This window comes from Lactobacillus crispatus (assembly GCF_018987235.1).
Lineage (GTDB): Bacteria > Bacillota > Bacilli > Lactobacillales > Lactobacillaceae > Lactobacillus > Lactobacillus crispatus.
Map to the genome: position 1 here is coordinate 634,387 of NZ_CP072197.1, position 57,671 is coordinate 692,057.

At 36.6% G+C, this 57,671-nt stretch carries 52 protein-coding genes, 3 pseudogenes and 2 other annotated features (2 of these 57 only partly in view); of the genes and pseudogenes, 41 read left to right on the forward strand and 14 right to left on the reverse strand.

All coding sequences use genetic code 11. The features are described 5' to 3' along the window. The 3 genes from J6L97_RS03240 to J6L97_RS03250 form a co-directional block, all read right to left on the reverse strand. A protein-coding gene (locus J6L97_RS03240; protein WP_023488236.1) for a lipoprotein crosses the window boundary here: on the reverse strand, positions 1 to 470 show its 5' portion. It extends 382 nt beyond the left edge of the window; only the first 470 of its 852 coding nucleotides appear in the window; it begins with the start codon at positions 468 to 470; its stop codon lies beyond the left edge, outside the window. Positions 471 to 506: 36 nt separating this feature from the next. Beyond that, positions 507 to 744: a binding site (T-box leader), on the reverse strand. Positions 745 to 841: 97 nt separating this feature from the next. Then, complete coding sequence (locus J6L97_RS03245; RefSeq protein WP_162252610.1) at positions 842 to 1,006, reverse strand: hypothetical protein; 165 nt, start codon at positions 1,004 to 1,006, stop codon at positions 842 to 844. Positions 1,007 to 1,030: 24 nt separating this feature from the next. Beyond that, complete coding sequence (locus tag J6L97_RS03250) at positions 1,031 to 2,584, reverse strand: multicopper oxidase family protein (protein ID WP_005723395.1); 1,554 nt, start codon at positions 2,582 to 2,584, stop codon at positions 1,031 to 1,033. Between the two features lie 228 nt (positions 2,585 to 2,812). On the opposite strand from J6L97_RS03250, the gene J6L97_RS03255 reads away from it, so the two are divergent. From J6L97_RS03255 to J6L97_RS03325, 16 genes and pseudogenes are all read left to right on the forward strand, one after another. Next, complete coding sequence (locus J6L97_RS03255) at positions 2,813 to 3,628, forward strand: Cof-type HAD-IIB family hydrolase (RefSeq protein ID WP_054832873.1); 816 nt, start codon at positions 2,813 to 2,815, stop codon at positions 3,626 to 3,628. A gap of 63 nt (positions 3,629 to 3,691) precedes the next feature. Next, positions 3,692 to 3,947 (forward strand) — a binding site (T-box leader). A 78-nt stretch (positions 3,948 to 4,025) separates the two neighbouring features. Continuing rightward, complete coding sequence (locus tag J6L97_RS03260) at positions 4,026 to 5,657, forward strand: peptide ABC transporter substrate-binding protein (RefSeq protein ID WP_057726795.1); 1,632 nt, start codon at positions 4,026 to 4,028, stop codon at positions 5,655 to 5,657. A 10-nt stretch (positions 5,658 to 5,667) separates the two neighbouring features. After that, entirely contained in the window at positions 5,668 to 6,873 is a 1,206-nt protein-coding gene (locus J6L97_RS03265; protein WP_023488233.1) for a metal-dependent hydrolase family protein, read from the forward strand. A gap of 195 nt (positions 6,874 to 7,068) precedes the next feature. After that, positions 7,069 to 7,971, forward strand: a complete 903-nt coding sequence (locus J6L97_RS03270) for a peptidase dimerization domain-containing protein (RefSeq protein ID WP_223876366.1) — start codon at positions 7,069 to 7,071, stop codon at positions 7,969 to 7,971. 42 nt (positions 7,972 to 8,013) lie between these two features. After that, a complete protein-coding gene (locus J6L97_RS11375; RefSeq protein WP_223876365.1) occupies positions 8,014 to 8,340 on the forward strand; it encodes a zinc-binding metallopeptidase family protein in 327 nt (108 codons plus the stop codon). Next, the gene (locus J6L97_RS03275; protein ID WP_057726794.1) at positions 8,337 to 9,155 is read left to right on the forward strand and encodes a DUF3100 domain-containing protein; all 819 of its coding nucleotides are present in this window, start codon (positions 8,337 to 8,339) and stop codon (positions 9,153 to 9,155) included. The genes J6L97_RS11375 and J6L97_RS03275 overlap by 4 nt, the downstream gene beginning before the upstream one ends. Then, positions 9,148 to 9,639, forward strand: a complete 492-nt coding sequence (locus J6L97_RS03280; RefSeq protein WP_005727136.1) for a hypothetical protein — start codon at positions 9,148 to 9,150, stop codon at positions 9,637 to 9,639. Before J6L97_RS03275 ends, J6L97_RS03280 begins: the two co-directional genes overlap by 8 nt. 76 nt (positions 9,640 to 9,715) lie before the next feature. Further along, a pseudogene (locus J6L97_RS11275) lies at positions 9,716 to 10,456 on the forward strand (reverse transcriptase domain-containing protein); the annotation flags it as partial. A gap of 264 nt (positions 10,457 to 10,720) precedes the next feature. Beyond that, on the forward strand, positions 10,721 to 11,713 hold the full coding sequence (locus J6L97_RS03290) for a LacI family DNA-binding transcriptional regulator (protein ID WP_057726793.1): 993 nt from the start codon (positions 10,721 to 10,723) through the stop codon (positions 11,711 to 11,713). A 13-nt stretch (positions 11,714 to 11,726) separates the two neighbouring features. Further along, the gene (locus J6L97_RS03295; RefSeq protein ID WP_143436825.1) at positions 11,727 to 12,686 is read left to right on the forward strand and encodes a dihydrodipicolinate synthase family protein; all 960 of its coding nucleotides are present in this window, start codon (positions 11,727 to 11,729) and stop codon (positions 12,684 to 12,686) included. 75 nt (positions 12,687 to 12,761) lie between these two features. Then, positions 12,762 to 14,147, forward strand: a complete 1,386-nt coding sequence (locus tag J6L97_RS03300; RefSeq protein ID WP_057726792.1) for a sodium:solute symporter family protein — start codon at positions 12,762 to 12,764, stop codon at positions 14,145 to 14,147. A gap of 185 nt (positions 14,148 to 14,332) precedes the next feature. Beyond that, positions 14,333 to 15,190 carry an IS982 family transposase gene (locus J6L97_RS03305; RefSeq protein ID WP_118992340.1) on the forward strand — a complete coding sequence of 286 codons (858 nt, stop codon included), beginning with the start codon at positions 14,333 to 14,335 and terminating at the stop codon, positions 15,188 to 15,190. 160 nt (positions 15,191 to 15,350) lie between these two features. Next, complete coding sequence (locus J6L97_RS03310) at positions 15,351 to 15,995, forward strand: nitroreductase family protein (RefSeq protein ID WP_054832925.1); 645 nt, start codon at positions 15,351 to 15,353, stop codon at positions 15,993 to 15,995. Between the two features lie 161 nt (positions 15,996 to 16,156). Further along, the gene (locus J6L97_RS03315; RefSeq protein WP_054832931.1) at positions 16,157 to 16,513 is read left to right on the forward strand and encodes a PTS lactose/cellobiose transporter subunit IIA; all 357 of its coding nucleotides are present in this window, start codon (positions 16,157 to 16,159) and stop codon (positions 16,511 to 16,513) included. A gap of 8 nt (positions 16,514 to 16,521) precedes the next feature. After that, complete coding sequence (lacG, locus tag J6L97_RS03320) at positions 16,522 to 17,958, forward strand: 6-phospho-beta-galactosidase (protein WP_057726857.1); 1,437 nt, start codon at positions 16,522 to 16,524, stop codon at positions 17,956 to 17,958. Continuing rightward, the gene (locus tag J6L97_RS03325; protein ID WP_057726858.1) at positions 17,955 to 19,664 is read left to right on the forward strand and encodes a PTS lactose transporter subunit IIBC; all 1,710 of its coding nucleotides are present in this window, start codon (positions 17,955 to 17,957) and stop codon (positions 19,662 to 19,664) included. Before lacG ends, J6L97_RS03325 begins: the two co-directional genes overlap by 4 nt. Positions 19,665 to 19,707: 43 nt before the next feature. Here the strand turns inward: J6L97_RS03325 and J6L97_RS03330 are convergent, their stop codons facing one another. Further along, the gene (locus J6L97_RS03330; RefSeq protein ID WP_057726859.1) at positions 19,708 to 20,910 is read right to left on the reverse strand and encodes an ROK family transcriptional regulator; all 1,203 of its coding nucleotides are present in this window, start codon (positions 20,908 to 20,910) and stop codon (positions 19,708 to 19,710) included. A gap of 247 nt (positions 20,911 to 21,157) precedes the next feature. Between J6L97_RS03330 and J6L97_RS03335 the strand changes: the two genes are divergently transcribed. Beyond that, entirely contained in the window at positions 21,158 to 22,444 is a 1,287-nt protein-coding gene (locus J6L97_RS03335; protein WP_057726860.1) for a PTS sugar transporter subunit IIC, read from the forward strand. A gap of 11 nt (positions 22,445 to 22,455) precedes the next feature. After that, positions 22,456 to 24,342 (forward strand): DUF4838 domain-containing protein, encoded by a 1,887-nt coding sequence (locus tag J6L97_RS03340; RefSeq protein ID WP_057726861.1) that lies wholly within the window; start codon positions 22,456 to 22,458, stop codon positions 24,340 to 24,342. A gap of 112 nt (positions 24,343 to 24,454) precedes the next feature. On the opposite strand, the gene J6L97_RS11280 is transcribed toward J6L97_RS03340, so the two are convergent. After that, positions 24,455 to 25,234: an SLAP domain-containing protein gene (locus tag J6L97_RS11280; RefSeq protein ID WP_057726862.1), complete on the reverse strand. Its 780-nt coding sequence runs from the start codon at positions 25,232 to 25,234 to the stop codon at positions 24,455 to 24,457. 204 nt (positions 25,235 to 25,438) lie between these two features. On the opposite strand from J6L97_RS11280, the gene J6L97_RS03350 reads away from it, so the two are divergent. From J6L97_RS03350 to J6L97_RS03375, 6 genes are all read left to right on the forward strand, one after another. Further along, on the forward strand, positions 25,439 to 26,032 hold the full coding sequence (locus J6L97_RS03350; RefSeq protein WP_057726863.1) for a hypothetical protein: 594 nt from the start codon (positions 25,439 to 25,441) through the stop codon (positions 26,030 to 26,032). Positions 26,033 to 26,147: 115 nt separating this feature from the next. Further along, positions 26,148 to 26,747, forward strand: a complete 600-nt coding sequence (locus J6L97_RS03355; RefSeq protein ID WP_057726864.1) for a hypothetical protein — start codon at positions 26,148 to 26,150, stop codon at positions 26,745 to 26,747. After that, positions 26,747 to 27,466: an NEAT domain-containing protein gene (locus tag J6L97_RS03360; RefSeq protein ID WP_013086642.1), complete on the forward strand. Its 720-nt coding sequence runs from the start codon at positions 26,747 to 26,749 to the stop codon at positions 27,464 to 27,466. Before J6L97_RS03355 ends, J6L97_RS03360 begins: the two co-directional genes overlap by 1 nt. Further along, positions 27,463 to 28,344, forward strand: a complete 882-nt coding sequence (isdE, locus tag J6L97_RS03365; protein WP_057726865.1) for a heme ABC transporter substrate-binding protein IsdE — start codon at positions 27,463 to 27,465, stop codon at positions 28,342 to 28,344. Before J6L97_RS03360 ends, isdE begins: the two co-directional genes overlap by 4 nt. Positions 28,345 to 28,349: 5 nt before the next feature. After that, the gene (locus J6L97_RS03370; RefSeq protein ID WP_057726866.1) at positions 28,350 to 29,276 is read left to right on the forward strand and encodes a FecCD family ABC transporter permease; all 927 of its coding nucleotides are present in this window, start codon (positions 28,350 to 28,352) and stop codon (positions 29,274 to 29,276) included. Further along, positions 29,269 to 30,042 carry an ABC transporter ATP-binding protein gene (locus J6L97_RS03375; protein ID WP_054832929.1) on the forward strand — a complete coding sequence of 258 codons (774 nt, stop codon included), beginning with the start codon at positions 29,269 to 29,271 and terminating at the stop codon, positions 30,040 to 30,042. Before J6L97_RS03370 ends, J6L97_RS03375 begins: the two co-directional genes overlap by 8 nt. 44 nt (positions 30,043 to 30,086) lie before the next feature. Here J6L97_RS03375 and J6L97_RS03380 read toward each other — a convergent pair whose 3' ends face one another. Then, entirely contained in the window at positions 30,087 to 30,371 is a 285-nt protein-coding gene (locus J6L97_RS03380; protein WP_005719832.1) for an HU family DNA-binding protein, read from the reverse strand. 523 nt (positions 30,372 to 30,894) lie between these two features. Between J6L97_RS03380 and J6L97_RS11210 the strand changes: the two genes are divergently transcribed. Continuing rightward, complete coding sequence (locus tag J6L97_RS11210) at positions 30,895 to 31,029, forward strand: hypothetical protein (RefSeq protein ID WP_005719831.1); 135 nt, start codon at positions 30,895 to 30,897, stop codon at positions 31,027 to 31,029. 89 nt (positions 31,030 to 31,118) lie between these two features. Here J6L97_RS11210 and J6L97_RS03390 read toward each other — a convergent pair whose 3' ends face one another. From J6L97_RS03390 to J6L97_RS03400, 3 genes are all read right to left on the reverse strand, one after another. Beyond that, the gene (locus J6L97_RS03390) at positions 31,119 to 31,412 is read right to left on the reverse strand and encodes a type II toxin-antitoxin system RelE/ParE family toxin (protein WP_054832930.1); all 294 of its coding nucleotides are present in this window, start codon (positions 31,410 to 31,412) and stop codon (positions 31,119 to 31,121) included. A 2-nt stretch (positions 31,413 to 31,414) separates the two neighbouring features. Continuing rightward, positions 31,415 to 31,663 carry a type II toxin-antitoxin system RelB/DinJ family antitoxin gene (locus J6L97_RS03395; RefSeq protein WP_057726867.1) on the reverse strand — a complete coding sequence of 83 codons (249 nt, stop codon included), beginning with the start codon at positions 31,661 to 31,663 and terminating at the stop codon, positions 31,415 to 31,417. Positions 31,664 to 31,930: 267 nt separating this feature from the next. Then, entirely contained in the window at positions 31,931 to 32,854 is a 924-nt protein-coding gene (locus tag J6L97_RS03400) for an N-acetylglucosamine kinase (protein ID WP_005719826.1), read from the reverse strand. A gap of 153 nt (positions 32,855 to 33,007) precedes the next feature. Here J6L97_RS03400 and J6L97_RS03405 point away from each other — a divergent pair, with 153 nt between their 5' ends. Continuing rightward, positions 33,008 to 33,865, forward strand: a complete 858-nt coding sequence (locus J6L97_RS03405; protein WP_118992340.1) for an IS982 family transposase — start codon at positions 33,008 to 33,010, stop codon at positions 33,863 to 33,865. A 24-nt stretch (positions 33,866 to 33,889) separates the two neighbouring features. On the opposite strand, the gene J6L97_RS03410 is transcribed toward J6L97_RS03405, so the two are convergent. Continuing rightward, positions 33,890 to 36,526: a YfhO family protein gene (locus tag J6L97_RS03410; protein ID WP_057726891.1), complete on the reverse strand. Its 2,637-nt coding sequence runs from the start codon at positions 36,524 to 36,526 to the stop codon at positions 33,890 to 33,892. Between the two features lie 90 nt (positions 36,527 to 36,616). Between J6L97_RS03410 and J6L97_RS03415 the strand changes: the two genes are divergently transcribed. The 12 genes and pseudogenes from J6L97_RS03415 (at position 36,617) to J6L97_RS03470 (ending at position 48,350) form a co-directional block, all read left to right on the forward strand. Further along, entirely contained in the window at positions 36,617 to 38,725 is a 2,109-nt protein-coding gene (locus J6L97_RS03415) for a peptidoglycan D,D-transpeptidase FtsI family protein (protein WP_057726887.1), read from the forward strand. Between the two features lie 75 nt (positions 38,726 to 38,800). Beyond that, complete coding sequence (rpmG, locus tag J6L97_RS03420; protein WP_003548272.1) at positions 38,801 to 38,950, forward strand: 50S ribosomal protein L33; 150 nt, start codon at positions 38,801 to 38,803, stop codon at positions 38,948 to 38,950. Positions 38,951 to 39,004: 54 nt separating this feature from the next. After that, positions 39,005 to 39,568, forward strand: a complete 564-nt coding sequence (locus J6L97_RS03425) for a 5-formyltetrahydrofolate cyclo-ligase (protein WP_005728452.1) — start codon at positions 39,005 to 39,007, stop codon at positions 39,566 to 39,568. A gap of 33 nt (positions 39,569 to 39,601) precedes the next feature. Then, a complete protein-coding gene (locus J6L97_RS03430; RefSeq protein WP_057726888.1) occupies positions 39,602 to 40,288 on the forward strand; it encodes a rhomboid family intramembrane serine protease in 687 nt (228 codons plus the stop codon). Then, on the forward strand, positions 40,288 to 40,527 hold the full coding sequence (locus J6L97_RS03435; protein ID WP_005719816.1) for a YqgQ family protein: 240 nt from the start codon (positions 40,288 to 40,290) through the stop codon (positions 40,525 to 40,527). The genes J6L97_RS03430 and J6L97_RS03435 overlap by 1 nt, the downstream gene beginning before the upstream one ends. A gap of 58 nt (positions 40,528 to 40,585) precedes the next feature. Further along, positions 40,586 to 40,987 carry a rhodanese-like domain-containing protein gene (locus J6L97_RS03440; RefSeq protein ID WP_005719815.1) on the forward strand — a complete coding sequence of 134 codons (402 nt, stop codon included), beginning with the start codon at positions 40,586 to 40,588 and terminating at the stop codon, positions 40,985 to 40,987. A gap of 77 nt (positions 40,988 to 41,064) precedes the next feature. Further along, positions 41,065 to 41,985 carry a tRNA (adenosine(37)-N6)-dimethylallyltransferase MiaA gene (gene miaA / locus J6L97_RS03445; protein ID WP_013086631.1) on the forward strand — a complete coding sequence of 307 codons (921 nt, stop codon included), beginning with the start codon at positions 41,065 to 41,067 and terminating at the stop codon, positions 41,983 to 41,985. Beyond that, positions 41,978 to 43,228, forward strand: coding sequence for a methionine gamma-lyase family protein (locus J6L97_RS03450; RefSeq protein ID WP_005719813.1), 1,251 nt, complete (start codon positions 41,978 to 41,980; stop codon positions 43,226 to 43,228). The genes miaA and J6L97_RS03450 overlap by 8 nt, the downstream gene beginning before the upstream one ends. 135 nt (positions 43,229 to 43,363) lie before the next feature. Continuing rightward, positions 43,364 to 44,701 (forward strand): type I glutamate--ammonia ligase, encoded by a 1,338-nt coding sequence (glnA, locus tag J6L97_RS03455; RefSeq protein ID WP_005719812.1) that lies wholly within the window; start codon positions 43,364 to 43,366, stop codon positions 44,699 to 44,701. Between the two features lie 289 nt (positions 44,702 to 44,990). Then, positions 44,991 to 45,905: a hypothetical protein gene (locus J6L97_RS03460; RefSeq protein WP_013086629.1), complete on the forward strand. Its 915-nt coding sequence runs from the start codon at positions 44,991 to 44,993 to the stop codon at positions 45,903 to 45,905. 144 nt (positions 45,906 to 46,049) lie between these two features. Continuing rightward, positions 46,050 to 47,039, forward strand: a complete 990-nt coding sequence (locus J6L97_RS03465) for a hypothetical protein (protein WP_005722211.1) — start codon at positions 46,050 to 46,052, stop codon at positions 47,037 to 47,039. Between the two features lie 452 nt (positions 47,040 to 47,491). After that, positions 47,492 to 48,350, forward strand: a pseudogene (locus tag J6L97_RS03470) (IS982 family transposase). Between the two features lie 78 nt (positions 48,351 to 48,428). Here the strand turns inward: J6L97_RS03470 and J6L97_RS03475 are convergent. Further along, positions 48,429 to 49,736, reverse strand: a complete 1,308-nt coding sequence (locus J6L97_RS03475) for an APC family permease (RefSeq protein ID WP_057726889.1) — start codon at positions 49,734 to 49,736, stop codon at positions 48,429 to 48,431. A 332-nt stretch (positions 49,737 to 50,068) separates the two neighbouring features. On the opposite strand from J6L97_RS03475, the gene J6L97_RS03480 reads away from it, so the two are divergent. Continuing rightward, entirely contained in the window at positions 50,069 to 50,302 is a 234-nt protein-coding gene (locus tag J6L97_RS03480) for a hypothetical protein (RefSeq protein WP_057726890.1), read from the forward strand. Between the two features lie 34 nt (positions 50,303 to 50,336). On the opposite strand, the gene J6L97_RS03485 is transcribed toward J6L97_RS03480, so the two are convergent. Continuing rightward, positions 50,337 to 51,515: an IS256 family transposase gene (locus J6L97_RS03485; RefSeq protein WP_005728142.1), complete on the reverse strand. Its 1,179-nt coding sequence runs from the start codon at positions 51,513 to 51,515 to the stop codon at positions 50,337 to 50,339. Positions 51,516 to 51,655: 140 nt separating this feature from the next. On the opposite strand from J6L97_RS03485, the pseudogene J6L97_RS03490 reads away from it, so the two are divergent. Continuing rightward, positions 51,656 to 53,536, forward strand: a pseudogene (locus J6L97_RS03490) (putative ornithine decarboxylase); the annotation flags it as partial. Between the two features lie 333 nt (positions 53,537 to 53,869). On the opposite strand, the gene J6L97_RS03495 reads toward J6L97_RS03490, so the two are convergent. Beyond that, positions 53,870 to 54,238 carry a hypothetical protein gene (locus J6L97_RS03495; protein ID WP_054833006.1) on the reverse strand — a complete coding sequence of 123 codons (369 nt, stop codon included), beginning with the start codon at positions 54,236 to 54,238 and terminating at the stop codon, positions 53,870 to 53,872. Beyond that, positions 54,231 to 55,550, reverse strand: a complete 1,320-nt coding sequence (locus tag J6L97_RS03500; protein ID WP_057726961.1) for a Y-family DNA polymerase — start codon at positions 55,548 to 55,550, stop codon at positions 54,231 to 54,233. Before J6L97_RS03500 ends, J6L97_RS03495 begins: the two co-directional genes overlap by 8 nt. Before the next feature lie 231 nt (positions 55,551 to 55,781). On the opposite strand from J6L97_RS03500, the gene J6L97_RS03505 reads away from it, so the two are divergent. Then, positions 55,782 to 57,671: the 5' portion of a glycoside hydrolase family 31 protein gene (locus J6L97_RS03505; protein ID WP_057726960.1), read on the forward strand. Its footprint extends 318 nt past the window's final position; 1,890 of the gene's 2,208 nt are visible here — the first part of the coding sequence; its start codon is at positions 55,782 to 55,784; its stop codon lies beyond the right edge, outside the window.

The window sequence follows — 57,671 nt, forward strand, 5'->3', positions numbered from 1 at the left end:
AAAACAAAAAGTGCTCTCGATTCATTGGTGGGATCGCTGGGGACCACAATTGTTGCTCCTTCAGGTAGTGCATTTAGGCTATGATATTTTTTGGAATATAAGCGAATAGGTGAGATATAGGTTTTACCGATTGCAGTAATTCCGCCATGGTTGGCTTTGTTCCAGGCGTTGAGGAAAGCATAGTGCTGGAAGGCATTCAGATCAACGTCACCGGATTTAAGTGCCTTGTCAGGTTGGTCATAACCATCAAAACTTTTAGTGGTTAAAATAATCCCATATTTCTGTTTGACGGTTTGAGCAACGCTTTTCCAGATTGCAATGTCACCTTTGCTGGCACCAACGATTCCTACGCTAACTTTGGTTTGACCGTTGCTTTTTGGCGTCCAAAAGAAGCTGAAGTAACCAGCTACGATAATCAATAAGCTAACAATGGTGCCAATAATAATATTCCGCTGTCTTCTTTTTCTCATTTTTCTTTCTCTCATATGCAAAAAAAGCACCCATCCTCAAAGGACGAGTGCTTCGTGTTACCACCTTTATTTGCCAGCTATTTACATAACTGACCTCAATAGCTATCTAACAATAGCTTGCATTGTTAACGAGAGCAACCCCGATACTAGCTAAATATCACTAGTATAATCATTCTGAATCCATTTTCATTAAGCAGTTTCTTTTACTTCTCACCAACCAGTAATTCTCTGTAAGAAAGCTAGCTATAATTACTCTATTCATCAAGATTTTTTAATTATTGCTATTAATTTATCATCTCGTTTTAATTTTGTCAAATAAATTTTTTTACTTAGTTAAAAAGTTAGTAACGGAAGAAATAGTGAGAAAAAGTTTATTTTCGTCGATTAACAAAGTAGTAAATGAGTGAGACAACCGATTCAGCCAACATCCCACCGGCCATCCAGTACATTGCCATCATCATTTTGCCGGTAAAAGTAAAGTAGGCAGTAATGGCGTAAACAATTACCCAAATAATTTTCCAAAATAAGTTATTCATTCCTGAGCACATTTTGAAGCTCCTTTATTTTTGACTAGCACCAGAACTGCTGTCAACTTCCATGCCGCAACCTTCGGTATCCATTCCTGGCATCCACACATCTTCAGGTTTAATGCCTCTTTCTTTAGCAAAGGCGTCGGTTAATGTCTTCATATCCATTAACTTGTATGTCTTTGGGTGTTTAGGATCGAATACTTCTATTTGAGCCATCATTCCGGCATCTTCGTGTTCAATAATGTGGCAGTGGTACATGAAGACTCCAGTTTGTGGGAATTCTACACGCAAGCGGACGGTTTCACCTGGTCTGACAGGAATGGTGTCTTTGTAACCATATTCATTTGGAAATGGCTTTTCGCCATCACGTGAAACGACTGTAAAGTGTGTGCCGTGAATATGGAATGGGTGCAACATACCGTGTTCCTTAGAGTTGGTATTAGTTACGTCCCAGTATTCAGCATGACTAACTTGTTGCTTCATATCGATCCGCTGCATTGCGAATTGCTTGCCGTTTATCTTGTTGTGATCATCCATAGTTACTTTACGAACTGGCAAATCTTCAGCGATTTCAGGAATTTCTGGTTTGAATAATGTATCAGGAATAACACTGTTGTCAGGTGCAAACTTGTGAATTCTAAATTCAATTAGTTTGAAATCATCAGTATAAAGGTTAACGACATCGCCATCATGGTAATCCTTGAAGTCAACTACAACTTGAAGCCGTTCACCAGGTGTTACCAAGATCTTAGTCATTTTGATTGGATGAGGCAAAAATGAATCGTCACCTGCAATTTGAGTCATAACTAGGTCATCATCAAAGTGCAAGCGCCATTCACGACGGTTAGACCCACCTAAGAATAGTAAACGAATCTTTTGTGTTGTTACATCAACATAAGGGCGAACCGTGCCGTTGATTAATGGTGTTTCACCGAAGACGCCCATTGCATCATAATCAGCGCGATAGTCAAGTTGATTATCTTTGTGGAAAGTACGGTCTTGCAAAATAACTGGAAACTCGTCAACGCCATAGTTTTTAGGAATTGGGAGTTTAGCTTCGTTTTCATCTGTTACTACTACGCCCATAGCTAATCCCATCCAAACTTGGGCAGCGGTGGATGGACATGGGTGAGCATGAAGCCATGTTAAGGCAGCTGGTTGATTAACAGTGAATTCGATTTGCTTTTCTTCACCTGGATAAACAGGGGCATGACAGCCACCATCAGTAATAGGACCAGGAACTTCCATGCCATGCCAGTGATAAGTTGTTAGTTCTGGTAAACTATTTTTTAAGGTAACGTGAACTCGCTGGCCACGTTTTAAGACCATGGTTTTACCTAACAAAGGAGCGTTATAACCCCAAGTCTTGGTCTTAGCTCCAGGCAATATTTGGCTTTCGCTTTCAATTGATTCAAGAGTGAACCAGACATCAGTATCAGTTTCCTTATCCGGTGCAAGAACTGGAGGGACAGCTAATGGCTGAGCTTCTACACCTTGAGGGATGCTTAATTTCTTGTAGTGGAAGTGGTTTTTGTCAAAATCTTCATCTTCGATAAAGTAATTAGTGTATATCTTATCTGTCATCTTATTAACACCATCCTTTTGACACTAACTTAGCATGATTTTTTACCGTCTTCAAGGCGCAAGAACGCTGTTATTTAAAGGCTTGCATGTCTATTATAACTATGTAATGAAAAATATTTTTACTATTTTGTAATCGCTTACACTTAGACGAATTATGTTATTTTACAAGATTTGTTGCCTTGCTAGGCTTGCGTGTCTCCGGTAAACTAAGCATGAAGAGGTGACTAGATGTATAAAATTATTGCGTGTGACTTAGATGAAACGTTGTTGAGCGCAGATACGCATGTCTCAGTAGAAAATAGAGAAGCGATTCAAAAAGCAGTTGCTCACGGTGTAAAATTTGTTCCTGCAACTGGACGAGGCTACGTTTCTGTCCAAAATACTTTAAAGGAAATAGGATTAGAGCAGGCAGCTAATGAATATGTGATTTCATTCAATGGTGCCAGCATTACAGAAAATAAGAATAATCGCGTGCTGTATTTTGACGGCTTGCCTAATGAAATTGCGGATCGGTTATATCGGCATGGGGTTGAACTAGATATTGCCATGCATGTTTACACTCAAGATATGGTATATACGTATCATATCGATGATGATGAACGTGCCTATATGACGGGACGACACCAGTTTAAAGAGATTGAAGATAAAGACTTGTCATTTTTGGAGGGGCAGAAAATTGCCAAGGTGCTCTATGAGAGTCTTGATAATAATTATTTGCATCGAATTGCAGCAGAATTAGGACCAATTACGCAAGAATTGGATATTTCATATTCATCTAATCGTTATTTAGAATTTAACCGTAAAGGTGTCAATAAAGGCGCGGGACTGATGAAGCTGGCTGAGCAGCTTAGGGTGTCGATTGAAGAAACAATTGCCATTGGTGATAATTTTAATGACTTGTCAATGATTCAGGCTGCTGGTGTGGGTGTTGGTGTGGCTAATGTCAATCCTGCTATGAAAGAGCAATGCGATTACATTACTCAGGCTGATAATAATCATGGTGCAGTTGCCGAGGCAATTGATCATTTTATTTTTAACAATTGAAAAAAATAAAAAAATAATTGACAGATTAAAAATACATGATATTATTGTTTACAACAAATAAAAAAATGAGCTTTGATAAGGAAAGTAACTTAAGAAATGATTTGCAGAGAGTCTTCGGTTGGTGGAAGAAGATAATGATGAATTAAGTGAAAATCACCTTTGAGCTGAAAGTGCGATATTAGCATTTTCAGGGTCCGCCCTCTATAGCGGCGACGTATCGCTGATTTTGATAGAATCAGCCGCACGTGCATGAGGTAGAATTTTTGTGAGTATTATTCTACGAATAAATAGGTGGTACCGCGTTGAAGACGCCCTATTAGATCAATTGATCTAGTAGGGCGTTTTTTTATTATCATAAGCTTGTTGTTAATTTTTTTGACTTATGGGAGAGATAAAAATGAGAAAAACATTGAAGCACTTATTTGGCACGACTGTAGTAGCACTTTTAGGCGTAAGTACTTTATCTGCATGTTCATCAAGCAAATCTGGTGCTAAAGCACCTAAACAAGAATTGACCTGGATGACTACCTCAGAAATCCAAACTATGGATCCTTCAAAGATGGTAGATACAACTGGTAGTGAACAGGCATCTAATGTTTTTGAAGGGCTCAATAGACTGAATAACGCGGGTAAAGTTGTATCTGGTGTGGCTACTAAAACTAATCAGAGTAAAGATGGTTTGACCTGGACTTTTACTTTAAGAAAGAATGCTAAGTGGTCTAATGGTGATCCAGTGACCGCTGAAGATTTTGTTTATTCTTTAAGACGGACACTTGATCCTAAGACACAATCACAACAGCAAAATGAGTGGTCAAATGTAGTTAATGCAGATGATGTTTTAGCTGGGAAAAAAGCTCCGTCGACTTTAGGTGTTGAAGCTAAGGGTAAATATGAATTGGTAGTTCACTTAAAACATCCCGTACCGTATTTTAAAGCCTTGTCAGTTGGTTGGAATCCGCAAAATAAACGTGTAGTTGAAAAATTAGGCAAAAAATATGGGACTGCATCTAAGTATATGGTTTACAATGGTCCATTTGTTCAAAAAGGCTGGACTGGTTCAAGTCTTAACTGGAAGCTAGAAAAGAATGATCAATATTGGGACAAAGATAAAGTTAAATTGCAGACGGTTAATTATAGTGTACAAAAGACGCCTTCAACTGATTACAATCTGTATCAGGCTAACAAATTAGATGGTGCCTATCTTGATGTTCAGGCTTCAAAGAGACTGAAGGGTCAATCTGGTTATACAGTCTATAAACTAGATAGAACTGAATACTTGACTTTCAATGTATCCAAGCATCCAGAACTAGCTAATGTCGATTTTAGAAGAGCAGTTTCAATGGCACTTAACCGAGCTCAATTGGCTAAAACAGTTGGTGGTGCTAATACCGTAGCTCGAACTTTTGCTGGACCAAATGAATATGTTGATGGTAAGAATTTTGACCAGTATGTTGAAAGCAAAAATCCAGCTAATAAATATATGAATTATAACCCTGCAGGCGCTAAGAAACTTTATGATAGAGCATTAAAAGAATTGGGTAAGAATAAGTTGGCCTTTACCTTAATGGGTGACGATGATGACGTTTCTAAAAAGGTTTTAGAGTTTGTGCAAAGCCAGTTAGAAGATACCTTTGGCAAAAAAGTTGATGTAACTGTTAGAAGCATGCCGAAGACTACTAGAGTTAAGAAAATGCTCAATGGTGATTTCGAGGCAGTCTTTACTGGATTGACTTCGGGCTATTTAGATCCTAATTCACAATTGCACACAATGATGACAGGACAAAGTTATAACTTCGGTAAATGGTCTAACAAAGATTTTGACAAGTATATGAATAATTCAGATAAGGAATTAAATCCTACTAAGCGATTAGAAGATTTGTATAATGCAGAACGTGTTTTAACTGATCAACAAGGATTGACGCCATTATTCCATGATGGTCAAGCTTGGATGGTTCGACCAAGTGTTAAAAATGTAGAATTCTTGGGTGGTAATTTCAGCTTTAAGGATGCATCTGTAAGTAATAATTAGGAGAAAAATAATGACTAAAACAGCTTTTGTAAATTGTAATTTATTCGTTGGTAATGAAGATAATCTAGTAGATAATGCTTGGTTTGTCGTTGATGATGAAACAGGTAAATTGACCGATCAAGGTAAGGGAAAATGCACAGCAGATTTTGACAAACAAGTTGACCTTAAAGGGAAATATGTGATGAGCGGTTTGCTTAATTCACATACTCACATGGGGCTTGATTCTGACTTGAAGAAAAAATTTCCGACTACTGAAGCTTCGACTACTTATGCAGCACTGCGGGATCTGCGTGAAGCTTTACAAACTGGTGTGACTTATGTTCGTAGTTGTGGCACATCTTTTGATGTTGACTGTAAATTAGTGCAGATGCGCAAGCAGTATCCTTTTGAAGGTCCTCAAGTGATGCCAACTGGAATGACAATGTCAATTGTCGGCGGACATGGTGATTTCAAGGTGGGGTTAAATGGAGAGCAAAATGCTAGTCATTTGGTTAACGGTCCAGAGGACATGCGTAGAGCAGTCCGAGAACAATTTACCAAAGGTGCAAAAAATGTCAAGTTGATGGCTACCGGTGGAATTATGTCACTTGGGGATGAAGTAGATGATACTGAGCTTTCGCTTGAAGAAATGAAGATGGCAGTAGAAGAGGCTCATTCCAAGCATATGACAGTTTGTGCTCACGCCGAGGGACGACTTGGTATTCATTATGCAGTTGTTGCAGGAGTTGATTCTGTAGAACATGGTTTTTATTTAGATGATAATGACTTGGCTTTGATGAAAAAACAAGGTACATTTTTGTCACCAACATTGACTGCAGGTCGGACAATCGTCGTTCATGGAAAAGATGTTGTACCTGAGTTCTCATACCGCAAGATGTGTGCAGTAGTTGATGACTTTTATAATCATGTCGGCCATGCGATCAAGGAGGGGGTGAGACTGGCAATGGGGACAGACGCAGGAACATATTTCAATCGCTTCTCTGATACACCTAATGAATTAGTGGAATTGGTTAGAGCAGGAGCCACAAATTATCAAGCTTTAAGAGCAGGCGGCTTGGGTAGTGCTGAATTGCTTAAGGTTGATCAAGAATATGGTTCACTTGAAGTGGGCAAATATGCGGATTTCTTAGTTTTACGAGAGAATCCATTAGAAAATGTTGCTGCAGTCGGCCAAAAAGACAAGCAAGTTTACCAACATGGTTTACGTAAATTCTAAATATTTTTTACTACAAATAAAGCATCACTTGTGAGATTTTTCTTGTAAGTGATGCTTTATTTATGCTTATTGTTATTTAAAATACGAACTATTTATTTATTATAATTGAAAATTGTTCTTGCTTTAGCTTGAATATCGCTGTACTATTTAAACCATCAAATGTAATATTGATGATTTGAAAAAGTGGGGAATTGAATGTCGAGCTTTCAAGAATACTATCCAAGAATGCGGGAATTAGCAGATTATCTACTAAATAATCCGGAGTTGGGATATAAGGAGTATAAAACTTCTGAGGCGATAGAAGAAGCTATTCATGAAATCACTCCTATGGTAAAAGTCGAACATTTCTGCAATACAGGGATAAAAGTGGTGTTTAATAATCACCAAACTAAGACTATTGGAATTATTGCAGAACTAGATTCACTATACCAGCCGGGGCATAGAAATGCTGATAGTGAAACAGGAGCAGCTCAAGCTTGTGGCCATTATACTCAGGTGACAATAGCTTTAGCGATTATGAATGAACTAGTGAAAAATAAACGAATTGGTGATTTTGGCGCTAACTTAGCATTTATTTTTACACCGGCTGAAGAATTTGTTGATTTGGAGTGGCGCAAAAAACAGAAAGCGGAAGGAAAAATCACTTATTTTGGTGGTAAACAAGAAGCAATTAAATTAGGTGTCTTTGATGATGTCGACTACTGTGTCTCAGTTCATGCTATAGGTGAAAATTTTGATCAAAGAACAATCGAGATTAATTGTGATCTAGCAGGTTTTAATTTTCAATATTTCGATTTTTTAGGTAAAGCTAGTCATGCTGCATTTGCTCCTGAAGCAGGAATTAATGCTCAAAGTATCGCAACTTTGTTTACCACAGCTCTAGCCTTTAAGCGTCAACAACTGAAGGAATCTAATCAAATTAGATTTAATCCGGTGAGGATAGGTGAAAATACTGAATCAATTAATGTAATTCCAGATCATATTCGAATGGGGACTGACTTACGATATTTTGATGCTGAGTACGCTCATCAGTTGATGCAACAATTTACTACAGCAGCAGCTGGTTGCTCATCTGCCTTAGGTGGAAATTATCAATAGGAAATTCAAGTTGGCTACTTGCCATTAAATTCTAATAGAGATATGAATGCATTAGTTAAAAATACATTTTTGGATAGTGATGAAATTCCAGGTTTAATTGAAAATCGTGGTTATACGATGGCGGCTGGAGACATTGGAGATGTAAGTTTTCTAATGCCAACTATTCAAATTGGATATGGTGGTTGGAATGGGACAATCCATGGTGTTGATTTTGAGTTAGTTGATCCAATATTTGTGTTGGATCTTTTTCCAAAATTCGTTTTTAACTGTATTCTAAAAATTTCAAATAATTTAGATAAAATCGAAGCTTATCGTAGAACAAAACAGGAATATCTTGAAGAGTTAAATAAAATGGGAGAAGTAAAATGAGATCTTTGAAGGTCTATGGTCCATTAATTATTTTAGTATTATTAATTGATACTATTGCCGAGCTGATTGGGATGCAGGTTTTCAAAATTGGTAAAATTGAAGTTTCAATTCTACCATTAGTATTCGCAGTTATTTTAGCGATTATTATTTATTTACTTCCATTAAAGCCGATTAAGCAACTCTACAATGATAAAAGAGTAAAGTTTGCTGGAAAATATATGATTTTAATAATGTTGCCACTAATGGCACGTTATGGAGCAAATGTTGCACCTAAGATTAATGAAATTTTATCAGTAGGTTGGGTATTTCTCATTCATGAGTTAGGTAATTTAGGCACAATTTTATTTGGACTACCAGTAGCTTTATTACTAGGATTAAGACAAGAGGCCATTGGCTCAACATTGGGATTAGGCAGAGAAGGAGAACTAGCCTATATTAGTGAAAAATATACGCTAGATTCACCGGAAGGTCGAGGAGTCCTAGGTATTTACTTAATTGGAACAATTTTTGGTTCGATTGTCTTCTCAATTTTAGCACCAGTTCTTTTGGGGATGGGCTTTAGTTATCAAGCTGTTGCGATGAGTTCTGGAGTAGGATCAAGTTCTATGATGACTGCAGCTTCTTCAGCTTTAGCAGCTCTGGTTCCTAAACATAGTGAGACGATTCTATCATTTGCGGCAGCAAGTCAGTTGTTAACTAGTTTTATTGGAACTTATATTATGTATTTCCTCGCAGTTCCTTTGCAAAGATTCATGTATGTTCACTTGACTAGTTTGCTTGATAAAAAGAAAGAAGTATACCCAGAACATGATTAGAGAAAATAATTTTTATAAATTAGGTAGAGATGCATTAATTTTATTGCTTAGTGTTAGTTTAGTTTTATTTGTTCAGTGGATTAAGTTAGTAAAAAATCCTAAGAGCACCCCAATTACACCTGATACTTTTGCCGGCCTAGGTCTATTATGGCTGTTTTCTCTGATTGGCATTATTATCAGTATGTTAATGAAACGAGTTCCGTGGAAGATTGTTAGAGGATTTCCCATTCTAGGCTGGGTGTCTATCGTTTCATTAGTTTTCTGTTTGCTTAGTCCATATTGTGTTCGTGTAATTAATGCAGTAGATTTTTTATCATTAACTACATCGGTATTAGCCTTTGCTGGAATTTCAGTAACTCATAGATTGAAGGATTTATCAAAGATTTCATGGAAGATCTTAATTGTGGCATTATTTGTCTTTTTCGGTATGTATTTCATGGATACTTTGATTTCTCAAATAGCTCTTAATTTGAGTGGAAAATAGAGAAAATATATAAAGCCACGCTCAACAGCGTGGCTTTTTGAAGTGTGTCGGGCATGACATTCATTTAGTCCAATGAAAGTTTGGCGTACCGCAAGGTGGACCGCTCTCGCCAATCCTATCCAATATCTATTTAGATAAAATGGACAAGGAATTGGAACAAAGAGGCTTGCGCTTTGTTCGCTATGTCGATGACTGCAATATCTTCGTCAAGAGTGGTAAATCGGCTAAGCGCGTGATGAAGTCAATTACATCATGGCTAGAAAGAAAACTGTTCTTAAAAGTTAACACTACTAAAACTAAAGTAGTTAGACCAACGAAGAGCAATTTCCTAGGCTTTACCTTCTGGAAAACGGGCGAAAACTGGCAAGCAAAGCCGGGAGACGACCGTAAAGCCAAGTTTTATGACAAGATTAGAGAATTGTTGAGTCGCCATAAAGCAGTTGCTCAACCTCTATCATTAGTCTTTACTAAGATAAATCAAGTGGTCAGAGGCTGGATCAACTACTTTGGTATTGGCACAATGAATACCTTTATGGATAAATTTGGACAATGGCTGCGGCACAAGGTCTGAGTAGTCATTGTTAAGCAATGGAAACTGCCCAAAAGAATATACCAACTTGATGCGGATAAACAAGGCCTTAAGGTGTAACTTTAGTGATGAAGATATACATAAAGTAGCTAATACCGCTTGGGTTGGTATAAACGCAGTACCGGTCATGTAGTTAACTTTTTGCTTAGCCCAAAAGTATTGGGCATAAGCAAAGCGGACCGCCCAGGATTAGTCAATCCGCTGGAATACTATTTAGTTCGTAAATAATTACAAATGTAGCACCAGATATGGAAACATACGTCCGAGCAGTGAAAGGGGGGCGAGCTTGAAAGCGCCTTCTACTCTATTGCTACTTAAAAAGTTTAACCGTCAAAATACTTCTGCAAGAAAATGCAGAAATACTTGAAAAGCTGGCTTTTATTAAGCAGGGAGCATATTATAAAACATGTAAAGGAAATGTAAGCGCCTACTTGAAAGAATGATTCTAAGCCTTTACGAACTACTATTGATTATTAGAATGGGGTGAAATCAATGGTCACATTAAAGGATATTGCCAAATTAGCTCATGTGAATGAGAGTACAGTATCACGAGCTTTAAATGGTTCAGTATATGTGCATCCTGATACTAAGAAAAAAGTATTTGAAGCAGCAAAAAAACTGAGCTATGATCCTGATTTATTACGGAAAGCAATCCAACAAGGCAAAACCAAGACCATTGGTATTATCATTCCTAATTTGCAGTACAACATTTTTATGGATTTTGTTCAAAAAGCTGAAATCAATGCCAATGCTGTTAATTATAAGATAATCATTGCAATTTCAAATGATGATTCTCAGCAAGAGCGCAAATTACTCATGCGAATGAGAAATGGATTAGTTGATGGCATTGTCATCACTTCAACGGGTGGTAATAATCATTTGCTTGAAGATATTCAAGCGGGTGGGATGCCAGTTATGCAAATTTTTAGAAATGTTGACTCAAAAATAGATAGTGTTTCAGTTAATTATAAACAAAGTGTTGAAATTGCAGTTGATAATCTGTTGGAAAGCGGAGCTACTAATCTTGCATTAATCAATGGCTCAATTACTGATCAACCTTATCAGGATAAACTAGCAGCTTTTGAAAAAGTGATGAATAAACAAAGTAAAGAAATAATTGCTGAAAGCTTAAATGAATATCCTAAATCTTTTGAACAAGCTGGATATGATCTTACAGCTAAAATTCTTAAGAGGTATCCAAAAGTTAATGGCTTGCTAGTCGCTAATGATACTGAAGCGTTAGGTGCAATGCACTTTCTAAAAGAACAAAAATTAGATGTGCCAAATCAAGTTAAAGTAATTAGCTTAGCAGGTTGCAGTGTTAGCAGTCTATATCAAACGCAAGTAAGTAATACCGCGTTTCCAATAGAAAGCATCTCAATGCGGGCATTAAGCCTCTTGATTTCTAGAATCGAAAAGCTTGAAAAATTACCTCTTCAACATCAAGTGCTAAATACAGCATTTAATAAGCGTCAAACGTGCTAAAGGAGAACTTAAAATGATTAAGACAAAGAACTTTAAAACTATTTTTCCAGCTATCTCTGTTCCAATGAACGACGATGACACAATTAAAGAAGCAGAATTTAGAAAGTATTTAGATTGGCTTGAAACTTTCTATGATGACGGAATTCAAGGCATTGTAACTAATGGACACACTGGTGAAATCACCGCTTTAAGTCGTGAAGAACGTAAGCGTGTTACCCAAATTGCTGCTGATGAAGTCGGCGATAAGATGACTATTGTATCTGGTGTAAGTAGTGAAAATACTCGAGATGCTATTGAAACTGCTAAAGATGCTAAAGAAGCTGGCGCTGATGCCATTCTGTTAATGCCACCTCATATGTGGTTAAGATTTGGTATGAATCCCAAGTCACCATTTGAATGGGTTAAAGATGTTGCTGAAGGTGCTGATATTGATATTATTATTCACCTATATCCTGCAACTACCAAGGCTTTCTATCCATTAGATACGCTAATTAAGATGTGCACTGAAATCCCTCACGTAAAAGGGATCAAGATGGGAACTCGTGTACAATCTGTTTATGAAGAAGAAGTTAGAACTTTAAGAAAAGAATCTCCAGATACTGCTTTACTTACCTGTCATGATGAAACTATTTGTAATTCATTATTCCCAGGGATGGACGGAGCTATTTTAGGTTTTGCTGGTTGTATTCCAGAATTGATTTCAAAGGCATTTAAGATTTATCGGACAGGTACATGTCAAGAATTACATGACATTGATGACAAGATCTTCCCAGTAGAGCGTGCCATTTATCGTGGTGGTCAACCTTCTGGTGAAGCTCATGCCAGATTAAAGCAAGTATTGGTTGATCGTGGTGTGTTTGATAATGCTCACATGCGTAAGCCAGTTCTTCCTTTGACTGATGAAAGTAAGAAGACTATTGCTGAAGGTGTTGCAGCTAGTGGATTAGACAAAGTTGATATGAGTAAATTCTAACTGCTAGTGTAGACTAGAAAGGGCGTTGTTAGGTTGAAAATCAACTAGCAATGCCTTTTTTAGAAGGAGAATATTATGTCGGTTATAAACTCAAATACTTCAATAATTATTCTAACCGCTGTTATCCTTTATATTTTGCTTACTTCTTACTTGAGTTACAAGTGGAGTGGTCACTCAAATTCTGAATTCATGCAAGGTGGAAAGGGAATCCCCTACTTTGTTGTTGCTGTCATGCTATTCTCAAATTATAACGGAATTATGGCTGTGGTAGGTACTGCTCAAAGAGCTTATAGCAGTGGATTTGCAGCAGCTTGGTCAGTTTTTGCCGCAGCAATAGGCTTTGTCCTTTATGGTCTTTTCTTTGTTAAGCGACTTTATAATACGGGTAGTTTTACAATCTCTGGTGCTATTAAACAGAAGTATGGTAGGTCATCACAAATAATTGTCTCTATTATCATGATTTATGCGATGTTAATGTTGAATTTGAATACTTACTTTAGTGGAGCTAGTGTTTTACATGAAATTTTAGGAACAAACCTACAAATTTCAATGATCATAATTGCTATTGTTAGTACAATATATTTCAGTATTGGGGGAATGAAAAGTGTTGCCAAAACGACGATGATTCATACTTTCTTTAAATATTGTTCTGTTTTAATTATCGTTGCAGTTGCATTAGTTCTCACTCATGGTGTGCATAAAATGACAGTTAAATTACCTTCATATTATTTTAGCTTAACTGGTAAAATTGGTTGGGGAACAATTATTGGCTGGATTTTAACTTCGACTGGAGCTATTTTTTCAACCCAATTTATTGCTCAAGCAATCGCATCGACGCCATCAGCTAAAGCTGCTCAAAAAGCTTCTTTCTGGGCAGCTGCTCTAGTTGTTCCGTTTGGTATAGGGTTAGGACTCATTGGTGTTTGTGCTAGATATTTATATCCCCACTTAAATCCTTTGTATGCTCTACCTGTCTTTTTAGGTCATATGAAAACTATCTGGGCTACGATTGCTGCCATTGGATTATTGGCTAGTGTTTTTATTGGAGTTAGTGCTTGTTCTTTGGCCATAGTTGCTTTGATAGTAGATGATTTTTATGTACCACACTGGAAGCCACAACCTCAAAAACAACTACATGTGACAAAAATAATCTCAGTTATTGTAGGATTATTGCCGTTGATTTTCATGTTTATGACTCCAAATGTTCTGGCATTATCATTTTTCGCTAAAGCTTTAAGAGTATCTATTGCAATTGTTGCAGTGTTAGCTTTCTATTTACCAAGTTTTAACAATACTAAAGTGGCTAACGTGGCGTTGATTGGTACGACAGTTTTAACTACAGTATGGTATTTATTAGGTGATCCATTTGGCATTAATGACACTTATATTGCAATTTTTACACCGCTAATTGTAATTCTTTGTGGCAGAATATTTACTGCAAAGACTATTTCTAAGAGTTAGTTTTAATGATAAATAGACTTTCGATCAAGCAAAGGTTAAGGAATTCGACTGCATTTTATTTTTGGTAAATAAAATTTATTAAGATATTACGCGTGGTGCTAGTTAAATCGTTTTAGTTAATAAAAAAGTCCAATCTTGTTAGACTCGACTTGTAAATAGTAATAATAGAAAAGAGTCTGATCTGATTGAACTGCCTTAAGCTTAAGCGTTTTAGCCACCATTTACAAGTTAGTTTTAAAGATTTAGTGATAATTTGTCGGCACTGGTATCGTTTGTATGCACCGGCTGAGTTTACTCATCGGCGAAATATTGATCAAATTAAAACTACGGACAGTCTGATTTTGGCTTTACTTATCTGGCAAGCTAAGACAGGAATTGAATCACAAAGAAGATTCTGTGAATGTTTCAATTGTTTATCACACTCACGTTTTAATCGGCGTTCACGTCAGCTATTGCAATTGATTTATCAGATACGGCAAGAAATGAATAAAAAGGTTGACCTGAATGGACATTTCTTGATCATTGACAGCTTTCCGGTACCTGTTTGCCAACCAATTCGCAACTATCGTGCTAAAATTTTTCGCGGTTATGCCAACATTGGTTATAAGGCCACCAAGAAAATTTACTTCTATGGTTTCAAAGTTCATGCCATTGTTAGCGATGACGGTTACATTCTTGATTATGTCGTAACAAAAGCATCAGTTCATGATGCCAAGGAGACAGTTGAACTGATGGAAAATGCACATCCATCTAATTACTATCTTCTTGGCGACGAAGGCTATTTAGGCAAAGAACTGCATCAACAGCTAAAACAAATGGGTTATGAACTTTGGACACCATATCGTAAAAATATGACAGGAGCTAAAAAGCACAATGATCATCAATTGATGGCTATTCGCAGAACAATTGAAAGCGACTTTTCGCTTCTGACCTATTACAATGCCGAGAACAATCGAGCACGTAGTCTGATAGGCTTTCAAAGCCGGTTGGAAATTGCAATTTTAGCTTATAATTTGGCTTATTGTCTAGAACGATTTAACTAGCACCACGCGTTAAGATATTGTAACTTTTAACAGCAAATATAGCATTTCAATGAGAATTTTGATCTCCCATTGGGATGCTTATTTGTTTTACTTCGAAATATATAAGAAATGCTTTATACTAAATATGTAATCGCTAACAAGATAGTGAGAGGTAATAATTATGGGTATTGTAGATAATGATTTTCACAAAATTTTAACCGAAAGACATTCGGTACGTCGTTTTGATCCAACTATTAAAATTAGTCGAGATGAAATGAATGAGATGCTAGAAGAAACGATTACAGCTCCTTCAGCATGTAATTTACAAGCATGGAAATTTGTAGTAGTTGACACCGATGAGGGTAAAAAGAAGCTTCATCAATACTTCATGAATTTCAATTTTCCACAGATTGATAATAGTTCAGCTGTAGTTTTATTCTTTGGTAACACCTTAGCTTATAAGAAATATAGTGAATTATGGCACAGCATGTATGAAGCTAAAAAGGTAACTAAAGAGGCGATGGAAGCAGCTCTTAATACTTTTATGCCATTGTATGAAAAAGCACCGCAAGAAATGTTAGTAGCTGATTCAATGGTAGATAGTTCATTAGCTGCAATGCAATTCATGCTTATTGCTCGTGAACATGGTTATGAAACTAATGCAATGGCGGGTTATGATGCTAAAAAAGCAGCAGTAGTGATGGGGCTTGATCCTAAACAGTATGTACCTGTTATGGCTATAGCGATAGGTAAGCATGATCCAAAAGCTGAGTCTGAAATAACCACTACTAGATATCCACTTACTGATTTGGTTGATTATGAATAGTGTAAGTTAAAAGTATCATTTTAACTATAAAAGCGTTTACATAAGTATATTTTGATTGTAGAATAGATTTAAAGAATTAATTAAGCTAGGTACGAATAATTATGACTCTGATTAAAGAGGCATTTTTGTTCGTACCTTTTTTGGTTTTAGAGGTTGTCAAAATGAGTGCAGAAGAAAAATTTACTAAAGAAGAAATTTCAGAAGTTGGTTTTGCAATTGTTGCTTATTCCGGAGATGCCAGAAGTGATTTGGTTATGGCAATGAATAAAGCTAGTGAAGGTAAAATCAGTGAAGCCAAAGCTCTTGTTAAAGATGCTGAAGAATCAATTAATATGGCTCATAATGCACAGACCAAGCTGTTAAGTAAAGAAGCAGCTGGTGACAACATGGATGTAACCTTCATTATGGTTCATGGTCAAGATACACTAATGACGACAATGCTTTTGAAGGATGAGATGAAAACCATAATTAACCTGTATGAACGAGTTAATAAACTTGAGGGTAAGGATATCGAATAGGTGTAATCATGATTAAGTTAAATAGAGTTACTCAATTACCTGCTAATTTTGTTTGGGGAGCGGCAATGGCGGCTTATCAAGTAGAAGGTGCTACTCAAGAAGATGGTAAAGGACAGAATATGTGGGATGTTTATCTTAAAAAGCAAGGGCGATTTTCACCTGATCCAGCCAGTGATTTCTATCATTTATATCCCATAGATTTAAAATTAGCACATGATTTTGGCTTAAATGCAATAAGGCTTTCAATCTCCTGGTCTAGGATTTTTCCAGATATCGATGGTAAGCCTAATACAAAAGGCGTAAATCATTATCATCGGGTATTTACGGAATGTCTAAAGAATCACCTTGTACCTTATGTTGCTCTACATCATTTTGATTCACCAGAGCAAATGTTGGAAGAGGGAGATTGGTTAAATAGAAAAAATATTAGGCGTTTTGTTAAATATGCAGAATTTTGTTTTAAAGAATTTCCTGAAGTAAAGAATTGGTTCACTATTAATGAGATGATTTCGTTAGCTAGCGGGCAATATCTAGGTGGTCAATTTCCACCAAATCATCATTTTAATGTTTCTGAAGCAATTCAAGCGGAACACAATATGCTGCTGGCTCATGCTCAAGCGGTAATTAAATATCATGAATTAGGAATGAAGGGAAGAATAGGTTGTATTCAAGCGATAAAACCAGGTTTTCCCAATACTAATAAGTCAGAGGATATTCAAGCTGCAGCCAGATATGATGCTTATAATAATCGGTTTTTATTAGATGGCGCGTTATTAGGAATATACCAACCAGAAACGATGAAATTATTGAACCAGGTATTAGAAGCTAATAATGGAAAATTAATAATAGAACCAGGTGATATGGAAATCTTGAAAAAGGCTGCACCGCTGAATGGAATGTTTGGCTTTAATTATTATCGTTCTGAGTTTGTGGAAAATTATAATGGTGAGAATGAGGAGAGAGTCAATACAACTGGTGATAAAAGTAGTTCCTCGTTCAAGTTTAAGGGAGTAGGAAAATTTGTAAAACGTCCAGAAATTCCTAGAACTGATTGGGATTGGACTATTTATCCAGCTGGTTTATATAAAATGCTACTGAGATTAAAACATGATTATCCAAATATGCCGACAATTTATATCACTGAAAATGGTCTAGGACTTAAAGAAGAACTACCGGCGGATAAGCTGATTAATAATGATGATAAGCGAATTGATTTTATTGATCAACATGTAGCGGCTTTGTTAAAAGCAAGAAAAGCAGGAGTTAATGTCAATGGCTATTTTGTTTGGTCTTTGCAAGATCAGTTTTCTTGGGTAAATGGCTACAATAAGCGTTACGGCCTATTTTATGTAGATTATCAAACGCAAAAACGATATCCCAAACGAAGTGCATATTGGTTTAAAGAGCTGAGTAAAACTATGAATGACGAGGAGGGAGAATCATGAACACAATTGTTAATGCAATAGAAAAGCATCAATCAACTTTTGTTAAAATATCCAAAAATAATTACCTAATGGCAATAAAGGATGGTTTTATTTCAGTAATGCCATTAGTTATGTTTGCCAGTTTAATGTTGCTTATCTCATCATTACCACCGTTATTTGGTATCCAGTTGCCGCCGGCATTAACGGCATGGTTAGGTAAACTTTATAATTTTACAATGGGTATGCTAGGTTTAATGGTTGCTGGTACTACTGCTAAAGCTTTAACCGGTAATTTAAATCACACGATGCCACAGAATAAATATATGAACGCTACTTCAACAATGATTGCTTCAATGTGTGGTTTTTTATTCTTAGCAGTCACTCCAGAAATAAAGACTAATGCGTTGAGCGTGCAATATATAGGATCACAAGGATTATTGTCAGCCTTTGTGGCAGCATTCTTGACGGTTAATATTTATAAGTTTTGTATCAAGAAAAATATTACAATTAAACTTCCTAAAGAAGTTCCAGGAGCAATTTCTCAAAGCTTTAAAGATATTTTTCCGTTTGCATTTGCTGTATTAGCCTGCGCATTAATTGATGTTATTTCCCGCGGCTTGACAGGAGTGCCTTTTGCACAGCTGTTTCAGAAGTTTCTAACACCATTGTTTAAAGGTGTAGAAACATATCCAGGAATGTGCTTTATTTGGGGACTTAGTGCATTACTTTGGTTTGTTGGGATTCACGGACCCTCAGTTGTTATGCCAGCTGTAACGGCTTTTCAGATGGCTAATACTGATGCAAATTTGAAAATGTTTCAAGCTGGGCTTCATGCTTCGCATGCAATGACTAATAATTTTGGTAATTATATTGCTGCTATTGGTGGGACTGGTGCAACATTTGTAGTGCCATTTTTACTTATTTTTTTAATGCATTCTCATCAATTAAAAGAGATTGGAAAGGCATCAATTGTTCCAGTTATGTTTGCAGTTAATGAGCCACTACTGTTTGGTGCACCGATGATTTTGAATCCGTATATGTTTGTGCCATTTATTTTGACTCCAATGGCAAACGTAATTCTTGGTAAATTATTCACTGATGTTTTGGGAATGAATGGTATGATTTACGTTTTGCCATGGACAGTTCCAGGACCAATTGGCGTTTTACTTAATACGCACTTTCAATTTATTTCTATTATCTTCATTCTTGTTTTACTTGCAATGGACTGTTTTATTTATCTGCCATTTTTGAAGGCATATGATAAAGTTTTGCTTACACAAGAAAAGGAAAAAGCAGTAAAGATATCAAACTCAGAGCATCAAGTAAATAAAGTTGAAGAGAAGAAGAAAAAAATAGAAACTAACGTAATTAATAGCAACGACACTGTTTTAACTAATTATAGTGAGAAGGATAAATTAAAAGTGTTAGTTTTGTGTGCTGGTGCAGGAACCAGTGCTCAATTGGCAGATGCCATCAATGAAGGGGCTCAGAAAGAAAAAGTTGCAATTACGGCTACTTCAGGAGCTTATGGTTCTCACCATGATTTATTACCAAATTACAATGTGGTAATTTTAGCACCACAGGTAAGGTCTTATTATGATGATATTAAGAAAGATACAGATCCTTTGGGAATTAAATTGATTGCGACGAAAGGGATGCAATATATCGATATGACGCGTAATCCACAAAAAGCAATCACGTTTTTACTTAAGCAACTTCATAACTAAGACAACAATAAAATCTTTGCCTCAAAAATTAGGCAAAGGTTTTTTAGTTTAAAGTTATTTCTTGATAATTAGGATTCTGAATAACTTGAGATAATGCTACTAGAGCGCATCCTCCAACTGCACCACGGTATTTGTCTTCAGGCAATACTTCGATTCTAGTTTGTTTTTGCGAGTTTATAAATTTTAATTGATTACTGATAAATCGTAGTAATTTATTTTTAAACTCAGGAACTTGAACAATAAAACCATTTAAGTAAATTACGTCTGCATCATAGACCATTAAAAGGTTAGAAATAATAATACCTAAATATTTAATACTGGTGTCTAACATATCAACCGTATAGGGATCATTAAGCTTGTAGGCAGACAGTAAAGTATTAAAGGTAATTTTAGATTTGTCAGAAACTAATTGATGTAAGACTGTATTTTCAGATAGATCATAGAAGTTCCGTGCTCGTTTTAATAACCAAGTATGTGAACTATATGTTTGTAAGCAACCTTTTTTTCCGCATTCACATTGGAATCCATTAGGATCAATAATTGTATGTCCGACCTCTCCAACTGAGTAATTACGCTTGGGGTGTAGCTTGCCAGGTTCAATAAAGGCTGAGTATATTCCGTAACCAATATGAAAGAAGATAAAATTATCTTTTTTGGCTAAATCATTACTAAAAAGATAATGAGCATCGGCCATAGATTCAACGTTGTTTTCAGCTAACATTGGTAAATTTACTTGTTTTTGAATAGTTTCTAAGTCGAAACTTTTCCACATCTGATTGTTTGAGACTAATTTATGTTGATCAGCATTGTAGTGACCAGGAATAGCAAATCCAACACCAAGTGGGTTGCCATTAGGATTCTGTGAAATAAGAAGTTTTATTTGATCAGTAACTAGTTGATTTAGATCATACTTTTTCATTTTACTATAAGGAATAAATATTTTATCTATAATTTCTCCGTAAATGGTAGTAAGTACTAAAGCAAGACCAGCTAAGTTGAAAGAAACACCAAGATAGTTACCAATTTGTTTACTTAGTGAAATAATTCTTTTACTACGACCAGCACCTTCTTTTTGTGAAATTTGTTGGCCTGTTTCAACCACGATATGATCATCTATTAATTGCTTAACAATTTTGGAAACAGCAGCGGGTGTTACATGAAGATACTTATGTAAGTCAACCCGCGTAGCATGCCGGTTGCGATATAGGTATTCAATAGTTTGAGTTGTTGTATTTGTTTCTTGCATAATTTTAGATGTGCCCTTTCTACATACTTATGATACTACATTTAAGAGGACTTTCTTCTAATGGTTTACTTATTTTATATTTATTTAACTTAATTAAATAAATATATTGCAAATTAAGCGCTTTCAGTTTATTATATTAGGTGAAGAAGGAAATATGAGTCTATTCATTCGTTCACTAGCTTAATTAATCGAAAGAACAGCTTGTAGTTTTCTGAAGTGAAATAATTAGTGAGAGGAAAGGTGCATTATGAAAGGTTTAATGGATTTCCTGCAAAATAAACTTGCCCCAGTCGGTGAGAAAATTAGTAAGCAGAGACACTTAAAAGCGCTTCGTGAAGGATTTATGCTTGCAATGCCACTGGTATTAGTTGGTTCAATCTTCTTGCTACTTGCGAGTTTCCCAATTCCAGCTTATACAACATGGTTAACTAAAACAGGAATTGGACCAATGCTAACGAGATTAGCTAACAATAGTTTTGGGTTAATCGCATTACTAACTACATTTGGTGTAGCATATAGATTAGCAGAGTCCTATAAAGTTGAAGGACTACCTGCTGGTGCATTAGCAGTAGCAAGTATGCTGTTAGTAACACCACCATTGATAAGTAAAACTGGTGCAACTACTGCACAGGGTGTTCCTTATTCAGCTTTAGGTGGACAGGGATTGTTTACGGCTATTGTAGTAGGTTATATTACTGCAGAGATTTATCGCTGGTTCATTCAAAAGAATTTCGTTATTAAGATGCCGGAAAGTGTTCCTAAGGTTGTGGGTCAATCATTTATGGCTTTGACCCCTGGCGCTGTAATTTTAATTTTCTTTGAATTGATTAACATAGTGCTTACACAGGTACATATAGTTTCACTCAACTCTTTGTTAGCTGTTGTAATTGGACTGCCTTTAGGTTTAATTGCTGATAGCATTGGCGGCACATTCCTTGCAATTTTCTTGAACTCATTATTCTGGTTCTGTGGAGTTAACGGTGGTCAAGTTGTTAATACAGTTATGCAACCCATCTGGTTACAATTTACTGATGCTAACCGTGTCGCACTTCAACATGGTGCGGCAGTTTTACCACATATTATTACTCAACCATTCATTGACTTGTTCGTGTACATGGGTGGTGGCGGTGCCACGATTGGTTTAGCAATTTGCTTGATGTTCTTTAGTAAGAGTAAAGAATATAAAACTTTGGGTAAAGTTTCAGGTATTCCAGCATTATTTAACATTAATACTGCTATTCTTTTCAGTTTTCCAACTGTTTTGAATCCAATTATGCTGATCCCATTTATTATTAACCCAATGATTAATGCATTAGTAACATATTTGGCAATGCTATGGCACTGGATTCCATATACTACGGGAGTAATGCTTCCTTGGACTACTCCTCCAATTATTGGTGGCTTCTTAGCAACGGGCGGTAGTTGGAGTGCTGCAGTATTCCAGTTAGTATTGGTAATAATTTCAGTATTAATTTACTATCCATTCTTTAAGGCTGCTGATAATGCACACTTAAAGGCTGAACAAGCAAAGTAAGAAGGTAAATCATGATTCAAAATATAACTATTAAATCAGCTGGACATGATCCAACCACGGATTTTGCAGCTGACGAACTTAAAAAATATTTGAATAAAATAGGAGAGAAGAATGATATTTCTCGACTGCCTAACTATGAATTGATCATTCAAGAATCAGAAGGTAATGATCAAGTAAGAATTGAACAAAAAAATGATCTTTGTAAAATTGTAGGTAATCGGAAAGTTGCATTGCTTATTGGTATTTATCAATATTTGAGAATTTTAGGTGTTCGCTTCTTACGTCCTGGAGAAGAAAATGAAAAAATACCTGAAATTTCAGAGAGCGATCTAAACAGAGATATCTTTTATAAACATACAGCTAGCTATAAACATCGTGGCGTATGTATTGAGGGGGCTGATTCATTAGAAAATATCATTGATTTTATTGATTGGCTACCTAAGGTTGGATTTAATAGCTTCTTTATTCAATTTGAAAATCCGTATACTTTCTTAAAGCGTTGGTATAGCCATGAATTTAATAATTATTGGGAAAATAAAACTTTTACAAATGAAGAAGCAGACAAGATGAGTGAAAAAGTTGATGCCGCAATGAAATTGCGGTCGCTACATCATCATCGTGTTGGTCATGGCTGGACAGGAGAAATGCTTGGCTTTTCATCTAAATATGGCTGGGAGAGTGGCAAAAAGATCTCCAAAGAAAAAGAGCCTTTAGTGGCTTTAGTAAACGGAAAACGTGAATTAATTAAAGGCACACCAATTTTTACTAGTGTCGATTTTGCCAATCCCGAAGTTAATAAAGAATTAGCTGATGTAATTGTTAAATATGCTAAGAAACACCAGGATGTTGATTACTTACATGTTTGGCTATCTGATGATTGCAATAATATTTGTGAATGTGATGAATGTAAGAAGACTACGCCTTCTGATCAATATGTAGAGTTCTTGAACTATTTAGATGAGAAACTAGCTGAAGCAGGTTTGGATACCAAGATTTGTTTCTTGCTGTATCATGAATTATTGTATGCTCCAGAAAATGCGAAGATTAAGAACCCTGATAGATTCGTAATGATGTTCGCCCCGATTAGTAGAACTTTTGAAAAGAGTTATGCTGATGTTAATTATGAAAATGGAATTCCAGACTCTCCAAAATATGTCCGGAATAAAATTACTTTACCAAATTCATTGGAAAGCAACCTATCGTTCTTATTTGATTGGCAAAAGAATTATCATGGCGACAGCTTTGTTTATGACTATCCTTTGGGCAGAGCACATTACGGTGATCTTGGTTATATGGCTATTAGTAAGGTGATTTCTAGGGATATCAAGTATCTTGATAAATTACATTTGAATGGTTATATTTCTTGTCAGGAATTGAGATCAGGATTACCAACTACATTACCTAACTATGTAATGGGATTAACTCTGTGGGATAAGGAACTTGGATTTGATAATTTGATTGAAGAGTATTTTGAAGCAGCCTATGGTAAAAACTATGAAGCAGTCGTTTCATATTTGACTGAGATTTCAGCTTTATCAAGTCCAGATTATTTCAACGCAATTGGTCCACGGCTTAATAAAGAAATGGCTAAGAACTATCAGAAAATAGTTTCATTGACTAATGAATTTTTGAATAAAGTTATTGATAATTTGTCGGTTGTTAAAGGAGTAGAGCATCACAATTGGTCAATTCTTGCTTACCATAGGGAAGTTATTCATCAGTTAGCTAATGCACTTTCATTAATTGCTAGTGGAAAAAATGAAGCAGCTGAAACAGCTTGGAGAAATTTTATTGATTTTATCAAATTACATGAAAAAGAATATCAACAGGAGCTTGATGTATATAGAATTACTGAAGTAGCTACGAATTATGCCGGTTTCAAATATCGTGATAATTAATGAAATTCCCCCCCTGAAAAAAATTTGATTGCAATGGTATTATAGATAACACCTCAATCAAAAAAGGCGAGCCAGCGCTCGCCTTTTTTATTTTTTTAGAAAAATTTTTTAGTTAAAAGTTAGCTTTTTTAACGTAAGTATTCTTTGAAATACGATAGAAAGTCTTGCCGTGTAATTTAATTGCGCGACCATAAGTGTTAACGCGGTGACCTTTCTTCAAAACTTTCTTATTAGCACGCTTGCCGTTCTTCTTGTAGACATAAGCATTGTGCTTCAGAGTCCGCTTAACGGCCTTAGCTTTCTTGGCAGCTGTCTTTTTAGCAGCAGCGGCATCAGTTTGAGTCTTGTCAGATGTAGTATTGGCATCTTTATTAGCAGTGTCTTCAGCGACCTTACCTAAAGTAATATCAGCCTTTTCGTTCATGGTCTTGCCCATAACGTTAAGACCGAATTCTAAGCTGCCAGCGCTTTCTTTATAAGCATCTGCTGAGAAAACATAGTCAAGGGATGAGCCGTCTTTAGCAACATTTTCTTGCTTGCCGGCTACACCATTCAATGTTAGGCTAGCAACCATCTTAGACATGTCTTGACCTTTGGTCATTGGTGCTTTAGAGCCATCAACGTGAATAATTACTTCGGTAACTTTACCGTCCTTAACATTAACTTGAGCAGAGTTGCCCAAGAACATAGCAGCTTCTGATGGGGTAGTGCTGCCAGTTTTGGTAATAGTCATAGTGATAGTTTGCAAGTCGCTGTTTTGACTAGTAGCAGTAGTTGCAGCAACATTAGTAGCAGGTTGATCAGCTGCAGACACTACAGCTGATGGTGCCAAAACACTAGCGCTTGCGAGTAAAGCAAGTGATGTTAAAATGATTTTAGTATTTTTTCTCATAAAAGTTTCCTCCCACGAATTTTAGATATCGCTTACATTATGATCAAATAAATGTTATAAATCAATATATTTTTTGTTATTTTATTTTTTTATGAGCATAATAAGCTGAATAAAATATCATCTTGAAACCGATTGCATAGTTATTTTAAGAACTTTATAATAGAAAAGACTAATAGTATTAATAGTAAAAAGAAGGATATTAGAATGAATAAAAAGTTACTTAAGTTAATCGCAAGTAGTTCGGTCGCAATGACTTTAATGGCACCTGGAGTGGCATTTATGCAAACTAATCCGGTTGTAATGGCCGCTGAACAAAGTCAAAAGACAGTGGGAATGACGGTTTACAAATACAGTAAAAATCACCGCAACCATGCTAAGTCAATGGCTCAAGGTTTTGTGGGAGATAAGGTGCAATTAACAGTTAGTCAAAAGCATGTGACTAAAATGATAATCCATGTCGATGGTAAAAATAGTCCAATGGGCAAGGGGCAAAACGTAAATAAGATTGTAAAATCCCTCAAGATTAATGGCGTTAGCGGTAAAAAGGAAAATGTTTCCGCCGACAAATCTAGTTTTGACTTTGTTTTTGCAGGCAAAGCTTTCAAAAATAATGGTTGGGTCAAGATGCAAGTCACTATTGACTTTGGTGGTAAGATGACCGAACAAGCTTGGGTGAAGTATGACAAGGTTAGCGGTTTAACTACTAGCAAGAAAAAGACCGACAAGAAGCAAAAGAAGGCTAGTAAAAAGAGAGTCAAAAAAGTTAGTAAGAAAAGTACACACGGTCAGCGCAGATAAAAAGGTTCAAAATATCAATTATGCGGTCTATAAGGCGGATCGCAGTGGCGTTTCTGCAGCAAATAATTTTTACACGCATCATGCCAGGATTGAAAAAGTAAAGCAGGGCTATGTTATGACTTTAAAAGTTGAGGTAAAGCATGGGATGGTGACCAAATTTCAGCCGGTTTCACTGGGAATTGGTTCAATTTCAAACCTGCGTTTTACCAAACAAGCTGGCAAGGATATCTGGACTTATCAGGTCCACTTCAAGTCGCTAAATCAGTTGAAGAAGCAGGCTCAGGGGAGTCTGCGCTTGAGCGTACCAATTGCCAATATTCATGATCGTTTGTTTAAGGTCTGGTTTGCTTTTGGCGTAAAAAATGTGGCGCACAGTTCGACTGTAAGCAAGGCATTAACCGAAGCAAATAGTAGCACTGATTCAAGTAGTACTAGTGATGCTATTCCTGCAACTAATGACGACAGTAGTAAAGATGCAGAAAATGCTACAAGTAGCGCTCAACCGCGGTCAAAGCCAGTTAAAAAGCAGCAGTCTTCTTCAAACTCTAGTGTAAAACCTGGGGCAAAGATGACACCCAAGAAGAAAAAGATGGCGACGATTGCAGCGGTGGAATATCCATTTTTGACTGTGATCGCAGGCTTTTTAGCATTTGATGCTGCAATTATTGGTTTGGCCTTTTACTTAAGAAATAAAATTTTGAAGAGAAAGAAATAATGAAAAATATAGCTAAAATTATCTCTTTTCCTTTCTTGTTGCTAACTTGTTTGTTTATTTTTGGTGTGACTGTTAGTGCACAAAGCGTGAGTTATCGTACTTACAAGTATGGCACGCATCAGACCTCGATGGCTGATGGCTACTATGCGCGTCCTGCTCAGGTTGTGGTAGACGACAATCAGTACCTGGTAACGATGACGATTCGCACTAAGAAAGATCTAAGTCCCTATCCGGTTCGGGTGTTAACGATTAATGGACAAGCACCGCTAAACGTAGTAAAAACGCGGCATGGCAGTGACTATGATTATCGCTATAGTTTTCGCACTAATAATTTAAAACGTGATATTTCTAGTCAAATTAAAATAGATGTGCCACATGTTTACCAAGCAACACACAATATTACATTTGCTTTTGACACTACGCAATTGCCTAAGTTAACAAATAAAAAAGAGCGAGCAAGTCATGCAGAAAGTGCGATAAAACGTAGCGCGCCACAGGTGAAAAACAAGAGTGTTAAGCCTAAGGAGCAATTGGCACAAAAGAAGCAAGCGGCAATAGCTAACAGGCAAATAGCGCAGAATGCACGCAATCAACGTGCTAATCAACAAAGGCAGCGAAATTTTTATTATGTTATTTTGGCTGGAGTGCTTAGTTCATTAATTTTAATTGGCGTTGCTGTTTTGATTGTCGTAAATGCCAAGGAAAGAAAAAGTAAATGAAAAAACGTAAAGGATTAATTATTGGTTTAATTATATTTTTAGTAGCAATCATCGGAGTGGCAATTGGTGCTAAACGATTGATTGATCAAAAAGTTGCCAATAATGAAAAGATTGTTGCCACAAGTGCAGCGATTACTGAAATTTTTGATAAATTGAACGTTAATTTAGCAGGGGTTCCAAAGACGCAGGCTAAGTTACCAGCACGCTATCAAAAGGTGCCCAAGATTGGGGGTCCAATGAAGCCAAGTGTTGAAAAGATTGCTTCTTTGAATCCCACTCGTGTCTATGCAGTCTCAACTTTAAAAGATCAGTATGATCAATCATTTAAAGAACAAGGCGTTAAAGTTACATATCTGAAGCTGGATTCAGTAGCTGACCTTGAAGCTACACTGAGTTCATTAGGCAAGCAGTATTACCGGCAGAGACAGGCTGATTATCAGATTGGCTTAATCAAAAAAGCCGTTAAAAAGGCTAAAGCACGTGTTCACGGTCGTAAGCCTAGAGTATTGATCTTGATGGGCTTGCCTGGCGCTAATTACATGATTCTAACTAATCGATCATATTTAGGTGATTTGGTCAGAATAGCTGGTGGGGAAAATATCTATCACTCTGATAGTCAGATCTATTTGTCACCAAGTAATGACTCGCTAGCTACTAAAAATCCAGATGTCATTTTGCGATTAGAACATGCTTTACCAAATGTAACTTTGCCACAATTTAAGCAAGAGTTTAAGAAAAATTCTGTTTGGAAGACGATGAAAGCCGTAAAGACAGGCAGAGTTTATGACCTACAGCAACCAGACTTTAATGCTTCAGCTAACATGAATGTTTCTCAAGCATTGAATAAATTAAGCAACTGGTTGTACCCTGGAAAGTGATCAAAATGAAGAAAAAGGTAATTTGGATAAACTTGATTTTAGCAGTTTTGTTAATCAGTACGATTTTCTTTGCATTAACTCACGGAGCAAGCAATTTTTCAATGCAAAAGATGACTAACAGCCAATTGAATATTTTGTTTAATATCCGTGTCCCGCGGATTATTTCGGCACTAGTAGCAGGAGCTAGCCTCTCTGTTAGTGGTGCCTTTTTTCAGGCAACTTTGCGCAATCCGATTGCAGAACCTGGAATTATGGGGATCTCTAGTGCAGCCAGTTTATGTCAATTGCTAGCGGTTATTATTTTGCCAGAAATTTTCTTTGGTAAAATTATTTTCGCGATTATTGGCGGACTGCTAGCGTTTGGGCTTCTTTTATTATTCCAAAAAAAGATGACGCCTTATCAGTTAATTATCATCGGAGTGGCATTGAATGCGGTGTTCACGGGGATGCAGGAAGTTTTCACTAATAATCAAAATAGTGGCAGCAGCCTGGCCACAAGTAGTTGGGGATCAACAATGTATTTATTGGTTATTGGCATAATAGGGCTGATTTTCGCGATTTGTTTTATGAATTGGGCTAATTACTTAAAGATCAATGATGAAGAGCTGACGTCTTTAGGTGTTTCTGCTAAAACCCTGCGTTTAGTCTTGATGCTAATTGCAGTGGTTTTGGCCGCAACAACAACGGCTTGCATTGGTGTTTTAGCCTTTATCGGAATTATTGTGCCACAGGTTGCTCGTTTGCTTTTGGGATATGATTATCAAAAAATTATTCCATTTTCGATTTTTGCTGGAGCTTGGTTTTTATTGTTCGTTGACACCATCGGCCGGGTGATTACAGCGCCAAACGAGATTGCGGCTAATATTATTTTGGCTATTGTTGGTGGTCCAGTTATGATTTTAATTTTATGGAAGAGACAGAAAAATGCTTAAAGCGTCGCAGATTGATTTTTCATATGGGTCAAAACAATTATTTAATCAATTCTCTCTGAGCTTGCAGGAGCACCAGATTACGACTTTAATTGGTCCTAATGGATCTGGCAAGTCAACCTTGTTTCGCTTGCTTACACGGGCAATAAGGCCGTCTGCGGGGACAATTACGCTAGATGGGCAAGATATCTGGCAGCTAGCTGCGAAGGATTTTGCCAAAAAGGTAGCAATTGTCCACCAGCAGAATCAATTGTATAATCAGATAACTGTCAAGGAACTGGTTAAAATGGGGCGTCTGCCGTATCATTCCTTGATGGGGGATGAAGAAAATGGATCTGCTCGCCTTCAACAGATTATGCAGGAGCTAGAGATTGCTGATTTGGCAGATAAGTTTATAGCGCAATTATCTGGCGGTCAGCAGCAGCGTGTGTGGCTTGCTACAGCACTGGCGCAAGAGCCGGAATATCTTTTTCTAGATGAACCAACAACATACTTGGATTTGCATTTTCAGTATCGCTTTTTGGATTTAGTGAAAAAATTGAATCGAAAGCAGAATTTGACGATTTGCATGATTTTGCACGATTTGAATCAGGCTTTGCAATATAGTAATCAGGTAATTTTGCTCAACCAAGGTAGGATTCAAAAGCAGGGCAGGCCAGAAGAGGTAATTACGGCGCAGGCGATTAGGCAAAACTTTGGCATAGATTGCGAGATGATCGAAACTGAGCAGGGAAAAGTCTTGTTAATGGCAGGTTCTGAGGCAAAATAAAAGACCACGAGAAAACTCGCGGTCTTTTTTGTAATAATAAATTATTACTTGTTAACTTCATCCTTGAAGCTCTTACCTGGCTTGAATGCTGGAACGTTTGATGCAGCAATTTCAATTTCCTTACCAGTTTGTGGGTTACGACCCTTACGAGCAGCACGGTGACGAAGTTCGAAGGCACCGAAGCCAACTAATTGTACCTTGTTGCCTTCAGCAACATTGCTCTTAACAACGTCGATGTAAGCGTCCAAAATAGTGTTAATGTCTGTCTTAGTAGCATCAGTCTTTGCAGCGATTTGATCTACTAATTGTTTCTTAGAAATAGTTTCCATGAAAAATACCTCTTTTAATATAAACTACGATTACTTATTTTAACAGTAATCCGCGTATTTACAAGGGGAAACAGCCTCTTTAAAGAATTTTTTTAAAAAGGAAAGAAATTCTATGTATTTGAAGCGAAAAATATTGTATTCGCTATCAAAAATGTAGTTCATGTAATGATTCTTTTGTTTTGATTTGAAAAATTAACTTTTTTCAAAAAATTTAGACATTTTTTGCGTAATAAATGATGGGAGACAAGCCTAAATTTTGAATTCCAAATTTTGTACAGTGATGGAATATATAAGAGAGGTGAATAATCTTTAATTACACAAATCACATCCTCGAAATATGCTTAAACAATATCAATTAAGAACGTTGAAGAATGGATTAAGAATGGCAGGTATAAGACTATGAGCCTACTAACTTATAAAGGTTACCAAGGTACTTATCGAAGTTGAAAATGATACTTTATTTGGCGAAGTCTTAGGTCTAGAAAATACTTTTATTTCTTATGAAGGAAATTCTCTGGCAGAGTTGAAGAAAGATTTCAAAGCGGGTATTGATGATTATCTTGAGAATTGTCAATTGAATCATGAGCAACCAGAACAGGCTAACCAAGATGCAGCTAAGTTACAGTTGCAAAAATTATTATTAACATCATTAGCGTGATTGGAACAAAATAAAGCTCGAAACTTCTACAAATTGTAGTAACTTCGAGCTCTGCATTAATCTGTTTTTGTTCAATACAACGCATGCTATTACATATTGGCAAATCGATCTAGTTCATCATGTGTTCCTAATGCAACAAAAACTAGGATTAGTTCATGTGTTTCTTTATCAATCCGGTAGTACAATAGCCAATCGTCATTATATTGACGATTAACGTGCATTTCGCGATTTTTTCCTACAGGGTGATCTTTATGTTTGGCTAGAAATTCTTTGTCATTGGTTAATATTGCTTCAACACAATCATCAACATAATCCATTGGATAATGTTTTCTTTCATATCTCTTGTAAGCGCGGTAGTAGCGCTTGGTAGGATTAACTTGCATGATTATTTCCGCATGGCCTTTTTGTATTCTTCAAAAGAGCTATAACTTCCATGATAAATGTGATTATCAGCTTCATAGTTCGCTTCATCTAGTTCTGTCATGGGTCTTAGTTCTAAAGGAATGCCATTACTTCTAACAATAGCTTTGAAATACATTCTAATTCCTGTTGATACATCAACCCCATATGAAGCAAGAATATATTGAGCTTCTTTTTTTAATTTATCATCGATTTTTACACTAATTTGAGCCATAGTACAACCTCTATTCACAAAATGTATTACTTTATCTATATAGTACTATATACTATAAATACAAAATATCAATTTTTAGCGTTTGCTTTTAAAAGAATTTTAAAAGATTATAGGTAGTCTTATTATGAATACTAGGGGAAAAAACTAAAAGTGACATTTATATCTTTAATCGTAATACACCAGCAGAAATTTAAACATAAACAAAGCTCGAAGCTTCTACAAATTGTAGTAACTTCGAGCTTTTTGTAACTATTCAGAAAAGATAATTTAGCGGTCTTCGTGGTTAGTGAAGTAACGGTAGTCCTTACTCTTGTCGAACAATACGGCACGAGCGTTTTCACCGTTGGAGATTGAGAAGATAGCGTCAGGGTACTTGTTCTTAACTTCATCTTCTACCAATCCTCTAAGCATTTCGTTGTTAGCTAAAACTGAACCGGTTAAAGCAATCTTCATTGGCTTAGGATCTTCGTAACGGTCAAGACCGATGATGATGTCACGGGCTAACAGATGAGCTTGTTTCTTAATAACTTTGATTGCATCATCGCTGCCTTCATCAGCAAGTTGTGCAACGTGAACAGCCATTCCTGCAACTTCTGGGTTAGACATCTTGTAGAATTTAGCGTTACATTCATCCATGTGTTCAACGCCAAATAATTTAGTAAACATTTGAATCAAAGCGTTGTCTTCACGCTTGTCCCAGCTAAGAAGAGCAGATTGCATTGCTGAACGAGCAATTGCGTAACCTGAGCCTTCATCACCTAAGATGTTGCCGTAACCACCAACCGCGATTAAGTGGCCGTTTTGTAAACCGTTGTAAACTGAGCCAGTACCGGCAATTACTAAGGCACCGTCATCACCTTCAAGACCAGCATAAAGTGCTAAAAGTGAATCAGTAATAGCACGAGTAGGTAGGTTGTTAATTCTTGATGAGATAGTTGCGGCTACTTCTGGAGCATTACCGACAACTGAAAGACCGGCAATACCAACAAGAACGCGCATGCAGTCACCATCGACCTTGTCGATCAATTCGTTGATAGTGTCAGAGATATTCTTAATTCCGCCTTCGTAGTCAGCGTTAATTTGGCCTGGGCCGCCTTCTGCACGACCGATTTCCTTGCCAGTTTCGTCATATGCGATTGCAGTTGAGTGGGTACCACCTGCATCAACACCAATTTGGTATTTAAGAGCCATGTTGTAAATCTTCTTTCTATATTAATTTATCCGAATGATAACGTATACATTGTATTACGCGTGGTGCTAGTTAAATCGTTTTAGTTAATAAAAAAATCCAATCTTGTTAGACTCGACTTGTAAATAGTAATAATAGAAAAGAGTCTGATCTGATTGAACTGCCTTAAGCTTAAGCGTTTTAGCCACCATTTACAAGTTAGTTTTAAAGATTTAGTGATAATTTGTCGGCACTGGTATCGTTTGTATGCACCGGCTGAGTTTACTCATCGGCGAAATATTGATCAAATTAAAACTACGGACAGTCTGATTTTGGCTTTACTTATCTGGCAAGCTAAGACAGGAATTGAATCACAAAGAAGATTCTGTGAATGTTTCAATTGTTTATCACACTCACGTTTTAATCGGCGTTCACGTCAGCTATTGCAATTGATTTATCAGATACGGCAAGAAATGAATAAAAAGGTTGACCTGAATGGACATTTCTTGATCATTGACAGCTTTCCGGTACCTGTTTGCCAACCAATTCGCAACTATCGTGCTAAAATTTTTCGCGGTTATGCCAACATTGGTTATAAGGCCACCAAGAAAATTTACTTCTATGGTTTCAAAGTTCATGCCATTGTTAGCGATGACGGTTACATTCTTGATTATGTCGTAACAAAAGCATCAGTTCATGATGCCAAGGAGACAGTTGAACTGATGGAAAATGCACATCCATCTAATTACTATCTTCTTGGCGACGAAGGCTATTTAGGCAAAGAACTGCATCAACAGCTAAAACAAATGGGTTATGAACTTTGGACACCATATCGTAAAAATATGACAGGAGCTAAAAAGCACAATGATCATCAATTGATGGCTATTCGCAGAACAATTGAAAGCGACTTTTCGCTTCTGACCTATTACAATGCCGAGAACAATCGAGCACGTAGTCTGATAGGCTTTCAAAGCCGGTTGGAAATTGCAATTTTAGCTTATAATTTGGCTTATTGTCTAGAAAGATTTAACTAGCACCACGCGTATTGTATTATATTTTTATACAGTAGGTCTAGTAAAAGTTTTGCTGTTAGCGCTAACAGCGGCTTTTTTCTTGCAAATTAATAAAATTGTTAAACTAATTAAGCTAACCAACATCCCCAGTAGAAGAACCCATGGTACATAAATTAATGTAATTTGATATTTTCCTGGATTCAACTTGAAGTTTAAAAAAGCATTCATGAACAAGGTTTTATTCTTGTTAATTATTTTGCCATTATCTAAAACTAACCAGTTAATGTTATTAGGAATAGTTGACGCCAATGTCATCATCTTCTTCGTTGTGAAATGATTAGATTTGATGATCAAAGCAGATGTTTGTTTAAAGTTTGGTTGTTTTTGCTTAAAACGATGTATAATCTGCTCGAGCTTTTGTGTGTTTAAGCGCCAGAAGTGAATGCCACTAAGGTCGAGTTTATCTTTTTTTAGTTCAAAAGTAACTTGCAACCGTTGACCACGCTGGTGGCTACCTAGATTAATGAGACGGGCATTTTGATCACGTACTGCCAGATTAATATTAGCACCATTAACTGTCATTGAAATGGCATTATCATCGATCTCACCGGGCATTTCAATGTAGTAAGAATCATCAGTCTGTGGTTTGAAATTGAAAATGATGCGTGCGATTTGCTTATTGTTTTTACGATTATATTGTAGTTGATCGTTTTTCATACTAGTTACATTAATTAATTTTGCTTTAGGCCAATTGATCTGCTTAAACAGCTGCACTTTTGCCCCTGTAACTGCTTGAAAGAATTTGGTTTGATTACTAGTAATATCTAGAGAGTTAAAATTGATTTTTTGCGTTTTTTGTGATGTTAAAAAGAGTAGGGGCAAAGCGGCATTATTTTTCACTAGATATAGTTGGGCAAAGCGTTTTTGCAAATGATAATCGCTGGCATCAACGCGGTGGTTGGAATTGTCATACTTCATTTGCTTACCAGACTTGATCGTTGTGATTTCATCATTGGGCAAAAGATAATATTTGATTCCAAGTAAATCATCTGTCAAAGTAGTTCCGCCAAAATTAGTGTAGGAATTACTATTGTTTAGAAATCCAAGATTGTTGATCAGGTTGAGTACTTTTTGATCAGAAATCGAATTAAAATTACTTAAACCGTAATAACCAGCGCTAAAAGGATCATCATCAGAACGATAGAAAGTCTTTTCAGTTCGGTAAAATCCAGAATCATGTTGATTTGCGTATTGTACTGCTTGGCTGACATTAGTGGTAAAGTTCTGATAATCGCTATTTTTTTGATAAGCTAAATTGCCTAGACATAGTACTAGGTTGACGATTAACTCAAGCTCGATAACTAAATAGAAAAATGGCGCGGCAAAACTGTGTTGATGATAAATAAAGCCAATAAACAAGATTCCGAGGGCTAGAAAAGCTCCCGTGGCAATCTGCGCATCTTCAGTTAGAAAGTCAAAATGTGAGGCATTAAATACTATATAAACAATTAAACCTAAAGAAAATAGAGTCAGAAGTCCGGTCTGCCAATAAGCTATACGTTCTTTTTGTTCTAATGCAATAACGCCTAGATTTAGCGCAAAAAAGATCAACACAAAGCTGAAACGACCAGGATACCAGACAGGGAATTGGCCTAAATGCCAGAGTAAAACCAGTGGTGTCCAAAAAAGAGAAGCAATTAAGAAAATGAGTAAAATTCCGTTTGCTAATTTACGCTGCCAGTTAATCTTTTTGCTTAAAAAATATAAAATTGTCAGCAACAAGAAAGGCATTGTCAGGTAAATGTTGGGCATCCCTTCCTGCATTTCATGAAAGTTATAGGCCCCTTCGGCTAACTTAGTCAGCTGTTCAACTGGAGAAAACTGCCAGCCCAAATTCCATGAGGCAGTAGAACTAGCCTTGCCTTGCAACATTTCAACCAGAACGGGGAAGAGCATAAAGGCATCTAAAAATGAACCAGCGATACTTTTTCTTAAATAAATCCAGTTAAGGTGTAGGCGCTCCTGCTTATTAATGAAGAAAATTTTGCTTAACAGATAAAGCAAACCAAAGGCTAATGCCATAAATCCGGTATAAAAATTAGTGAACCAAAGCAAAAAGGTAATTAAAATTAACTTATTTTTTTGGTGGGCAAGCAAGCGGTCGATGGCATTAATCAATAAAGGAAGCAAAATCACAGAATCAAGCCACATCAGATTATAGTGATTGCCAATAACGTAGCCTGAAAGGGCATAAGCCGAACTAGCCGCTAAAGCGTAAAAGTGATTAGTGATTTTTTGCTGCCAATAGTAGTAGGAAGATAGTCCCGCCGCTCCAATTTTTAATGCGATAATAATTAAAATTGCTTGTGGCAAAAAATGTTGCGGAAATAAAAATAAGAGTAGATTGAAAGGACTGCAGAGATAATAGGCATCAGTTGCTAGCATTGAACCGCCTAAACCATTAGAAAAGGAATAGATTAAGCGCAAGGGATGGGAGAACAAATTTCGCCTGAAGAAGGCAAGAAAATCAACATATTGTTGACCTAAGTCGACAGTGAGCACTCCATTTTTGCTGTAGAAAAAGTAACTCAAGAAAATCAAAGCCGGTAGCAAAAAACTAAGCCAGAAAAAAATATTTTTACGATTAATTGCAATGTGTCGTGAGTTAAGAAATTTAAGCATCATTAAAAATTATATAAGCTCCCTTATGAATTGTAGAATTGATGTTTACTTTTTGTTAAAATACATCTAGTTTTAATAAAGGTGATTTACGTGAATTATTTTAGAAAAAATAGTGGGACTGGCTCAAACAAGCATTCCTCAACTCCAATTAGAATGCGAATCATTCTAGGGGTAATTTTAGTCCTCTTTGCCATGTTAATTGGGCAATTGGCTTATTTGCAACTAGTTTATGGTTCACGTTTCAAGGCAGAAGTGCAAAAAACTGATTCAACTGTTGTTTTGCATCAAGTGCCACGTGGTGTCATGTATGACTCCAAAGGCCGCGTTTTAGTAGGTAATAAAGCAACCAATGCTATTACTTATACTAAGAGTGCCTCGACTACAACAGCAGATATTTACAAGATATCTAATGCCTTGAGTAATTATATCAAGATTAGCGATGAAAAGCCGACAAAGCAAATGGCAGCAGATTATTATTTAGCTAATGAAGATAATAATACTAAGATATCTAATGCTTTGCCGAAGTCAGCCAAGATTGATGCTGATGGCAATAAGAAGACTTCAGCTGAAATCTATCAAGCGGAATTGGCTTATGTTGAAAAAATGAATCCTAAACTACCCACTCGGCAAAAAACAGCGGCTTTAATCTTTAATAAGATTTCAGGGGCTTATACTTTATCCACGATTTATATCAAGAATAAAGGCTTAACCGATCGTGAAATTGCCCAAGTAGGTGAGCACTTATCAGAGCTTCCTGGTGTGGGTATCGGAACTGACTGGCAAAGATCCTATCCAAATGGTTCATCTATTCAAAGTATCATTGGTTCGGTTTCAACTGAAAAATCTGGTTTACCAAGTGATAGCTTGCAGTACTACTTAAGAAATGGTTACTCACGTAACGACCGGGTAGGTACTTCATATCTTGAAAAAGAATATGAACCACTTTTGAAGGGAACTAAGTCGACTAACCAGGTTATTACTAAATCGAATGGTAATATCCAGCAGACTAAGACTGTTTATAATGGTCAAGCCGGTGCCAGCTTAATGTTAACGATTGACGCTAAGTATCAAAAGCAAGTACAGGCTACTTTGAAACGGGTTTACAGTACAGCTGTTGGTAACGGTGCAGCAAGATACTCTAATGGTGCCTATGCCGTGGCGATGAATCCTCAGACTGGTGCTTTGCTAGCTGTAGCCGGGATTAATCGAAACACGAACACTGGTAAAACGACTGATAATGCTTTAGGTGTAATTAACCAATCCTTTGTTATGGGATCAGTTGTTAAGGGGGCTACTGTTGGTGGTGGATTAATTAATAAGGTTATTACTCCCGAAAACAATACTTTGCCTGATACGGCAATTTATTTGCCAGGTTCACCAGTTAAAAAGTCAGTTTATCCAGTTGGTACTTTCAGTTCATTGGATGCTGAAACAGCGTTGGAAGTCTCCAGTAATATTTACATGATGCACTTAGCAATGAAATGGGTTAAGGCTAGTTATGTACCGAAGAGCTACATTCATATGCCAAACGATGCCTTTGACATTTTACGGCGTAATTTTGCTATGTTTGGCTTAGGTCAAAAGACAGGCGTTGACCTACCTGGTGAAGTGTCAGGAATTGAAGGTAAGTCATTTAATGACAAGGGTAATATTCTTTCCGGTTCTGTACTTGATCTAGCTTATGGTAACTATGATGCTTATACACCAATTCAACTAGCCCAATATGTGTCAACTATTGCTAATGGTGGTAAGAGATTGCAACCTTATATTGTGCAATCAGTTGGTAAAACTAGCAAAAATGGCAAGAAGATTTACATTAGCTACAATAAGAAGCCAAATGTCCAACAAGTAATTCCTTGGACGCTTGCGGAACTTAATGTGGTTCAAACAGGGTTCTATCGTGTTGTTCACGGTACGAATGGTTGGGGAACTGCTCACCCATTGAAGAATGTTAAGCCATCAATTTCTGGTAAGACTGGTACTGCACAAACTTTCTACTATGATGCTGAACACCCTAATAGAAAGCACAATATCGAATTGATTAACGCAACCTTTATTGGCTATGCTCCATCGAAAAATCCAAAATTAGCAGTGGCGGTTGTTTTCCCAGGATTAGACCCTGATGGTGAAGGAACATACACATTGCAAGTTGCCAAAGCAATGGTACAAGATTATTTCAAACTTCATTCAACAAAATAAAGAATAATACTGGTCAAACAGCTTGAAAAATGCTATTCTAGTACAGTCAGAATAAAAGTGTAGGTGGTGAAAAAAATGGCAGATAACATCATTTTAGAATGCACCGAATGTGGCGATAGAAGTTACTTATCTAAGAAGAACAAGCGTAAGCATCCGGAACGTTTATCCTTAAAGAAGTATTGCCCAGTTGAAAGACGCGCAACACTTCACCGTGAAACTAAGTAATAAACCAAGATAGCAGGCTACGTGCCTGCTATTTTTTGTTTTTTGGACAAAAAGATGGAAAAATCAGAATTAAGAAAAGAACAAATCAGTAAATTAAAAGAATTTGCCAATACTAAAGAAAAAAGAGCAGAAGATGCGATTTTATTAGAGAAATTAATGTCGACAGATCTAATTAGAAGAAGTCAGACGATTGGGGTAACTGCTTCTTTACCACTAGAAGTAGATACTTCTGAATTAATTGCTCGTTTGTGGGATAAAGGAAAAGAAGTTTATCTGGCAAAGGCACGAAGCGATCAAAATCATACTTTAGACTTTTTACGCTATACGTATATGAGCAAATTGGTAAAATCTAAATTCGGTGTGGAAGAAGTTGCCGATGAAGATGCGAAAATCAATAATGATTTGGATTTAGTCATTGTGCCAGGTTTAGCCTTTGCCTTAGATTCGCATATTCGACTTGGCTTTGGTGGAGGTTATTATGATCGCTTTTTGGCTAAGCATGATCCTAAAACTGTTGCTTTAGCCAATAGCAAAATGACGTTCGATACTAGCATTTGGCCTATCGAAAAAACCGATATTCCGGTTCAAACAATTGTTACTCCTGATAAAATTTATTAAAATAGTCACAATGACGAAGATAAGGGGGATTAAATGAATACTCAACGAAAAATTAACCTCTCACAATCATTTGTGACTTTAGGAATTTTAGTAGTTTTATTAATAGTCTTTTTAGTTGAAGTGTTTTTAGGTGGCTCAGAGAATACCAATGTCTTGATGAAAATGGGAGCCATGAATAATTTTGCCCTGGTGGCTGGACACCAATGGTGGCGCCTATTTATGGCCCAGTTTTTGCATATTGGCATCATGCATTTGGTTTCTAATGCCATTATTATTTACTACATGGGGCAGTATATGGAGCCCTTAATGGGACATGTGCGCTTTTTAGTGACTTATCTTTTAGCTGGGGTCGGCGGCAATCTAATGAGCTTGGCTTTCAGTGCTGATCGCGGCTTAAGTGCTGGTGCCTCAACAGCTTTATTTGGTTTGTTTGGGGCAATGACTGCCATTGGCTTGCGCAATTTGCATAATCCAATGATTGCTTTTTTAGGTCGACAAGCCTTTGTCTTAGCTTTGATTAACTTAGCGCTTGATATTTTTGTGCCTGGAATTGATATCTGGGGTCATATTGGTGGCTTAATTGCTGGCTTCTTATTAGCGATTATCTTGGGCGATCGTGTAATGAAGACCTACAATCCTAAGTGGCGCGTATTGGCTGCTGCAGTGTTAGTCGTATATGTTGTTTGGACGGTTAGAACAGGAATGATAATTAATTTCTAATGAAAACTCTCTACGATGTACAACAATTATTAGAAAAATACGGAATTTTGGTTCATGTTGGCAAAAGAATTTGGGATATTGAATTAATGGCTTTAGAGCTCGACAATATCAATCGTGCCGGTCTGATTGACCAACATGATTATTTGATTGCCAAGATGATTTTAAGTCGAGAACATCGAATTGAAGTCAAAAATGAACAAAAAAAGGCGCTCAAAGATCCGAAAAATGATAGCCAGTAAATTAGTTTAGCGGTATCATAATAGATGTAAGTTTTTTATGAAAGGGCAGATTTAGTTTATGTCGAGTTTTTTAATTGTCTTAGATTTAGTTTTATTAGTCATTATTTTAGTCATGGTTGGTATCTGGGCTTGGAATAAAATTCAAGCTAAATCAATCGGTGGCGAATTGACTAATGAAGAATTTAAAGAAGGCATGCGTAAGGCACAAATTATTGATCTGCGTGAAAAAGAACCGTTTAAACGCAAGCATATTGATGGCGCTCGCAACTTGCCATATACCATGCTTAAGTATCAATATACTGAGCTTAGAAGCGACTTGCCAGTTTATCTTTACTCAGATTCAAAGACCATTACTTTGAGAGCTGCCCGTTTTTTAAAGAAAAAGGGTTTTGTTTCTATCCATTGGCTTAAAGATGGCTTTGAAGCTTGGGATGGTCGAACTAAGAAGTCAAAATATTAAATGAAAAGAAGACGCATTTGGAGGGGGTAACTCTAATGCGCTCTTTTTTTGTATCAAAATTAAGAAAGGTGATGGTGATGAAAAAGGTACTAGCGATTGTAGGACCAACAGCTATCGGTAAGACAAACTTGGCGATTGATTTAGCTAAAAGGTTGAACGGCGAGATTATTTCTGGCGATTCCATGCAAGTTTACCAAGAAGTGGCAGTGGGAACTGCAAAGGCGACTGCAGAAGAACAAGCGCAAGTGAAACACTACTTAGTTGATACGCAATCCGTTTTTGACGAGTATTCAGTTAAAGATTTTGTGGATCAAGCAACAAAAGCGATTGAAGAGATTAGCCAAAAAGGTAAGTTACCAATTATTGCAGGCGGGACAGGTTTTTATGTTAATGCTTTATTGAATAAGATGCAGCTAGGCGAGAAAACTCCAGAAGAGCGTAGCGTTTCGCAAAAGTGGGAAAACTACCTCAAGGAAAAAGGCGCAGAAAAATTGTGGCAGGTCTTGAATGAGCAAGATCCTAAGGCGGCAGAAAAAATACCAGTAGCCAATAGTCGCAGAACTATGCGAGCATTGACTGTGATTGAGCGTACAGGCAAAAAGTTTTCAGAGCAACAAAAGCAGATCGAGCCGCGTTATGATTACTTGATTATTGGCTTGAATTCTGACCGTCAAGAGATATATCGCAGGATTAATTTGCGTGTTGATAAGATGATGGAGCAAGGGATGCTCGATGAAGCAAAATTTATTTATCAAAATCGAGCACGAGAGTATCAGGTCTTGCAAGCAATTGCGTATAAGGAATTTTTCCCTTATTTTGAAGGGCAAGAGACGCTAGAGCATTGCATTGAAGATTTAAAGACAGCTTCGCGCCGATATGCTAAACGTCAATTGACTTATTTTAGAAATAAATTACCAGTAGTTTGGTTTGATCCGTTAGATGATCCGGGTTGCGAACAAAAGATATTGAAGAAAGTCAAGGAATGGAAAAATGAATAATTTGCCAGAAAAATTACAAAAAATTGTTAAAGAAGTTGATCAACAGATCGCACCTAAACTGGTTGAGATTGAAGATCAAATTGTCTATAATACGGCTAAAGTTTTGGCGGCTTACCAAGCTAATGATGTCGCTGAAGCCGATTTAAATGGGGCTAATGGCTATGGCGACGATGATATGGGAAGAGATAAGCTAGATAAGATCTATGCTCAAGTTTTTCAAACTGAAGATGCGGTAGTTCGGCCTCAATTTGTTTCAGGTACGCACACCTTGTTTGTAGCTCTAGCAGGCAATTTGAAATACGGCGATACGCTAACTTATTTAACTGGACAGCCTTACGATACTTTGCAAAAAGTGATTGGCTTGACTGATGATAAGCGTGGTACTTTAGTCGAGCGCGGCGTGCATTTTTCATATGTGCCGTTAACCGATGATGGGTTAGTTGATTATGACGAGGCTGAAAAGGTTCTTAAACGTGATCAGCCTAAGATCGTTGCCATTCAACGTTCACGTGGCTACTCCACCAGAAAGACCTTTACAGTTGATCAGATTAAGGACATGATTGCCTTTGTTAAACGGGTCAGCCCTAAGAGTATTGTCTTTATTGACAATTGTTATGGCGAATTTTCGGAAAAACATGAGCCAACTGAGTATGGTGCTGACTTAATGGCAGGATCGCTGATTAAGAATGCTGGTGGTGGTCTAGCTAAGACCGGTGGTTATATTGTTGGTAAAAAGGATCTGGTTGAAAATGCAAAACTTGCATTGACTGCTCCAGGCTGCACCGATGAGGGCGCCACTATTGGCAATTTGCATGACTTTTATGAAGGCTTTTTCTTGGCTCCTAATGTTACCGGTATGGCTGAAAAGGGAATGATTTTTGCGGCTGCTTTGTTTGCCAAAATGGGCTTGAATGTTACCCCAGCTTGGGATGAGAAGCGAAGCGATATTATTGAGACAATTATTTTTGGTGATCCTGATAAGATGGTTAAATTTGTGCAAGAAGTACAGAAAAACTCACCGATTGATTCCTTTGTAACGCCTGAAGCTGTGCATATGGAGGGCTACGAAGATAAGATTATTATGGCTGCTGGTAATTTTGTTTCGGGTTCAACTATTGAATTTTCAGCGGATGGTCCAATTAGACCACCTTATGCGGTTTATATGCAGGGTGGCTTGACTTATGCGCATGACAAAGTAGCTATTATTAACGCGGTTCGTGATACATTTTTTAACAAAAAATAAAATTTAAAAATAATCACTAGACCAATTTGACTTTTTAAAATTGGTCTGCTATTGTATTAAACAGTTCTAGGAGATAAGAATAAATCATAGGACCATACCAATTTAATATTTTTTGTTTTTATAGGTGAATTAACTATGAGTAAACAATATACTGCAGAAGAAATTAAGCAAGAAGTTGAAGACAAGGACGTTAGATTTTTACGCTTGGCCTTCACTGATATTAACGGTACTGAAAAGGCCGTTGAAGTACCTAAGAGTCAATTAGATAAAGTTTTGACTAATGACATTCGCTTTGATGGTTCTTCAATTGATGGCTTTGTTCGTCTTGAAGAAAGTGACATGGTTTTATATCCAGACTTCTCAACTTGGACAGTATTGCCATGGGGTGACGAACACGGTGGTAAGATTGGTCGTTTGATTTGTTCAGTTCACACCACTGATGGCAAGCCATTTGCTGGTGATCCAAGAAATAACTTGAAGCGTGTTCTTGGTGAAATGAATGAAGCTGGATTCGACACTTTTGATATTGGTTTTGAAATGGAATTCCATCTTTTCAAGTTAGACGAAGATGGCAATTGGACTACTGAAGTTCCAGATCATGCTTCATACTTTGACATGACTTCAGACGATGAAGGTGCAAGATGCCGTCGTGAAATCGTTGAAACTCTTGAGGGCATGGGCTTTGAAGTTGAAGCAGCTCACCACGAAGTAGGTGATGGTCAACAAGAAATCGACTTTAGATTCGATGATGCTTTGACTACCGCTGACAGATGCCAAACCTTTAAGATGGTAACGCGTGCAATTGCTAGAAAGCACGGTTTGTTTGCAAGCTTTATGGCTAAGCCTGTTCAAGGTCAAGCTGGTAACGGGATGCACAACAACATGTCATTATTTAAGAATGGCAAGAACGTCTTTTATGACAAGGATGGCGAATTCCACCTTTCAAATACTGCTCTTTACTTCTTGAATGGTATTTTGGAACATGCTCGTGCCATTACTGCAATTGGTAACCCAACCGTTAACTCATACAAGCGTTTAATTCCAGGTTTTGAAGCTCCAGTTTACATTGCTTGGGCTGCTAAGAACCGTTCACCACTTGTACGTATTCCAAGTGCTGGTGAAATCAATACTCGTTTGGAAATGCGTTCAGCTGATCCAACTGCTAACCCATACTTGTTACTTGCTGCATGTTTAACTGCTGGTTTGAATGGTATTAAAGAACAAAAGATGCCAATGAAGCCAGTTGAAGAAAACATCTTTGAAATGACTGAAGAAGAAAGAGCAGAACATGGTATTAAGCCATTACCAACTACTCTTCACAACGCAATTAAGGCCTTCAAGAAAGATGATTTAATTAAGAGCTCATTAGGTGATCACTTAATGCACAGCTTCATTGAATCAAAGGAATTAGAATGGTCTAAGTACTCACAATCAGTTTCAGATTGGGAACGTCAACGTTACATGAACTGGTAAAAATAAATAAGTAATTGGAAAATCTCGTGGTGATTGAGGCCACGAGATTTTTTTGTAAAGTATAGATTTTTCAAAAGCATATCTAATCGTAATTAGTCTAATTACGATTAGATATGTGAACTTATGGATAAGTTTTTAAATCTAGTAGGATAAACTTTTATCAAAAATCAAAAAATATTCTCTTCAAAGAAGAGCAAACTGCTATATAATTGTAATAATGACTGGACTGGTATCCCTAATTAGTTTAGGGATACTTTTGTGTTAATGAGAATGTATTGGAGTCGATGGAATGAGAAATAAGACATTAGTAGCATTTTGTTTGATAGCTGCAATGATCAATTTAACTGCTTGCCAATCGCAAAAGCAGACTAATAATCGCCAAACTATTGAAAAATCTGGTGTGACTCAGAAACAGACTCCCAAAAGATTAATTGTTAAGAGTATGTCAGATACTGAAAAATCTAGTGCAATCTCAATTTATGGATCGATGAAATATGGGGATGCATGGAAGACTGCATATAGTGATGCCAAGAAAAATCGTTTGAGCATTAGTGTAAAAAATCGAACTGGTTTTAATTGGATAAAAAAAGGTAGAGGCTACATTTATGAAGTAACTGGCAATGGTCAAGAAAATAATGCTTTTTATACAATGAAAAGTGAAACCGTATATTTTTATAATCAGAAGAAAAATTTAGGTGTAGCAAGTTTATCTGAAATAGCTTCATATTTAAATGAACATAATCAAGTAAAATCTGTAGAAAAATTAGCAACTAAGACTACTTTGGCTGCTGAAGTTACATCTGACAAATATGGGGTTAAGGGTGACGATGGCCTAGCATTAGTTCCAACGAGACTTTGGGGTACTTGGTACAACTATAAAGGAAAGAAGTTAGTAATTACTGATCATACTGTTAATGGTGAAGAAATTCATCATATTTCTAATTCTGGTGTAGCAGCAGAATCCTTAGATCAAACGAAAAAGTGGGCTAGAGCTCGGATCGAAAATATTAATGGATTAAATTGCTATCATGTTCAAACATTGAATGCCCAAGATTTTGGCTTACTTTATTCTGTCCAAAAAGATAATGGCAATACGGCAGTAGTAACTTATAGCGTTGATACAGGTCATTATACGGCTACTTATTGGAAGAGCACCAAGATAGCCAAGGAACACCGAAATGCAGAATTTAAGACTTTAAATTAATATTTGTAAAGAAGTATTAAAATAATTGCAATAAACAAAAAGTATAATTTTTGTAAAATAATCGTGTAAGAAGTTGGCGGATAGTATTTTTTATAATACTATTAAGCAAAGAGATAGAATTATTGAAAGAAAAGGGGATTCCTTTTGAAAAGTAAATTAACTGTTTTGGTTGCAATTTCAGCTGCTTTAACTTTAGCAGGATGTAGCCAAAGTACACAAGGTAATAGTAATTCACAATCACAGTCAGAAAAATCAAGTCAAGTTTCTAAGAGTAACTCAGAAAAAACTGGCACCTCAGAATCAAGTAACAGTCAAAACTCAGCAAAATTATCTGCTGAGAATATGGACTATAAGACGCAGGCTAGTGCAATCTCTGTCTATGCTGCACAAAAGTATGGCGACACTTGGGAAATTGCAGTTAATGCTGCCAAAAATGGTAATTTAGGTGTTGCGTTCAGAACCAAAGCCGCAACAGGTATTACTTCTGATGACTCAGGATATGTTTATGAGGTCTCCGGTACCGGTAAAAGCAGTAATGCTCGTTACATGCTAAACGGAGATGGAGCACAAAAGAAAATTACTATTTTTGTTAAGCAAAGAAACCTTGGTACTGTAACTTTACAAGATGTAGTTGATTACATTAATAAAAATAATGATGTTGATCTAGTTCAAAGCTTGGCTAAAAATGCCAAACTAAATGTTAAACTTGAAGGCGATAATGACAATGCAGCTGGTGCTAAGGAATCTGCTAGTGCCGTAATTCCATCAAGCTTGCAAGGTACTTGGTACACTGCAGATACTGGCAATGGCAATATCGATACTTTGACTGTAACTGCTAATAAGATCAATGATGAAGCTGGTTTTAGCATGGATGTAAAGGCTAAAAATTCAGGTTCATCAACTAGTTCAGGCTATATGAAACAAGCTACTATTAATGGAATTAATTTCTATAGTTTTACTAATATGGGTCAAGAACCAGGTCAAGGCAGTACATATTTGGCACCGCATACTGAAAATGGTCAAAGTGTAATTGTTTCAGCTAACTCTAAGGGAACAACTAATGCTGTCTACTGGAAGAGCGAAGCCTTGGCTAAGCAAAACTCCAACAAGCAATTTAGCGATCTACAGTATTAAAAGTGAATAAAATATAGAATTAGGCGATATCTTTGTGATATCGCCTTTTTTGTTGTGAAGACGTTTTTATAAAACTTTTACTTACGAAGAAAAAATTTTTCTGGTAAAGTAACCAACGTTGCAGAAAAAAGGAGGAAAAATTTAATGGATAATACTCAAAGTGGGATGAAAGCTCGCATCATGTTCAACGGCCTTGGCGTGCTATTCTTCCATTAATGTTTGGAGCATTTTGGGGATGTTCAGTGAAACTTCGTTGAATAGTGAATGGAAGTCGTTAATTACTTAGTATTTGGAGTGGCTAATACTTTTTTTGATTTCTGTAAAACTAATTTACTGTCAATAAATTTTATAATATGATACGCGTGGTGCTAGTTAAATCGTTTTAGTTAATAAAAAAGTCCAATCGGACTAGACTCAAGTTGTAGTATTCAATAGAAAAGAGTCTGATCTGATTGAACTGCCTTAAGCTTAAGCGTTTTAGTCATCCTAACACAAGTTGGTTTTAAAGATTTAGTCAAAATTTGCCGGTACTGGTATCGTTTATCTGCTCCGGCTGAATTTAGTCAACGGCGAAACATCAACCAGGTAAAAGTTACGGACAGTTTAATTTTGGCTTTGCTTATCTGGCAGGCCAAGACTGGAATCGAATCACAAAGAAGGTTCTGCGCATGCTTCGGCTGTCTATCGCATTCGCGTTTTAACCGCCGTTCTCGACAGCTGCTCCAGTTGATTTATCAGATACGCCAAAAAATGAATCAAAAAGTTGATTTAAGCGGACAATTCTTGATTATTGACAGTTTTCCCGTTCCAGTTTGTCAGCCGGTTCGCAATTATCGCGTAAGGATTTTTCGCGGTTCTGCGAATATTGGCTATAAGGCAACCAAAAAGATCTACTATTATAGTTTCAAAGTTCATGCGATTGTCAGCGACGACGGCTATGTTCTTGATTATGCCGTAACCCGCGCCTCAGTCCATGATGCCAAGGAAACGGTGGAACTAATGAAAAATACTCATCCAGCCAATCGCTATCTGCTTGGCGATGAGGGCTATTTAGGCCAACGATTGCATGATCAATTAAAGCAAATAGGCTATGAACTGTAGACGCCATATCGGAAAAACATGGCTGGCGCCAAAAAGCACAATGATCGTCAATTGATGGCTATTCGCAGAACAATTGAAAGCGACTTTTCACTTCTAACTTATTACAACGCCGAGAACAATCGAGCGCGCAGTTTAACTGGCTTTCAAGCACGATTAGAAATTGCTATTCTGACTTATAATCTAGCTTATTGTCTAGAACGATTTAACTAGCACCACGCGTATAAGCTAAATATTAGAAAAGGGCAAAACATTTCAAATAGTTTTGCCCTTTTGATATCTATTCTTTTGTTAAATTTTCATTTTGCGCTTAACTTTCCATTTACGAAGCAAAGGTAAAATAAATCCTGTACCGAATAAGAATAGTACTACTACGATATTCATCCATAATTGATGAAACCATTTCGGTGTTCCAAATTGCCCATTCTGCGGAAGAAATGCCATTGTTGCACAAATGAATGTTAATAGGAAACACCACCAGCCTACAGCCAGTGCGCCTTTTCTGTTTTTAATAAATACAAATTCATTTTTACCAAAGTGTTTACGATTATATCTTAAAATCAGAAAACATAGAAATACTACAGCAGTTTTGTATGGTGAAACGATAGTATTGATATTAAGTAACCAGTTAACAAAATCGTTAATTTTAGGTAACGTACCACCAAGGACAATTAGTACTAAAGTAGTTCCAGCGGTAAAAATGTAACTGTTAATTGGACGGCCGTTTTTATTCTTTTTGAGTAGCCAACTAGGCATGTACTTACCTGCAGTATCTGATGCTAAGAAACGACTAGCGGCATCAATTAAGGCAGCAATTTGAGCTAATAGACTAACCAAGCAAACTATAGAGTATGCAAGCATTAAGCTATTACCCATACCAGCTTCGCGTCCCAATAATTGGAAAGCAAAATAATCACCATTCATTTTGAAGTCATTAGGAATATGCTTTGCATCAAATAAAACAGCTAATCCGAGTGTTTCTAGAATGACCATAAGGGCAGTAACAAAAAATAGGAGCCACATGGTCTTAGGAAATTCTTTTTGTGGGTTTCGTAATCTTGAAATATATGGTGCTGCCAGTTCTGCTCCTGACATTGCGAAAATAAGCATACTTGCACTGGAGAAATAATGCAGGCTTAAATGAGGTTTGATGTTGTTCCAAGTTAATTTAGTTGCAATATGTCCACCATGAGACAACGACCATACAATCATACCAAAGAATACTAACGTCATTACTACCATGGCGATACCGCTCCATAATGAAGTTGCATCTAGGGCATCCTTAACGGTATTATCGAAGATCAAAAATAACAATATGATTAGAAAGGTTATAAAACTAAAGACCATTGGCGACATTTTTTGACTTAGCGATCGATTGCCAAGAATTACCCAAGATATGGATACAACTACTGAACTAGCACAATCTATTAAATAAGGAATTGTTTGTGCCCAGTACATCCAACCAGTGGCATATCCTAGTAAATCGCTTCCTGTACCGCGCCTAATCCAAGAAGACATACCACCTGCTTCTTCACCTTCATATGCACTACCTAATTCGGTGGAAATCAAAGTGTAGGGCAGCTGATAGAAAAGAAGCATGATAATCCATAATACTAAGACGAATAGTCCATATTCTTGCTATGGGTAGAATGGATCTTCGAAACTGATAACTGTTATGTAGACAAACATGGATAGGGTTATCCAACCCATATAATGCTTTTGAGTGTTTTCCTCTGTCATTTTTACTCCCTTTAAAAACTAATTTTGAGGTTGGTTTTCAAAATTAGAAGAAGGGGGCTTGTTTTGTCTTTTTAAAAACTCAAAAAAGTACTGCATTTTTGCTAAATAATTTTTCCTCCTAAAGGTTAGTCTTATTATTACGCAAAAATTATCTATAATAAAGGTATCATTAATATTTTATGGAGGGTAAAATGCATTATCTAAGAATAGCTGCTCGAAAAGATTTGTTGCCATATTTGCCGAAAAATTGGCCAACTATTGAATTAAAAGAGAATCTAAATGGTGCATATTTAGCCGCAGTTGTTGTCCGAAAAAAGGATAGCCGTGGAGTGGGTATGCAAAAAGTATTTGCTAAACAATTAAAGTTAGATTTACCTTTGATTATTTGGGAAGATAAGAAACTGTCAAATCTTTTGTGTAAATAGATCTTTCTCGTAAATTGATTTTTTAATTATTTATTTAATCAAAGTAGGATTCTAAGGTGTCCTGAACCTGACCAAAGCCTTTATGAATTCGATTGAAATAACGGTCATTGTAGCTCATTGCCTGGATGCCAATAAATGCATCAAGCGACTGTTCAGTTGGAAATTCTGCCTTAGGCTTAGCTTTACGCTTGATGACGTTGTTAAAGGATTCAATCATATTGGTTGAATAAATTGAAGCTCTGATTTGTTTGGGATAATTGTAGAAGACTAGCAGATCGGGCTCAATTTCCTTCAAACCTTTGATGACATGGCTATAAGCTTTATTCCATTTGGCATAGAATTTGTGCAAGACAGCTGCAGCTTCTTTTTTGCTTGTCTGTTGATGTATCTGCTTGAATTCGTTCATGATCTTTTCACGATCGTCGACGCGTACTTTAGCGCAGATATTGCGCATGACATGAACCAGGCAGCGTTGAAAATGAGCTTTAGGATAAGTCCTGGCCAAGGCTGTTTTCATGCCAACAACACCATCAGAAAGAAAAAGCTCAACTTGCTTCAAGCCTCTGGACTTCATGTTTTGAAGCATCTCTGTCCAAACTTCAATGTTCTCACTAGGAGCAATGCAGTAGTCAATGACTTCCTTATGTCCATTAGGTTTAATGCCAATGGCAATATATACTGCTTCACGCTCAAACGTTTCTCGGCGCAAAGGAAGGTATGTCGCATCCAAATAGACACAGAAAAACTTGTCGCTTAGCTTGCGCTTGTGATAAGCCTCAATCTTGGGGAGCATCTGCTTGGAAATATTTGATACTTGAGCTGGACTATAATGACTGCCATACATTTTCTCAATCAAGTCAGCGATTTCTCTGGTAGTTACGCCTTTGGAGTATAGCTTGATAATCGTGCTTTCCAAAACATCAGAGTGCTGCTTGTAGTCAGGCAGCGTGTGCTGATGAAACTGACCGTTGCGGTCTCGAGGCACTTGCACTTCAATTGGTCCAAACTGGGTATCAACCTTGCGGAAATAAGCACCATTTCTAGAATTGCCAGTATTCCAGCCATTTCTGGCATAGGGATCATAGCCTAGAAAGGCAGTCAACTCAGCTTCTAGCAAGTTATTAACAGCCTGTTGTAGCTCTTTGCGCAATAAATCATTTATTTTGTCTGGATTGAATAGAGCTTGAGCAAAATCTTTGGTAAAATCATTCATGAAGGAGTTCTTCTTTCTGTATGTGTTTTTTTGTTCAAACCAATCATACGAGAAAGGAACTCCTTTTTCTAATGTTTAAAGAAATAAATTTAAGGAATCATTCATCCTTACACAAACTATTTTACAGTCTCGAAGATAATCAAGATATGATAAAGGAAATTGATCAAAAAGCGAGTCAGTATGAAACAAATGTAATTCCTGAATTTCTTAGAGACTTAACTAAGTTTGCTGATCAGGACGATTTGATTTTAAGTACACCAGGACATCATAATGGTCATTTCTATGATCGTCATCCAGCTGGAGCGGTGATGAAAGAATTCTTTGGTCATAACTTGTTTAGAGCAGATGTTTCTGATAGTGTATTTGAACTGGGAGATATGATGACTCATGAGGGTGGACCATTAAAAGCAGAGGAAGAAGCCGCAAAAGCGTACAATGCTGATAAGGTTTACTTTTGCACTAATGGGACAACCAGTGCAAATACTATCTGTGCAACTGCTGTATTGAAAAATAATGATCTCGTTCTGTTTGATCGTAATAATCATAAAAGCTTATACAACAGTGCATTAATTATGACAGGTGCTAAACCTGTTTATTTACCTACTGATAGAAATGCTGATGGATTAATTGGACCATTGACTAAAGAAAGTTTAAACGAAAATAAAATTAGAGAAGAAATTGCTAAAGTTGATCCTGATCGAGCTAAAGTCAAACGTCCATTTAGAATGGCAGTATTACAGTTGGAAACATACGATGGCGTATTTTACAATGCAAAGTACTTAATTGAAAAATTGGGTAGGCTTTGTGATTATATTCTTTTTGATTGTGCTTGGGGAGGTTATGAACAATTTGTAGATGTTTTGCGCGATTTGTCACCATTACAACTGTCTTACGGTCCAGATGATCCAGGTATTCTAGTAACGCAATCTATTCATAAACAGCAAGCTGGAATTGCTCAAGCTTCTCAAATTCTTAAAAAGGATGGTCATTTGAAAGGGCAGAAGCGTTATGTTGACCATAAGCACTTCAATCATGCATATCTTAAATATGTAACCACAAGTTATTCTTATCCAATTTATTCTTCCTTAGTTGTAAATGCGAAGATGGCAAATTCACCAGCTTGCAAATCTTGGTGGGACGATACAGTTAAACTTTCAATTAAATTTAGAAAAAGATTGCTAAAGGAAAGTAAGCTTTTTAGACCGTTAGTGCCTTTAAAAATTAATGGTAAAAAATGGCAAGATATTTCTACAGAAGTGTTAATGCATGATAAGCAAGCCTGGAAATTAAGTCCTTCTGATGATTGGCATGGATTTAATAAAATCGACGATAATGAAGTAGTTTTGAGCCCGTTAAAATTAACAGTTCTTAATCCAGGTATTGATTTAAGTGGTGAAGAATATGCTGAAGAAGGGATTCCAGGGGTTATTCTTGAAAATTATCTTCACGAAGAACATATTATTCCAGAAAAATCTGATATATATTCAACACTTTATTTAATTACTCCTGGAGAAAGTAATGTTGATATGGAGACTTTATTTGATGCATTAATGAGGTTTGAGCATGCTTATTTGGATAAACAAGCATTATCTGAAGTGATGCCACAATTAGTTAAGAAATTTCCTGATCGCTATAAAGGATATACTCTTTACCAGCTTTGTCAGGAAATGCATCAATATTATAAGCAGAATCATATCTTTGAGCTTGAAAGAGATTTGTTTCTTAAGACAACCTTTCAAGATTATGTAATGAAGCCTGGCCAAGCTGATTTCGACTTTAATGAAAATAAAAGTCAATTAGTAGAGCTTGATAACTTAAAGGGAAGAATAGCGCTAGAAGGTGCATTACCATACCCACCAGGTGTCTTTATCGTGGCACCAGGAGAAAAATGGCAACAAATTGATATTGATTATTTCAAAATTTTACTTAGCGCGGCAGCTACTTTCCCTGGTTTTGAGCCAGAAGTTCAAGGTGTTTATAAAGATTCGGGTAAAATTGTTGGAGAGGTATTAAGGAAATAATAAAATATACTTCTATTTTGAATAAGCATTATTTTATGTTGGTTTTAATTTCTAATTGAGTTATTTTAAAATGTTTTTGCTAGAAAAAAGGCACTATTATATCGGCAGATGAGTAAATTAATTACTGAAACTGAATTAAGATTTAACGTAAAGACTGTTAGTGTTGAAGACATGACCAACATGCTTGAAGATTTAGGTTGGAAAGAAAACTAAAAGACAAATTAAGAAAAATTCTAACTACGATGCAGTAGTAAAGTCACATCGCAATATCGATCAACTAAGAAAGCCAGTGTAGGTAAGTTAACCTATGCTGGTTTTTGGTTTACTAATATTTTAGCTAATAATTTGCACATGATTTATTGCTTCCAAAGGCAACTTAGATCCTGATACAATAATTGTTTCTTGATCGTAATAACCTTCCACAAAGCCTTTAATATCAGGTGATAAATTACCATTTTCATCTAGGTCTTTTAGTTGAAGTGAGATCAGTCTATGATTACAAAAGGAATCTAGCAGAATTTCACTAATTTTATCGACAGTCATTTCAGACTTTTTAAAATAATTAGTATTTCTTTCAATATTGCTCTTGCTAATTTTTACAGTATGATCACTCAAAAAGAAACCAGACCATTTCTTCATGCCAGAATCCTGATAATTACGAAAGAACTCATCTAGTTTTTGGTCGAATGCATTTTTATTCATAAGCATTACCACCATTATGTCCACCAACTAATTTGCTACGCTGGATAGCTGTTGCACCTTTGGATAGACTGGATGCTTTAACTACTGCGGAAAAGCCGTACTTTTTACGCAATTTGTCTACTACATGGTCAAGCTTGTATCTTTTGATCTGTAGTTCTGGATCTTCCAGGATATTTAACTGCATACTGTGGTCGGGAACGAGCTCGCTATAGCTAACGCCAATACAGCGTACAGCTTCACCTCGCCAATTTTTTCTAAAAATAGCTAGTAAAGTTTGTACAAGTTCATGATTAACATTAGTTGGAGTGATTTTTCTTTGAACATTAAAACCATCGTGATCATTATCATAATCTAGTTCTGAAAGGGAGAAGCCAATATAAAGACTGACCTTGCCTGCACACAAATTATGTGCTCGAATTCTAGCTCCAACTTGTTCGCCGATTTCTCGAATGACAATTTCGATTTCTCGTTGCTGAGAATAGTCCCTTTGTAAAACCTGTGAGTTGCCATAGCTTTTAGTTTTTGGGTGATACTTATGACTGATAATACTGCGATCAACGCCCCAGCTTTCCGCAAATAGCTGCTCACCAATAATACCAAATTCTTTCTTGAGAATGGCTGGATCAGTGTGCGCCAGTTGGTAGACATTATTAATGCCAATTCTACGTAAATGATTAGCAGTGCGAGTATTAATGCCCCAAACGTCTTCTAATTTTGGAATACGCCAGATCGTATCTGGAACATCGATGTAATGCCAGAAGGCAACCATAGATTTATTGTGCTTAGCCTCATTGTCCATGGCAAGTTTAGCTAATAAGGGATTTTCACCAATACCACAAGTTGTATAAAGCCCTAGAGTATCGTGAATATCTTTTTGAATTTTATGAGCAACATTATATGGATCATTACCAAATAGTTTCCAAGAGGTTGTCATATCAATCATGCCTTCGTCGATTGAGTACATATGAATATCTTCATCAGCTGCATATTTACGAAAAATATCGAGTACCTGCATGCTGCGTTTGATATAAAGATTCATATGTGGATCAACTAGCATTAAGTCTGGTGCTTCTTTTTTAGAGGGTAAGTTTCTAGCTCTCATGACATTGTGTAGGTTATATTTTTTCTTAGCTAGAGGAGAAGCAGCCATAATCAAGCCTGATCCCCAGGGAGCATCTGGCTGTCTTGAAATAACCACTAGGCAAGCTTTCATAGGATTAAGGCCTAATCGTAGGGCTTCGCATGATGCGAAAAAGCTTTTGTTATCAATCATAAAAATAATACGATGAGGTTCGTACTTGAAATCATACATAATACCGTCCGCCTTTAGTAAACTGCACGAACTAACGTACGCACATTTATATTATATAAACTTTTGTTCGTGCGAACAAGTGGGCATTTTATTTTTTAATTATAAATTGAGCGGCGAAACTATAAAATGATTCGTGTAAAAATAAATACATTTTTATTTGACTATTTGGAACGTTCCAATTACAATGTAATTAGTTGTTTAAGAAAGCGATTACAAAAATGAGGAATGATTATGAATAAAATTATTAAAGGAGACACATATCGCTTTACAGTTATTACTGATTCATTAATAAGAATCGAACAAGATAATAGTGGTATATTTGAAGATCACCCTACAACGGCTGTATTACATAGAAATTTTAAAAAGGTTAATGCAGAGATATTAAAAAATCATAATAATCACATTGTTGAGATCATAACTGATGCTTTTCATTTGTATTATGATGGTGGCACATTCGCTCCTGATACTTTATATGCAGATATCAAAGTATCACAAGCATTACATGTAAGCAGATGGCATTTTGGTACTGAGAATGCAGAAGGTACTAACAACCTAAAGGGAACTGCTAGAACTTTGGATAGAGCAGATGGTGAGATTCCTTTAGAGAATGGGATTATGTCTAAGGATGGATATAGCTATTTCGATGATTCTAGTTCGTTTATTTATGATAAGAAGAACGATAAGTATTATCCAAGAAGCAATGATTCAGTAGATGGATACCTATTTACTTATGGGCATGCATATCAGGAAGAACTTCAAGATTTTTATGAGTTAACTGGTAAAACGCCTTTAATTCCAAGATTCGCATTAGGAAATTGGTGGAGCAGATATCATCCGTATACTCAGGAAGAGTACAAAAAATTAGTAGAAACATTTGAACAAAAGAAGATTCCAATTAGTGTATCAGTTATTGATACTGATTGGCATAGGGAAGATGACGTTCCTGCTAAATATGGTTCACCATGGACTGGTTTTACTTGGAACAAAAATCTGTTTCCGGATCATATTAAGTTTTTAAGTTGGCTTCATCAACATAATAAGCACATTGGATTAAATATTCATCCGGCTGATGGCATTAGAGCTTTTGAAGATCAATACCCAGTGGTTGCTAAAGACATGAATTTGGATACTGAATCGGAAGAACCTGCTGCTTTTGATCTAGAAAACAAACAGTTTAGAGGAGCTTACTTCAAAGATGTATTACACCCACTAGAAAATGAAGGAATTGACTTTTGGTGGATTGATTGGCAACAAGGCTATAGCTTATCTGATAAGAAGTTAGATCCTTTGTGGTTACTTAATCACTATCAATTTGAGGATATTGCTAAGCGCAAGCCGGATGAGGCAATTATTTTAAGTCGATACGCTGGTGTAGGATCTCACAGATATCCACTAGGATTTTCAGGAGATACAGTTATTTCTTGGAAATCATTAGCCTTTCAGCCATATTTTACTTCTACAGCTTCAAACATTGGCTACACGTGGTGGAGTCATGATATTGGTGGTCATATGATGGGTGAATCTGATGGTGAGCTAACTACTAGATGGTTACAATTCGGGGTATTTAGTCCAATAACAAGACTTCATTCTTCAAATAATTTATTCTCTGGTAAAGAGCCATGGAACTTTAGAATGGATTATGAAAAATATCAAGAAAAATTCCTTCGTTTACGTTCTAAGCTAGTTCCGTATATTGATACTGCTAATTATCAAACTCATGAAAATGGTATTCCAATTGTAAAGCCACTTTATTATGACTATCCAGAGTCGGATGAAGCGTATGAAAATAAAAATGAATATTTATTTGGATCAGAAATGTTAGTGTCGCCAGTAACTAGGCCACATGATAAGGCGACACAAGAGGCTTACAGTACTACCTGGTTACCTAAAGGAGAATGGGTAGATTACTTCAACCATCTTTTGTATAAGGGTGATACAACTATTAAAACTTATCGAGATTGTAGTCAACTCCCTGTTTTTGTTAAGAAAGGAAGCTTGATTGTAACTAATCCTGACTATATGGAAGATATTGACAAATTACCTGAAACATTAGATGTTGAAATCTTTCCAGGTAAGAATAGTAGTTATTGTCTAGTTGAGCATATAAAAAATAAAGTAGCT

Bases quoted from the DNA above. Each gene is read 5' to 3' on its own strand.
- J6L97_RS03245 (WP_162252610.1), bottom strand. From the start codon at position 1,006: ATGAATAACTTATTTTGGAAAATTATTTGGGTAATTGTTTACGCCATT.
- J6L97_RS03250 (WP_005723395.1), bottom strand. From the start codon at position 2,584: ATGACAGATAAGATATACACTAATTACTTTATCGAAGATGAAGATTTT.
- J6L97_RS03255 (WP_054832873.1), top strand. From the start codon at position 2,813: ATGTATAAAATTATTGCGTGTGACTTAGATGAAACGTTGTTGAGCGCA.
- J6L97_RS03260 (WP_057726795.1), top strand. From the start codon at position 4,026: ATGAGAAAAACATTGAAGCACTTATTTGGCACGACTGTAGTAGCACTT.
- J6L97_RS03265 (WP_023488233.1), top strand. From the start codon at position 5,668: ATGACTAAAACAGCTTTTGTAAATTGTAATTTATTCGTTGGTAATGAA.
- J6L97_RS03270 (WP_223876366.1), top strand. From the start codon at position 7,069: ATGTCGAGCTTTCAAGAATACTATCCAAGAATGCGGGAATTAGCAGAT.
- J6L97_RS11375 (WP_223876365.1), top strand. From the start codon at position 8,014: ATGAATGCATTAGTTAAAAATACATTTTTGGATAGTGATGAAATTCCA.
- J6L97_RS03275 (WP_057726794.1), top strand. From the start codon at position 8,337: ATGAGATCTTTGAAGGTCTATGGTCCATTAATTATTTTAGTATTATTA.
- J6L97_RS03280 (WP_005727136.1), top strand. From the start codon at position 9,148: ATGATTAGAGAAAATAATTTTTATAAATTAGGTAGAGATGCATTAATT.
- J6L97_RS03290 (WP_057726793.1), top strand. From the start codon at position 10,721: ATGGTCACATTAAAGGATATTGCCAAATTAGCTCATGTGAATGAGAGT.
- J6L97_RS03295 (WP_143436825.1), top strand. From the start codon at position 11,727: ATGATTAAGACAAAGAACTTTAAAACTATTTTTCCAGCTATCTCTGTT.
- J6L97_RS03300 (WP_057726792.1), top strand. From the start codon at position 12,762: ATGTCGGTTATAAACTCAAATACTTCAATAATTATTCTAACCGCTGTT.
- J6L97_RS03310 (WP_054832925.1), top strand. From the start codon at position 15,351: ATGGGTATTGTAGATAATGATTTTCACAAAATTTTAACCGAAAGACAT.
- J6L97_RS03315 (WP_054832931.1), top strand. From the start codon at position 16,157: ATGAGTGCAGAAGAAAAATTTACTAAAGAAGAAATTTCAGAAGTTGGT.
- lacG (WP_057726857.1), top strand. From the start codon at position 16,522: ATGATTAAGTTAAATAGAGTTACTCAATTACCTGCTAATTTTGTTTGG.
- J6L97_RS03325 (WP_057726858.1), top strand. From the start codon at position 17,955: ATGAACACAATTGTTAATGCAATAGAAAAGCATCAATCAACTTTTGTT.
- J6L97_RS03330 (WP_057726859.1), bottom strand. From the start codon at position 20,910: ATGCAAGAAACAAATACAACAACTCAAACTATTGAATACCTATATCGC.
- J6L97_RS03335 (WP_057726860.1), top strand. From the start codon at position 21,158: ATGAAAGGTTTAATGGATTTCCTGCAAAATAAACTTGCCCCAGTCGGT.
- J6L97_RS03340 (WP_057726861.1), top strand. From the start codon at position 22,456: ATGATTCAAAATATAACTATTAAATCAGCTGGACATGATCCAACCACG.
- J6L97_RS11280 (WP_057726862.1), bottom strand. From the start codon at position 25,234: ATGAGAAAAAATACTAAAATCATTTTAACATCACTTGCTTTACTCGCA.
- J6L97_RS03350 (WP_057726863.1), top strand. From the start codon at position 25,439: ATGAATAAAAAGTTACTTAAGTTAATCGCAAGTAGTTCGGTCGCAATG.
- J6L97_RS03355 (WP_057726864.1), top strand. From the start codon at position 26,148: ATGACTTTAAAAGTTGAGGTAAAGCATGGGATGGTGACCAAATTTCAG.
- J6L97_RS03360 (WP_013086642.1), top strand. From the start codon at position 26,747: ATGAAAAATATAGCTAAAATTATCTCTTTTCCTTTCTTGTTGCTAACT.
- isdE (WP_057726865.1), top strand. From the start codon at position 27,463: ATGAAAAAACGTAAAGGATTAATTATTGGTTTAATTATATTTTTAGTA.
- J6L97_RS03370 (WP_057726866.1), top strand. From the start codon at position 28,350: ATGAAGAAAAAGGTAATTTGGATAAACTTGATTTTAGCAGTTTTGTTA.
- J6L97_RS03375 (WP_054832929.1), top strand. From the start codon at position 29,269: ATGCTTAAAGCGTCGCAGATTGATTTTTCATATGGGTCAAAACAATTA.
- J6L97_RS03380 (WP_005719832.1), bottom strand. From the start codon at position 30,371: ATGGAAACTATTTCTAAGAAACAATTAGTAGATCAAATCGCTGCAAAG.
- J6L97_RS03390 (WP_054832930.1), bottom strand. From the start codon at position 31,412: ATGCAAGTTAATCCTACCAAGCGCTACTACCGCGCTTACAAGAGATAT.
- J6L97_RS03395 (WP_057726867.1), bottom strand. From the start codon at position 31,663: ATGGCTCAAATTAGTGTAAAAATCGATGATAAATTAAAAAAAGAAGCT.
- J6L97_RS03400 (WP_005719826.1), bottom strand. From the start codon at position 32,854: ATGGCTCTTAAATACCAAATTGGTGTTGATGCAGGTGGTACCCACTCA.
- J6L97_RS03410 (WP_057726891.1), bottom strand. From the start codon at position 36,526: ATGCTTAAATTTCTTAACTCACGACACATTGCAATTAATCGTAAAAAT.
- rpmG (WP_003548272.1), top strand. From the start codon at position 38,801: ATGGCAGATAACATCATTTTAGAATGCACCGAATGTGGCGATAGAAGT.
- J6L97_RS03425 (WP_005728452.1), top strand. From the start codon at position 39,005: ATGGAAAAATCAGAATTAAGAAAAGAACAAATCAGTAAATTAAAAGAA.
- J6L97_RS03430 (WP_057726888.1), top strand. From the start codon at position 39,602: ATGAATACTCAACGAAAAATTAACCTCTCACAATCATTTGTGACTTTA.
- J6L97_RS03435 (WP_005719816.1), top strand. From the start codon at position 40,288: ATGAAAACTCTCTACGATGTACAACAATTATTAGAAAAATACGGAATT.
- J6L97_RS03440 (WP_005719815.1), top strand. From the start codon at position 40,586: ATGTCGAGTTTTTTAATTGTCTTAGATTTAGTTTTATTAGTCATTATT.
- miaA (WP_013086631.1), top strand. From the start codon at position 41,065: ATGAAAAAGGTACTAGCGATTGTAGGACCAACAGCTATCGGTAAGACA.
- J6L97_RS03450 (WP_005719813.1), top strand. From the start codon at position 41,978: ATGAATAATTTGCCAGAAAAATTACAAAAAATTGTTAAAGAAGTTGAT.
- glnA (WP_005719812.1), top strand. From the start codon at position 43,364: ATGAGTAAACAATATACTGCAGAAGAAATTAAGCAAGAAGTTGAAGAC.
- J6L97_RS03460 (WP_013086629.1), top strand. From the start codon at position 44,991: ATGAGAAATAAGACATTAGTAGCATTTTGTTTGATAGCTGCAATGATC.
- J6L97_RS03475 (WP_057726889.1), bottom strand. From the start codon at position 49,736: ATGCTTCTTTTCTATCAGCTGCCCTACACTTTGATTTCCACCGAATTA.
- J6L97_RS03480 (WP_057726890.1), top strand. From the start codon at position 50,069: ATGCATTATCTAAGAATAGCTGCTCGAAAAGATTTGTTGCCATATTTG.
- J6L97_RS03485 (WP_005728142.1), bottom strand. From the start codon at position 51,515: ATGAATGATTTTACCAAAGATTTTGCTCAAGCTCTATTCAATCCAGAC.
- J6L97_RS03495 (WP_054833006.1), bottom strand. From the start codon at position 54,238: ATGAATAAAAATGCATTCGACCAAAAACTAGATGAGTTCTTTCGTAAT.
- J6L97_RS03500 (WP_057726961.1), bottom strand. From the start codon at position 55,550: ATGTATGATTTCAAGTACGAACCTCATCGTATTATTTTTATGATTGAT.